The organism is Nonomuraea antimicrobica (assembly GCF_039536965.1).
Classification (GTDB): Bacteria; Actinomycetota; Actinomycetes; order Streptosporangiales; family Streptosporangiaceae; genus Nonomuraea; species Nonomuraea antimicrobica.
Genome location: NZ_BAAAZP010000017.1, coordinates 37,786 through 94,260, shown reverse-complemented (window position 1 = coordinate 94,260; position 56,475 = coordinate 37,786). Strand labels below are relative to the sequence as shown.

The 56,475-nt window shown below is 72.2% G+C and carries 52 protein-coding genes (1 of these 52 only partly in view); 14 read left to right on the top strand and 38 right to left on the bottom strand.

What is annotated here, in order from left to right:
* A protein-coding gene (locus ABD844_RS06275) for an aldehyde ferredoxin oxidoreductase C-terminal domain-containing protein (protein WP_344873874.1) crosses the window boundary here: on the top strand, positions 1–1,329 show its 3' portion. Its footprint begins 564 nt before the window's first position; the window shows 1,329 of its 1,893 coding nt (coding positions 565–1,893); its start codon lies beyond the left edge, outside the window; it ends in the stop codon at positions 1,327–1,329.
* 53 nt (positions 1,330–1,382) lie between these two features.
* Positions 1,383–1,925, top strand: a complete 543-nt coding sequence (locus ABD844_RS06270) for a dihydrofolate reductase family protein (protein ID WP_344873872.1) — start codon at positions 1,383–1,385, stop codon at positions 1,923–1,925.
* Between the two features lie 20 nt (positions 1,926–1,945).
* Here the strand turns inward: ABD844_RS06270 and ABD844_RS06265 are convergent, their stop codons facing one another.
* The 4 genes from ABD844_RS06265 to ABD844_RS06250 form a co-directional block, all read right to left on the bottom strand.
* Positions 1,946–2,584, bottom strand: coding sequence for a nitroreductase family protein (locus tag ABD844_RS06265; RefSeq protein WP_344873870.1), 639 nt, complete (start codon positions 2,582–2,584; stop codon positions 1,946–1,948).
* Positions 2,585–2,728: 144 nt separating this feature from the next.
* On the bottom strand, positions 2,729–3,106 hold the full coding sequence (locus ABD844_RS06260; protein WP_344873868.1) for a YchJ family protein: 378 nt from the start codon (positions 3,104–3,106) through the stop codon (positions 2,729–2,731).
* A gap of 5 nt (positions 3,107–3,111) precedes the next feature.
* Positions 3,112–3,945 carry an NAD-dependent protein deacetylase gene (locus tag ABD844_RS06255; protein WP_344873866.1) on the bottom strand — a complete coding sequence of 278 codons (834 nt, stop codon included), beginning with the start codon at positions 3,943–3,945 and terminating at the stop codon, positions 3,112–3,114.
* Between the two features lie 78 nt (positions 3,946–4,023).
* Complete coding sequence (locus ABD844_RS06250; protein ID WP_344873864.1) at positions 4,024–5,082, bottom strand: hypothetical protein; 1,059 nt, start codon at positions 5,080–5,082, stop codon at positions 4,024–4,026.
* Between the two features lie 2,468 nt (positions 5,083–7,550).
* On the opposite strand from ABD844_RS06250, the gene ABD844_RS06245 reads away from it, so the two are divergent.
* Entirely contained in the window at positions 7,551–8,675 is a 1,125-nt protein-coding gene (locus ABD844_RS06245; protein WP_344873862.1) for a PP2C family protein-serine/threonine phosphatase, read from the top strand.
* A 12-nt stretch (positions 8,676–8,687) separates the two neighbouring features.
* On the opposite strand, the gene ABD844_RS06240 is transcribed toward ABD844_RS06245, so the two are convergent.
* From ABD844_RS06240 to ABD844_RS06230, 3 genes are read right to left on the bottom strand one after another with little or no spacing between them, the layout of a single operon-like run.
* Positions 8,688–9,128, bottom strand: a complete 441-nt coding sequence (locus tag ABD844_RS06240; RefSeq protein ID WP_344873860.1) for a hypothetical protein — start codon at positions 9,126–9,128, stop codon at positions 8,688–8,690.
* Entirely contained in the window at positions 9,125–9,457 is a 333-nt protein-coding gene (locus tag ABD844_RS06235; protein ID WP_344873858.1) for a hypothetical protein, read from the bottom strand. Before ABD844_RS06235 ends, ABD844_RS06240 begins: the two co-directional genes overlap by 4 nt.
* Positions 9,458–9,489: 32 nt before the next feature.
* Entirely contained in the window at positions 9,490–10,164 is a 675-nt protein-coding gene (locus ABD844_RS06230) for a hypothetical protein (RefSeq protein WP_344873856.1), read from the bottom strand.
* A gap of 225 nt (positions 10,165–10,389) precedes the next feature.
* On the opposite strand from ABD844_RS06230, the gene ABD844_RS06225 reads away from it, so the two are divergent.
* Complete coding sequence (locus ABD844_RS06225; RefSeq protein WP_344873854.1) at positions 10,390–12,693, top strand: ATP-binding cassette domain-containing protein; 2,304 nt, start codon at positions 10,390–10,392, stop codon at positions 12,691–12,693.
* Between the two features lie 57 nt (positions 12,694–12,750).
* Here the strand turns inward: ABD844_RS06225 and ABD844_RS06220 are convergent, their stop codons facing one another.
* From ABD844_RS06220 to ABD844_RS06210, 3 genes are read right to left on the bottom strand one after another with little or no spacing between them, the layout of a single operon-like run.
* Positions 12,751–13,668, bottom strand: coding sequence for a hypothetical protein (locus ABD844_RS06220; RefSeq protein ID WP_344873852.1), 918 nt, complete (start codon positions 13,666–13,668; stop codon positions 12,751–12,753).
* 33 nt (positions 13,669–13,701) lie between these two features.
* A complete protein-coding gene (locus tag ABD844_RS06215) occupies positions 13,702–14,598 on the bottom strand; it encodes a S66 peptidase family protein (RefSeq protein WP_344873850.1) in 897 nt (298 codons plus the stop codon).
* Positions 14,585–15,322: an SIR2 family NAD-dependent protein deacylase gene (locus ABD844_RS06210; RefSeq protein WP_344873848.1), complete on the bottom strand. Its 738-nt coding sequence runs from the start codon at positions 15,320–15,322 to the stop codon at positions 14,585–14,587. Before ABD844_RS06210 ends, ABD844_RS06215 begins: the two co-directional genes overlap by 14 nt.
* A gap of 30 nt (positions 15,323–15,352) precedes the next feature.
* Between ABD844_RS06210 and ABD844_RS06205 the strand changes: the two genes are divergently transcribed.
* A complete protein-coding gene (locus ABD844_RS06205; RefSeq protein WP_344873846.1) occupies positions 15,353–16,237 on the top strand; it encodes a sulfotransferase in 885 nt (294 codons plus the stop codon).
* Here the strand turns inward: ABD844_RS06205 and ABD844_RS06200 are convergent.
* The 5 genes from ABD844_RS06200 to ABD844_RS06180 form a co-directional block, all read right to left on the bottom strand.
* Positions 16,209–18,095 carry an ABC transporter ATP-binding protein gene (locus ABD844_RS06200; RefSeq protein ID WP_344873844.1) on the bottom strand — a complete coding sequence of 629 codons (1,887 nt, stop codon included), beginning with the start codon at positions 18,093–18,095 and terminating at the stop codon, positions 16,209–16,211. The two genes, ABD844_RS06205 and ABD844_RS06200, sit on opposite strands and share 29 nt — an antisense overlap.
* 383 nt (positions 18,096–18,478) lie before the next feature.
* Entirely contained in the window at positions 18,479–19,294 is an 816-nt protein-coding gene (locus ABD844_RS06195) for an enoyl-CoA hydratase/isomerase family protein (protein WP_344873842.1), read from the bottom strand.
* A 125-nt stretch (positions 19,295–19,419) separates the two neighbouring features.
* Positions 19,420–19,635, bottom strand: coding sequence for a helix-turn-helix domain-containing protein (locus ABD844_RS06190; protein ID WP_020547488.1), 216 nt, complete (start codon positions 19,633–19,635; stop codon positions 19,420–19,422).
* A gap of 113 nt (positions 19,636–19,748) precedes the next feature.
* Entirely contained in the window at positions 19,749–21,347 is a 1,599-nt protein-coding gene (locus ABD844_RS06185) for an ABC-F family ATP-binding cassette domain-containing protein (RefSeq protein ID WP_344873840.1), read from the bottom strand.
* Positions 21,348–21,585: 238 nt separating this feature from the next.
* A complete protein-coding gene (locus ABD844_RS06180) occupies positions 21,586–22,242 on the bottom strand; it encodes an acVLRF1 family peptidyl-tRNA hydrolase (RefSeq protein ID WP_344873838.1) in 657 nt (218 codons plus the stop codon).
* A gap of 158 nt (positions 22,243–22,400) precedes the next feature.
* Here ABD844_RS06180 and ABD844_RS06175 point away from each other — a divergent pair, with 158 nt between their 5' ends.
* Together ABD844_RS06175 and ABD844_RS06170 are read left to right on the top strand one after the other, a co-directional pair.
* Positions 22,401–23,456: an EAL domain-containing protein gene (locus ABD844_RS06175; RefSeq protein WP_344873835.1), complete on the top strand. Its 1,056-nt coding sequence runs from the start codon at positions 22,401–22,403 to the stop codon at positions 23,454–23,456.
* A gap of 27 nt (positions 23,457–23,483) precedes the next feature.
* A complete protein-coding gene (locus ABD844_RS06170) occupies positions 23,484–24,809 on the top strand; it encodes an aminotransferase class V-fold PLP-dependent enzyme (RefSeq protein WP_344873833.1) in 1,326 nt (441 codons plus the stop codon).
* A 79-nt stretch (positions 24,810–24,888) separates the two neighbouring features.
* On the opposite strand, the gene hisG is transcribed toward ABD844_RS06170, so the two are convergent.
* From hisG to ABD844_RS06110, 12 genes are all read right to left on the bottom strand, one after another.
* The gene (gene hisG / locus ABD844_RS06165; RefSeq protein WP_344873831.1) at positions 24,889–25,734 is read right to left on the bottom strand and encodes an ATP phosphoribosyltransferase; all 846 of its coding nucleotides are present in this window, start codon (positions 25,732–25,734) and stop codon (positions 24,889–24,891) included.
* Positions 25,735–25,795: 61 nt separating this feature from the next.
* Positions 25,796–26,059 (bottom strand): phosphoribosyl-ATP diphosphatase, encoded by a 264-nt coding sequence (locus ABD844_RS06160; RefSeq protein WP_344873829.1) that lies wholly within the window; start codon positions 26,057–26,059, stop codon positions 25,796–25,798.
* 264 nt (positions 26,060–26,323) lie between these two features.
* Positions 26,324–28,321 carry a DEAD/DEAH box helicase gene (locus tag ABD844_RS06155; RefSeq protein WP_344873827.1) on the bottom strand — a complete coding sequence of 666 codons (1,998 nt, stop codon included), beginning with the start codon at positions 28,319–28,321 and terminating at the stop codon, positions 26,324–26,326.
* A gap of 311 nt (positions 28,322–28,632) precedes the next feature.
* Entirely contained in the window at positions 28,633–28,992 is a 360-nt protein-coding gene (locus tag ABD844_RS06150) for a metal-sulfur cluster assembly factor (RefSeq protein ID WP_344873825.1), read from the bottom strand.
* A complete protein-coding gene (gene sufU / locus ABD844_RS06145) occupies positions 28,989–29,426 on the bottom strand; it encodes a Fe-S cluster assembly sulfur transfer protein SufU (protein WP_344873823.1) in 438 nt (145 codons plus the stop codon). The genes ABD844_RS06150 and sufU overlap by 4 nt, the downstream gene beginning before the upstream one ends.
* Positions 29,427–29,428: 2 nt before the next feature.
* Positions 29,429–30,685 carry a cysteine desulfurase gene (locus ABD844_RS06140; RefSeq protein WP_344873821.1) on the bottom strand — a complete coding sequence of 419 codons (1,257 nt, stop codon included), beginning with the start codon at positions 30,683–30,685 and terminating at the stop codon, positions 29,429–29,431.
* The gene (gene sufC, locus ABD844_RS06135) at positions 30,682–31,428 is read right to left on the bottom strand and encodes a Fe-S cluster assembly ATPase SufC (RefSeq protein ID WP_344873819.1); all 747 of its coding nucleotides are present in this window, start codon (positions 31,426–31,428) and stop codon (positions 30,682–30,684) included. Before sufC ends, ABD844_RS06140 begins: the two co-directional genes overlap by 4 nt.
* Before the next feature lie 4 nt (positions 31,429–31,432).
* On the bottom strand, positions 31,433–31,759 hold the full coding sequence (locus tag ABD844_RS06130; RefSeq protein ID WP_344873817.1) for a non-heme iron oxygenase ferredoxin subunit: 327 nt from the start codon (positions 31,757–31,759) through the stop codon (positions 31,433–31,435).
* Positions 31,756–32,883, bottom strand: coding sequence for a Fe-S cluster assembly protein SufD (gene sufD, locus ABD844_RS06125; protein ID WP_344873815.1), 1,128 nt, complete (start codon positions 32,881–32,883; stop codon positions 31,756–31,758). Before sufD ends, ABD844_RS06130 begins: the two co-directional genes overlap by 4 nt.
* Complete coding sequence (gene sufB / locus ABD844_RS06120; protein ID WP_344873813.1) at positions 32,883–34,295, bottom strand: Fe-S cluster assembly protein SufB; 1,413 nt, start codon at positions 34,293–34,295, stop codon at positions 32,883–32,885. The genes sufD and sufB overlap by 1 nt, the downstream gene beginning before the upstream one ends.
* Positions 34,292–34,990 (bottom strand): helix-turn-helix transcriptional regulator, encoded by a 699-nt coding sequence (locus ABD844_RS06115; protein ID WP_344873811.1) that lies wholly within the window; start codon positions 34,988–34,990, stop codon positions 34,292–34,294. The genes sufB and ABD844_RS06115 overlap by 4 nt, the downstream gene beginning before the upstream one ends.
* 96 nt (positions 34,991–35,086) lie before the next feature.
* A complete protein-coding gene (locus tag ABD844_RS06110) occupies positions 35,087–36,322 on the bottom strand; it encodes a multidrug effflux MFS transporter (RefSeq protein ID WP_344873809.1) in 1,236 nt (411 codons plus the stop codon).
* Positions 36,323–36,528: 206 nt separating this feature from the next.
* Here ABD844_RS06110 and ABD844_RS06105 point away from each other — a divergent pair, with 206 nt between their 5' ends.
* Together ABD844_RS06105 and ABD844_RS06100 are read left to right on the top strand one after the other, a co-directional pair.
* Positions 36,529–37,437 carry an ABC transporter ATP-binding protein gene (locus ABD844_RS06105; RefSeq protein WP_344873807.1) on the top strand — a complete coding sequence of 303 codons (909 nt, stop codon included), beginning with the start codon at positions 36,529–36,531 and terminating at the stop codon, positions 37,435–37,437.
* A gap of 43 nt (positions 37,438–37,480) precedes the next feature.
* The gene (locus tag ABD844_RS06100; RefSeq protein WP_344873805.1) at positions 37,481–38,248 is read left to right on the top strand and encodes an ABC transporter permease; all 768 of its coding nucleotides are present in this window, start codon (positions 37,481–37,483) and stop codon (positions 38,246–38,248) included.
* Here ABD844_RS06100 and ABD844_RS06095 read toward each other — a convergent pair.
* Positions 38,210–39,436: an MFS transporter gene (locus tag ABD844_RS06095; RefSeq protein ID WP_344873803.1), complete on the bottom strand. Its 1,227-nt coding sequence runs from the start codon at positions 39,434–39,436 to the stop codon at positions 38,210–38,212. The genes ABD844_RS06100 and ABD844_RS06095 overlap by 39 nt on opposite strands.
* A 123-nt stretch (positions 39,437–39,559) precedes the next feature.
* Between ABD844_RS06095 and ABD844_RS06090 the strand changes: the two genes are divergently transcribed.
* Positions 39,560–40,480 carry an EamA family transporter gene (locus tag ABD844_RS06090; RefSeq protein WP_344873801.1) on the top strand — a complete coding sequence of 307 codons (921 nt, stop codon included), beginning with the start codon at positions 39,560–39,562 and terminating at the stop codon, positions 40,478–40,480.
* A gap of 436 nt (positions 40,481–40,916) precedes the next feature.
* Here ABD844_RS06090 and ABD844_RS06085 read toward each other — a convergent pair whose 3' ends face one another.
* From ABD844_RS06085 to ABD844_RS06050, 8 genes are read right to left on the bottom strand one after another with little or no spacing between them, the layout of a single operon-like run.
* Entirely contained in the window at positions 40,917–41,591 is a 675-nt protein-coding gene (locus ABD844_RS06085; RefSeq protein ID WP_344873799.1) for a GntR family transcriptional regulator, read from the bottom strand.
* A gap of 31 nt (positions 41,592–41,622) precedes the next feature.
* Positions 41,623–42,633: an ornithine cyclodeaminase family protein gene (locus tag ABD844_RS06080; RefSeq protein ID WP_344873797.1), complete on the bottom strand. Its 1,011-nt coding sequence runs from the start codon at positions 42,631–42,633 to the stop codon at positions 41,623–41,625.
* Complete coding sequence (locus ABD844_RS06075) at positions 42,630–43,601, bottom strand: proline racemase family protein (protein WP_344873795.1); 972 nt, start codon at positions 43,599–43,601, stop codon at positions 42,630–42,632. The genes ABD844_RS06080 and ABD844_RS06075 overlap by 4 nt, the downstream gene beginning before the upstream one ends.
* A gap of 10 nt (positions 43,602–43,611) precedes the next feature.
* Entirely contained in the window at positions 43,612–44,613 is a 1,002-nt protein-coding gene (locus ABD844_RS06070) for a proline racemase family protein (RefSeq protein WP_344873793.1), read from the bottom strand.
* A complete protein-coding gene (locus tag ABD844_RS06065; RefSeq protein ID WP_344873791.1) occupies positions 44,610–45,503 on the bottom strand; it encodes a dihydrodipicolinate synthase family protein in 894 nt (297 codons plus the stop codon). Before ABD844_RS06065 ends, ABD844_RS06070 begins: the two co-directional genes overlap by 4 nt.
* A gap of 22 nt (positions 45,504–45,525) precedes the next feature.
* Positions 45,526–47,025: an FAD/NAD(P)-dependent oxidoreductase gene (locus ABD844_RS06060; protein ID WP_344873789.1), complete on the bottom strand. Its 1,500-nt coding sequence runs from the start codon at positions 47,023–47,025 to the stop codon at positions 45,526–45,528.
* A complete protein-coding gene (locus ABD844_RS06055) occupies positions 47,022–47,264 on the bottom strand; it encodes a (2Fe-2S)-binding protein (protein ID WP_344475636.1) in 243 nt (80 codons plus the stop codon). Before ABD844_RS06055 ends, ABD844_RS06060 begins: the two co-directional genes overlap by 4 nt.
* Positions 47,261–48,496, bottom strand: a complete 1,236-nt coding sequence (locus ABD844_RS06050; protein ID WP_344873787.1) for an NAD(P)/FAD-dependent oxidoreductase — start codon at positions 48,494–48,496, stop codon at positions 47,261–47,263. The genes ABD844_RS06055 and ABD844_RS06050 overlap by 4 nt, the downstream gene beginning before the upstream one ends.
* Before the next feature lie 344 nt (positions 48,497–48,840).
* On the opposite strand from ABD844_RS06050, the gene ABD844_RS06045 reads away from it, so the two are divergent.
* Together ABD844_RS06045 and ABD844_RS06040 are read left to right on the top strand one after the other, a co-directional pair.
* Entirely contained in the window at positions 48,841–49,827 is a 987-nt protein-coding gene (locus ABD844_RS06045; protein ID WP_344873785.1) for a COX15/CtaA family protein, read from the top strand.
* A 62-nt stretch (positions 49,828–49,889) separates the two neighbouring features.
* A complete protein-coding gene (locus tag ABD844_RS06040) occupies positions 49,890–50,588 on the top strand; it encodes a SanA/YdcF family protein (protein ID WP_344873783.1) in 699 nt (232 codons plus the stop codon).
* Between the two features lie 11 nt (positions 50,589–50,599).
* On the opposite strand, the gene ABD844_RS06035 is transcribed toward ABD844_RS06040, so the two are convergent.
* The gene (locus ABD844_RS06035; protein WP_344873781.1) at positions 50,600–51,790 is read right to left on the bottom strand and encodes a PrsW family intramembrane metalloprotease; all 1,191 of its coding nucleotides are present in this window, start codon (positions 51,788–51,790) and stop codon (positions 50,600–50,602) included.
* Between the two features lie 101 nt (positions 51,791–51,891).
* Positions 51,892–52,836: a heme o synthase gene (locus tag ABD844_RS06030; protein WP_344873779.1), complete on the bottom strand. Its 945-nt coding sequence runs from the start codon at positions 52,834–52,836 to the stop codon at positions 51,892–51,894.
* Positions 52,837–53,254: 418 nt separating this feature from the next.
* Here ABD844_RS06030 and tkt point away from each other — a divergent pair, with 418 nt between their 5' ends.
* Both tkt and tal read left to right on the top strand, forming a co-directional pair.
* Positions 53,255–55,285, top strand: a complete 2,031-nt coding sequence (tkt, locus tag ABD844_RS06025; protein WP_425568513.1) for a transketolase — start codon at positions 53,255–53,257, stop codon at positions 55,283–55,285.
* A 7-nt stretch (positions 55,286–55,292) separates the two neighbouring features.
* Positions 55,293–56,384 carry a transaldolase gene (gene tal / locus ABD844_RS06020; protein ID WP_344873775.1) on the top strand — a complete coding sequence of 364 codons (1,092 nt, stop codon included), beginning with the start codon at positions 55,293–55,295 and terminating at the stop codon, positions 56,382–56,384.
* Positions 56,385–56,475: the final 91 nt, after the last annotated feature.

Below are 56,475 nucleotides of genomic sequence, written 5' to 3'. Positions count from 1 at the left end.
CTCAAGGCGGTCGTGTGCGTGGGCGACGCGCCGGTCGAGGTCGCCGACCCGGCGGCGGTCGCGGAGCTGGCCGCGTACTATCGGGCGGCGCTGGCCACGAACCCGCTCGCCGCTCTCCAGGCCGGGGAGCCGGGGTTCGCGGGGTGGGCAGGTGACCCGCTCGACCCGGGGTACGCCGCGGTGCGCAACTTCTCGGTGCCCGGCCCGCCCGGCCTGCGCGTCCCGGCCGCCGCTGACTACGCCGGCCGCGCCGTCTCCACCACCGGCTCCTGCCCCGGTTGCCCGAACGACTGCCTCAAGGTCTACGCCCCGCCGTCCCGCCCCACGCCCACGCCGGAGCCCGGTGCGCGCGCTTCCGGGCAGGAGGCCGCAGCGGACGCGACGGCCATGCGTGGCCTCGGTGAGCGGCGGACGGGTGGGCTGGGGCAGGAGGCGTTCCTGTCGCTCGGGTGGAACCTGGGCATCGACGACCTCGACACCGTCCTGGCCGCCAACGCCCGCTGCAACGACCTCGGCCTCGACCCCGTCTCGCTGGGCGGAACGCTCGCGTTCGCCATGGAGTGCGCCGAGCGCGGCCTGCTGCCCGGCGGCCCCGCCTTCGGGGACGCGGCGGCGCTGCCGGGGCTGATCGCGGACGTGGCCGCCAGGTCCGGCCCGCTGGGCGACCTGCTCGCGGAGGGCTCGGCGCGGGCGGCGCGGCGCATCGGGCCGGGCGCGGAGGCGTACGCGATGACGGTCAAGGGCGCCGAGCTGCCGTGCTTCGACCCGCGCCCGCAGCCGGGCATCGGCCTCGGCTACGCGGTCGCGCCCGGCGGCCCGCGCTACGACGCCCTGGAGCACGACCTCGACTTCGACCCCGTCGCCGGGCTCGCGTACAGCTTCCCCGAGGCGGCCCGCGTCGGCGCCGCCCCGGCCCCGGCGGGCGACCTGGACGAGGAGCGCGGCCGTCGCAGCGCCCGGCTGCTTCGGCTGTGGAGCGGGCTCGACGCGCTCAACGTGTGCGTCTTCGCCTCCTCCCCGACCCGGCCGCTCACCGTCGACCGTCTGGCCGTCCTGGTCACGGCGGTGCTGGGGACGGAGTTCACACCGGCGGACCTGCTGGCGGCGGGCCAGGCCCGGCTGGACGAGATGCGCGCGTACGCCCTGCGGGAGGCCGCCGCGCGACCGGAGGGCGACGGGTTCCCCGCGCGGCTGGAGGAGGAGCTTCCCGCGCGGTTCCACGAGGAGCCGATCACCGCAGGTCCGCACCGGGGGGCGGTGCTCGACCTGGAGGCGTTCGCGCGGGCCCGCGCCGCCTTCCGCGAGGAGCTGGGCCGACCGCTGCGATGAGTCCCGCCGAGATCCGCCGTCTGAATCTCGGCGACCCTTTCGAGAGGTGGAACATGAGCAAGCTGCTGTACTCGGTGAGCGTGTCGGCGGACGGCTTCATCGCGGGGCCGGGGGGCGACATGTCCTGGCTGGCCCCGTTCACGGGGCCGAACCCGCTCGTCGACGACCTCATCGGCCAGGTGGGCGCGATCCTGGCGGGCAACCGCACCTTCCGTGGCGACGACCCGTACCGGGACACGGACAACGAGGGCGAGGCGTTCGGCGGTGGCTGGGAGGGGCCCCAGTTCGTGCTGACGCACCACATCCCCGAGACGCCGGTGCCGGGCGTGGAGTTCGCCGGTGACCTGGCGAGTGCCGTCGCCGCGGCGAAGGCCGCCGCCGGCGGCAAGTACGTCAACGTGCTCGGCGCCGACGTCGCCCGGCAGTGCCTGGAGGCGGGCGAACTGGACGAGGTGCTCACGATCGTGACGCCGGTGCTGCTCGGCGACGGCGTACGCCTGTTCGCGCACCCTGGCGGCACGAACATCAGGCTCGAACAGCTCGGCGTCAGCCACGTGCCGCACGCCACCAACATCTGGTACCGCGTCGCCCGCTGACGACCCGGCCACGTGCCCTCTCACCAGTGGTCGAGGTGGAGCACCTCGTCGAGCGGCTGGCGGGAGGCGGGCCGGAACGTCTCCCCCGTGTAGTACGCCGTGGGCACCAGCACGCCCTGCCGCACGTCACCGGGGATGCCCAGCAGCTCGGCGATCTCGCCCTCGTACGCCAGGTGCAGCGTGGTCCAGGCCGTGCCCAGACCGCGGGCGCGGGCGGCGAGCATGTAGCTCCACGCGGCCGGCAGCAACGACCCCCAGAGCCCGGCCTGGTTGCCCTCGGGCAGGCCGCCGGGCACCGTGATGCAGGCCATCACCAGCACCGGCACCTCGCCCATCCGGTCGGCCAGGTAGGCGGCGCTGTCGGACACCCGCCGCTGCGCCACCGACCGGGCCGGGTCGTCCTGGAACAGGTTCCCGGCCGAGGATTCCGAGTCGTAGTATCTGCGCCACGAGCGCCCGTAGTAGTCGCCGATCGCCTTGCGCCTGGCGGCGTCGGTCACCACGATCCAGTGCCAGCCCTGGGCGTTGCCCCCGGTGGGCGCCTGAAGGGCGATCTCCAGGCACTCGCGGACCAGACCCATCGGGACGGGACGGGTGAGGTCGAGGCGTTTGCGCACGCTGCGCGTGGTGGTGAGCAACTCGTCTGCTGAGATCGTCATGCGGTCATCATGCCCATTTCCGGACGCCCGTTTCCGCACCCGGCCGCAGGTCCTCGACCCGGCTCTCCCACTGCTCCCCGCCGCGCCCTCCCGCGCGTTCTACGGTGCGCCCAACTACAGCGCGCCCAGCTACAGTGCGCCCAGCTACAGTGCGCCCAGGTAGACCCAGCGGCCCTCGTGGCGGACGAACCGGCTGTGCTCCTCCATCTCCCCCGGCCGGCCACGGTCGAGGTAGTGGGCGCGGAAGCGTACGGTGCCCTCGGTGTGCACGACGCTGCCCCCGGTGCTCTCCAGCACCTCCAGCCGCACCCACGTCACCCGCTTGTCCAGCCCGGCGCGGGCCGGGCGGGTGGTGGGGTGCCAGGTGCGCAGCAGGTAACCCTCGTCGCGCACGCCGAACGCGGCGAAGCGGGAGCGCATGAGCTGCTCGGCGGTGGCGGCCGCCGCCTCGCCCCGGTGGAACCTGCCGCAGCAGTCGGGGTAGTCGGCGGGCAGACCGCAGGGGCATGTGCGGGCGGGCATGGGCACTATTCTGCCCCGAGAAGAGCGGTGAGATCGGTCAGGGTCGAGCCGAGCGGGGCGTCGAGGGTGAGTGACGCGTCGGCGTCCGCGCCCGTCGGCCCCTGGTTGACGATCGCGATGGGCAGGCCGAGCGCGGCGGCCTTGGTGACGAACCTCAGCCCCGACCTGATCGCCAGGGACGACCCGAGCACGAGCAGCGCCTGCGCCCCGCCCACCACGGCGAAGCACTCGTCCACGCGCGGCCGGGGCACGTTCTCGCCGAAGAACACCACGTCCGGCTTGAGCAGCCCGCCGCAGCCCGTGCAGTCGACCATCCGGAACCCCGCCACCTGCTCGTCGGTGAGCACGGCGTCGCCGTCGGGGTTGATCACGCCGTCGGCCTCCCATCCGGGGTTCGCCTCGCTCAGCCGGTGCTCCAGCTCGGCGCGCGGGGTGCGTTCGCGGCACGACAGGCAGACCACGCGGTCGAGCCCGCCGTGCAGCTCGATCACCCGCCGCGCCCCGGCGGCCTGGTGCAGGCCGTCGACGTTCTGCGTGACGATGCCGGTCAGCAGGCCGTGCCGCTCCAGCGCGGCCACCGCCCGGTGCCCGGCGTTGGGCCGGGCATGGCCGATCTCCCGCCAGCCGACGTGACTGCGCGCCCAGTATCGCTGCCGGGCCTGCGCGCTGCCGACGAACCGCTGGTACGTCATCGGCTCCGCGCGCCGCGCCCGGCCGGTCGGGCCCCGGTAGTCGGGGATGCCCGACTCGGTCGACAGCCCCGCCCCGCTGAGCACGGCCACCCCGCCCCGGGCGACGAGCCCGGCCAGCTCATCCACCTTCGTGGTGCTCGGTGTCACGTCTCTATGGTGCCCCAGCTCCCAGGTGACTCGGCCGCCGGTCCGTCCGGGCCGCGGAAGACCCCGCGCACCGGCGGATCAACCACCTCCTGGCCACGGGTACGGGTGCACCAGAGGCCGCCGCGGCGGGCTCGCCCGGGGCGCCCACCCGGAGCGGCCGTCGCGATCCGCCCCGCCGCCTCTCTCTGTGCGAAGGGTGCCGGCGGTGTCCCATTTTTCCCCGGCTGCCCGCAGGTAGACGCAGCGCAGTTCGGCGGCGAACCGCTGTGCGCCCTCCCGCAGCCAGCACTCGTCCGGCCCCGGCAGCACCTCGGTCAGCGTGACCCGGTCCGTCCCCGCCGCCAGGTGGGCCAGCCCTTCCAGGAGCGCGGGCGAGCGCGTGTCGACGTAGGCGGGCTCCCGTTCACGTCCCGTCGAGGCGAAGAACGCGACCGGCAGGTCGTGCGTCTCCCTCAGGCGGGCCATCGCCACCAGGAGGTCGCGATCGCCGCCCGCCTGCCCGAGCTCCTCGAACGAGGCCCGCCCCACCTGCCAGCGCCGCTTCGACATGACGACGTTGTCCCAGGTCAGCCGGGGTGTCTGCGGCCCGTCGAGCAGTCGGGGCAACCGGACCCTGGGCAGCGCCAGCGCGGTGTGCAGGGCGGTGTCGTGCTCACCGTTGTGGAACAGCAGCGGCTCCTCCATCCCCTTGGCGTGCAGGACGGCGCGCTGCCCGTCGCTGTGCACGTACAGCTCGTCGAGCCCGATGCGGCGGCGGTCCTGGTCGGCCGCCACGCCGCCCAGCTCCAGCACGGGCCCCGGCAGCTCCAGCGGCGGCACCCCGCCGGTGCGGCGCGAGATGACGTTCAGCACGCGGAACCCGGACAGGGCCCGCCCGACCGCCGCGTCCCGCTCCGCGAGGCACGCGGCGGCCTCGTCGTGGAACTGCAGGGCCCAGGGGGTGAGCAGCACCGCGTCGTGGAGACGGCCGAGGACGAGCGGCGTCGTCCCCGACTCGTACGCCTCCAGCGCGGACACCGCCACCATGACGTCGGCCGAGCACAGCACGGGCGCGGCCGGTGGGGCGGGCTCGTCGAGCAGCCCGGCGAGGTCCAGCTCGGACGTGCCCGCCGGGGCCTCGCGTACGAGGGCCGCCACGCGCTCGGCGAGCCTGCCGCCGTGCTCGATCTCGAGGTCGCCGGTCGCCCGCAGGGCCTCGGACAGTTCGTACGTGCCCGGGCCGAGCCGCCCGGCCAGCAGCCGGTTGGTCCGCAGCCTGGTCAGCTCGGCCTCCTCGGCGAGCAGGCCGAGNNGCCGAGCACCCGGGGCACCCGCTCGCGCAGGTCGGCCGCGAGCGCGCCGCCCACCGCGACCCGCAGCGTCCCGGCGGCGGCCTCATGCACGGTCGCCCGGTCGTCGCACCGCCCGCCCCCGGCGAGCGACTGGACGCGGCGCTGCACGGCCAGCTTCACATCGGGGGACGCGGTGGGGTAATGGGCGAGCAGTTCGCCGATCTCGTCGACGCGCCGGGCCGTCGGCAGCTCCGCGTCCTGGACCGGCTTCGTCCCGGCCCGCCCGCGCTGCGCCGGTACGTCCGCGGAGGCCACGAACCTCCGCCTGGTCGCCCCGGACGCCTCCACGAGCCCCCGCCCGCGCACCCCCCGCGCCTCGGACGGCTCAGGCCGGTCGGCGCGCTCGCACCCCTCGGGGGTCTCGCGCACGTCGGCGGGCCGCCGCGCCTCCGAGGGCCCCCATACCCGGGAGGACTCGCCGCCGTCCGTGAAGCCCAGCGCCTCCGAGGACTCCCGTACCCCGGAGGACTCGCCGCCATCCGTGAAGCCCAGCGCCTCCGAGGGGTCCCGTACCCCGGAGCGCTCGCCGCCATCCGTGAAGCCCAGCGCCCCCGAGGGCTCCCGTACCCCGGAGCGCTCGCCGGCCTCCGCGAGACCCGGCACCCCCGGCGGCTCGCCGACCTCGGCTCTGGTGAGGCCGCACTCGCAGGCGTCCGCTCCCCTGACGCGCCCGCGCCCGGGCAGGCCCGGTGCCCCGGAGGGCGGAGGGGAGACCGGGGTCCTGGTGGACAGGCGCTCGCGCAGCCAGCCAAGCGGGTCGCAGACGGTGGCGGGCGGGCAGAGGTCGTGGGTGAGAAGGCCACGCCGCACCGCGACGGCCAGCGCCGCCGAGGCGCGTTCCATGCCCGTCCCCGTCTCGGCCGCGATCTCGGCCAGCATACGGCCGCCGTCGCAGTGCCCCACGAACGCCGCCCCGTCGGCGACCGCCCCCGTCCACGTCTTGCGCCGCGGCACCAGCCCCGCCGCGAGCGCGGGGTCGGCGAGGATGCGCTGCTGGAGCGCCTCGCTCACCTGCGCGGCCGGGTGCGCCACCCGCCGCGCCCACACCCGATGCCCCGCCCAGACGTAGCCAGACGGGCCGGGCCCCACGCTCCCGTAGTTGACGGGCCCGTAGCACCCCTCCGTCTCGCAGGCGGCCGACAGCCGCTGCACCTGGAAGGCGAGCCTCCTGCGCAGCGCGCCACCACCAGCACCACCAGCACCACCAGCACCGTCGGCGCCTCCCCCGGCGCCGCCCCGCTCAGAGCGCCCGGCGGTGTTTCTGTGCGTGCTCCCCACGACACCCCGGTGCGGGCCTCCCCTGGCCGCGTCGCTCCGCAGCTCCCGGTAGAGGCCGGGCTCGGCGCACACGAGCGCGTCGAGGAAGCGCTCGTCGGCCAGGAGGCCGTTCACGGCCGTCCGCGAGAAGGCCGCGTCGCCCGGGACCAGCCGGGCCAGCGTGAGACGCGCCTCCTCCAGCCGCCCCGTCACCTCGTTCCACGCCGCCGGCCAGTGGCCGGGAAGCGGCGTGCCGGGCGGCAGCGGGCGCAGGTCACGCAGGCGCCCCCGCAGCCCGCGCGGCAACCGCCCGCCCTCCGCCGCCCCTTCCCGAGGGGGGCCCGCGCCGCACGCGGGTGCGTCGGCGAGCAGGTCGAGTGCCCGTCTCTCCAGCCGTACGACCGCCACGGCCGCCTCCGCCGCCCTGGGATAGACCAGGGACAGGACGAGCTCCCACGCGAACCCGGCGCCGCGGACGACCACGGCCGGCAACAGGGTCCAGTCGTGCTCGATGTCCATGAGGACCGCTCCCTTTCCTGACATGAATTCGCCGCCGCACCCGCTTCTCAACTCAGATGCTTACAAGATCAATTTCCTATGTCAACGCGTTTGGCGATTAAAAGAAAGTGAGAACCCACAATCGCCCTCCACACCCCACGAAGATTTACCGTCGTACGCCAGCAAATACCGCCATAAGGGACAGCGCTGTTTACTTTGCGTAGCAGCACTACCTATCCTTCCAGTACACAGCGTCATCGATCACCCCCTCACCCCACCCAGGAAAGAGCACCGACACGAATTAGCACCTCCACAGAACGCCTCCAGAATTTCCTAGCTGGAAAACCAGAAAGAACGACAGGGAACAACCGAACAACGGCCGCCCCGAATATTCGCGCGAATGCGCCCCCTGCCGTTCTCTTTCGGCTGCCGGGGCAAGCTGGGGTCAAGGGTGCGCGCCAACGCGTCGGAGAGGGGAAACAGACTGATAGAAGATGACATGGGGGTGAAGGGGGAACAGTGACGGACAACCCTCGGCGGCGACCGCGGCGCAGGACCGGGCCATACCTGTGGACGCCGGTGTTCGTGGTGGGCCTCGTCGTGGTCACCTTCGTGATCGTCGCCCTCGACGTGATCACGGGCACGGCGCTGCGCCTCTTCCCGCTGCTGATCTTCCTACCGGCCATCGTGTCCGCCCTCGGCGCGGTCTGGCAGACGGTCGTCGCGTCCGCGTGGGTGCTGGTGGTGGAGGTGTGCACCGCCTTCTACCTGCGCGCGGCGCCCGCCGAGATCCTGCTGGCGGTCGGGTTCACCGGCGTGTTCGGGGTGTTGAGCGTGATCGGCTGCCGCTACCGGGTGAGCCGCGAGGACGAGGTCTACCGGCTGCGCTCGGCGGCCACCGCCCTCCAGGAACTCATCGTGCGCCCCCTGCCCCTCCGTACGGCGCAGGTGACCATGGACGGCCTCTACCACCCTGTGGAGGAGGAGGCCGCCGTCGGCGGCGACATCTACGACGTGGCCGTCTCCCGGCGCGGCACGAGGGTGATCATCGCGGACGTCCAGGGCAAGGGCCTGTCGGCGATCGGCACGGCGCTGGCGCTGCTGGGGTCGTTCAGGGAGGCGGCCTACCGGGAGGAGACGCTCACGGGCGTCGTGGCCGCCCTGGAGAACTCCGTGGTCAGGCACAACTTCTTCGCCACCAGGAGGGGCGAGGTGGAGCGGCTGGTGACCGCCCTCGTGCTCGACTTCGGCCCGGAGACGAACGAGTCGGTCGAGGTGGTCAACTGCGGCCACATCCCCCCGTACATCCTGCACGACGGCGACGCCTATCAGGTGAACCTGGGTGAGCCCGCCGTGCCGCTCGGCCTGGCGGCGCTGGCGAAGTCGCCGCGCAGGCGCGTGCGCTTCACGTTCCCGTACGGCGCGACGCTGCTGCTGTGCACCGACGGGGTGACCGAGGCCCGCGACCCGGGCGGCCACTTCTACCCGCTGGAGGAGCGGCTGCACGCCTGGGCCGAGGCCCCGCCCGGCAACCTCGCCAGCACGCTGGGCGAGGACCTGCGGGTCTTCACCCGGTCGATGCCGCGCGACGACATCGCGATCCTCAGCGTCCGCAGGACAGGGCCGCCTCCCAGCCGGCCATGAACCCCTGTGGTCTCAGGTGAGCAGCTCGTTCACCGTGACGGTCGCCACGGCGTCGAGCGCCTGCTGCCCGGCCTGCCGGACGAACGGCGCCAGCGTCGCGCCCGTCGCCCCGCCCGTCGCCCCGCCCGTCGCCCCGCCCGTCGCCCCGCCCGTCGCCACGGTCTCGGCCAGCGCGGCGGCGGTGAGCGCGTACTGGAGCAGGGTGACGCCCTTGTGGGCGAGCACGATCGAGGCCGACACCTTCAGCCCGAGCCCCAGGACCCGGGTCTCGCTGCCGGCCGCGTCGTGGTGCGGCTCCCCCGCGGCGCCCGCGGCCTGGTGCTCCCGCATGGCGGCGGCGTGCTCGTCGTGCTCGTCGCCCATCCGGACCAGCGCCTCCTCGTCACCGTCGGAGTACACCCGCCCGAGGAACACCTCGATCGGCGCCAGCGCGGCCGGCAGTTCGAGGCTCACCGGACGCCACCGGCGACGGCCGCCCCGCCACCCGCCGTGCCGCGTGCCCCGCCACCCGCCCCGTCGCCCGCCCGGCCCACAGTCTCCCGCCCGGCGAGACAGGCGGCGGGGTGGCCCGGGTGGCGGGCCGCGTGCTCGTCCCGAGCCGTGCGGTAGCACAGGCCGAGGGCCCGGCTGACGGGATTGTTGACGCCCCAGGGGGTGCCGTAGGCCGCCATGCGTTCGTGGAAGGCGCTGGCTCGCGCCGCCGCCTCCGCGCACGTGGTGGCGACGCCCCTCGCCACGCGGCGCGGCCGGACCCGGTCGTCGGCTCTCAGCCCGTCACCCACACGTTCCCCCTCGGGTCACCCACACTCTCCCCTTACGAACGCGGCCGGATTCCGGCCATCATCGCGGACATGCCCTGCGCGTACGTCCGCATCCGCTGCACGCTCAGCTCCCTCAGCTCCGCCACCGTGGCCATGATCTGCTCGGTGCCGGCACCGGCCTCGGCCCGCCGCCGCAGCACCGCCGCGTCCAGGTCGTCCAGGGCGGCGTTGACCGCGGCGGTCACGCGCTCCCCCAGCGCCCGCGTCCCGCCGTACAGAGCGCGCGGCGCCACACTCAGCGACACCAGCCGCGGCCCAGGCGCGCACACGGCGCTCACCAGCCCCTCGGACCTGCCGCGCACGTCGTCATCGCGCACACCGCCGATCGTCTCCAGCATCTCCACGAGCCGGTCGAACAACTCGCCCAGCTCGATCCCCGGCACCCCTGACGGCACCTCGGCCTCCGCGCGCAGCGCGGCGGCGCTCACCTCGATCGAGGCCGTCACGCGCGCCATCCGCACGTCCAGATCGGCCCGCACGGCGCGCAGCTCCCTGGCCAGCGCCAGCGGTTCGACGAACGGCACGGCCTCCTCGCCGGGGACCTCCCGGCCGAAGGCCCCGTCCACCGCCTCGGCCACGCGCCCGGCCACGATCTCGGGCCGCTCGCGCAGCAGGCGGGGGTCGATCACGAGCGAGACGAGCCTCCCGTGCGCGAGCATCGCGCGCACGCCGGACTCACGATGATTCCCCAGCAACTCGACGAACTCCGGCCGACGTTCTCCACCACCGCTGTCACGGTACCCAGAGGGGCGGTGACCTGCGACGGCGATCGCCGGTCGTTCCCCACGAGTTCACGACCTGTTGTCGCGCCGCCCGATCATCCCCGCGTCGATGTAAGCTGTCCCGGCCAATCCCCTTACAGCATAAATAGTCGGCCGAGATGGAAGGGTTCCGTGCTCTCCAGCCACCAGGCAAGCACCGTACAGTCGCGCGATCACAGCGCCGCGGACAGCCACGACCACATCCAGGTCCGTGGCGCGAGGGAGAACAACCTCAGGGGCGTCTCCCTTGAGATCCCCAAGCGGCGTCTCACCGTCTTCACCGGAGTGTCCGGCTCCGGCAAGTCCTCGCTCGTCTTCGACACCATCGCGGCGGAGTCGCGGCGGTTGATCGACGAGACGTACACCGCGTTCGTCCAGGCGTTCATGCCGAGCCTGGCCCGTCCCGACGTCGACGCGCTGCACAACCTGAGCGCGGCGATCATCGTGGACCAGGAGCGGATGGGCGCCAACGCCCGTTCCACCGTGGGCACCGCCACCGACGCGCACACCATGCTGCGGATCATCTTCAGCCGGATCGCCGAGCCCCACGTAGGTTCGGCGGGCGCCTTCAGCTTCAACCTCGCCGAGGGCATGTGCCCCCGGTGCGAGGGGCTGGGCAAGGCGACGGAGATCGACGTGGACGAGCTGGTCGACCGGGAGCTGTCGCTGAACGAGGGCGCGATCAAGGCCCCTGGTTACCCCGTCGACAGTTGGTCCTGGCAGGTCGTGGCCGGCTCCGGGCTGTTCGACCCCGCCGTCAAGCTGAAGGACTTCACCCCCGAGCAGTGGGACGACCTGCTGCACAAGCCCGCCACGAAGCTCAAGTACGGCACCAGCAACTTCACCTACGAGGGCCTGGCCGTCCGCGTCCGGCGCAGCTACCTGGGCAAGGACCGCGACTCGCTGCAGCCCGCGGCGCGCGCCTTCGCCGACCGCGCGCTCAGGCCGGCCTCCTGCCCGTCCTGCGGCGGCACCCGGCTGAACGAGGCCGCGCTCTCGGCCCGCATCCGCGGCAGGAACATCGCCGACTGCTCGGCCATGCAGATCAACGAGCTGGCCGGCTTCGTGCGCGGCATCGGCAACCCGGCGATCGGGCCGGTGCTGGAGGGGCTGCGCTCGACCCTCGACTCGCTGGTCGAGATCGGGCTGGGCTACCTCAGCCTCGACCGCGAGTCGGGCACGCTGTCGGGCGGCGAGGCGCAGCGGGTCAAGATGGTGCGCCATCTCAACTCCAGCCTGACCGACGTCACGTACGTCTTCGACGAGCCCACGGCCGGGCTGCACCCGCACGACATCCAGCGGATGAACAACCTGCTGCTGCAGCTCCGCGACAAGGGCAACACGGTGCTCGTGGTCGAGCACAAGCCGGAGACGATCGCGATCGCCGACCACGTGGTGGACCTCGGGCCGGGCGCGGGCACCAGCGGCGGCCGGATCTGCTACGCCGGCGACCTCGACGGGCTGCCCGCCTCCGGCACGCTGACCGGCCGCTACCTCGACCACCGCGTCCGGCTGCGTGACGACGTCCGCAAGCCGACCGGCCACCTGCCGATCAGGAACGCCACCCTGCACAACCTGCGCGACGTGAGCGTGGACCTCCCGCTCGGCGTGCTGACCGTGGTGACGGGCGTGGCGGGGTCGGGCAAGAGCTCCCTGATCCACGGGCACGTGGCCGGGCTGGACGGCGTGGTGGTGGCCGACCAGTCGCCGATCCGCGGCTCGCGGCGGAGCAACCCGGCCACCTACACCGGCGTGCTCGACCCGATCCGCACCGCCTTCGCCAAGGCCAACGGGGTCAAGGCGGGCCTGTTCAGCGCCAACTCCGAGGGCGCCTGCCCCTCCTGCAAGGGCATCGGGCTCATCTACACCGACCTGGCCATGATGGCCACGGTGGCCTCGGTGTGCGAGCAGTGCGAGGGCCGCCGGTTCACGCCGGAGGTGCTGACGTACCGGCTGCGCGGCAAGAACATCAGCGAGGTGCTGGAGATGCCCGTGGCCGAGGCCCGCGAGTTCTTCCCCAGCGGCCAGGCCGGCACGATCCTCGACCGCCTGGTGTCCGTCGGCCTCGGCTACCTGGGCCTGGGCCAGCCGCTCACCACGCTGTCGGGCGGCGAGCGGCAGCGGCTCAAGCTGGCCATCCACATGGCCAGGAACGGCAGCACGTACGTGCTGGACGAGCCCACCACCGGGCTGCACCTGGCCGACGTGGACCAGCTCCTGTCGCTGCTCGACCGCCTGGTCGACGACGGCAACACGGTCATCGTCATCGAGCACCACCAGGCCGTCATGGCCCACGCCGACTGGATCGTGGACCTCGGCCCCGGGGCCGGTCACGACGGCGGCCAGGTGGTCTTCTCCGGCACCCCTGGTGAGCTGGTGGCCAACGGCGACTCGCTCACGGCCATCCACCTGCGCGACTACGTCAACCGCTCCTGACACCCGGCCCTGACACCCGGCCCGCCCTTCCCGCCGGGGAGGGCGGGCGCCGGAACGTCAGACGGCCAGGCGGGCGAGGACGCGGGCGAACTCCGGCGGCGGCGCCACCACGAGCCTGGTCTGCCCGCTCTGGGCGACGATGTCGGCCTTGATGTGCGTCAGCCGCTCCCGGTGCCACCAGTACACCTGGGAGCTGAGCCCGTCGGTGCGGGCGGCGTGCACCCGCAACCGCTCGATGGCCCGGACGACGCCGATCCCGTCGACGGGGTGCACGAGCAGCGTGTACGGGTCCGGCAGCACGACGAGCACCCCGTCGGCGGGCACCGGCAGGTACTCCCCCAGCCAGCGCAGATGCGTGGCGGCCGACGGGCTCGCCGCGGTCAGCCTGGTCACCGGCGTGCCCGACAGCCCGATGCTCTCCAGCCACAGCCGGTCCTGCCCGCGTACGTTGGCCACGGCCAGGTCGAGGGCCTGCCCGGTGGGCAGCGGCCAGCACCCCGACTCCTCGGGCCGTACGGGCCGCGCGCCCACGGTGAGCAGTTCGACCAGGTCGGCGTTGAGGTGGCGGCCGACCACGCGGGTCAGGTCGGGCACCTCGTCCACGGCCTCCACGCGGGTCCCCAGCAGGGGTCTGGCCTGGTCCAGGTCGCACACGTCGAACCGCTCGCCGGACGTGGCCACGGCGTGCGCGAGGTGCTCGGAGACCAGCATCGGCCAGTCCTCCCTGGCCCTGCGCCCGGCCTCGCGGCGCAGCCCGGTCAGCTTGACCAGCAGCTCGGCGCCGTCACCGGGGGCCCTGACCGTCCCGTCGCCAACGGGCCCGTCGCCGGTGGGGCTGAGCGTCACGGAGCGGCCGTCGTGGGCGAACTCGAAGGAGTATCCGAGGGACTCCGCGACGAGGGCCACCAGCGAGTCGAGGTCGACGTCCTCCACCGGGCGGCGCGGGGGCTCGCGGTCACGACTGAACAAGCTCACGCGCCGTGTCCCTTTCTGTCGGATTCGTCCCTCCTACCTTGCCTGTTCCTGATTGCGGGTCACGCCGGTCAGCGAGCACGATTCGGTATCGATAACACCAAGTGCCCCAAGCCACACACTCATCTGCGGCGTCCCATGTCCCACCGGCAACCCCGCCAGAATCGGCACTCCGAGCGGCTTCAGCCGGTCCTCGAGCACCAGGTACGGGTCGCCGCAGTCGACCCACGACCCGAGCGCGATCCCCCGCACCCCGTCGAACGCGCCCGCCTGAAGGAGCTGGGTGAGCATGCGGTCGACCCGGTACGGCTCCTCGCCGATGTCCTCCAGGAACGCGATCCGCCCGGCGAACGACGGCTGCCACCTGGTGCCGCACATCGACGCGAGCAGCGACAGGTTACCGCCGCTCAGCACCCCCTCGGCCCGCCCCGGCGCGAGCACCCGGTCACCCCTGGCCAGGGTACGCGTGCCGAACAGCGCCTCGCGCAGGCTCTCCCACGTACGCGGCTCCGGCCCCTCGTCGTCACCGGCGATGGGGTCGCAGGCGGCCATCGGCCCGTGCAGCGTGGACACGCCCAGCTCGATGGCGAACGCGTTGTGCAGCGCCGTGATGTCGCTCGACCCGAGCAGCACCTTGGGTCCGGCCGCCCGCATGGCGTCCCAGTCGAGCAGGCCGAGCAGGCGGCCCGCGCCGTACCCGCCGCGGCAGCAGAACACCCCGGAGACGGCCGGGTCGCACCAGGCCGCCTGCAGGTCGGCGGCCCTGGCGGTGTCGTCGCCCGCCAGGTAGTCGAGGTGCTGGCGGTCGAGCGCGTGCGCGCCGACCACCACCTTCAGCCCGAGGCTGGTCAGGCGCTCGACGCCGCGGCGCAGCAGATCGGCACTGGGCGGCCCGGACGGCGAGACGACGGCGACGGTGTCACCTGGCCGCATCGATCAACTCCTTGACGAGTGCCGGCAGCGCTTCCCCGATCGGCTCGTGGATCACCTGGTCGGCGTAGGGGTCGTAGGGCGTGGGCGCGGCGTTCACGATCACCAGGCGGGCGCCGGCGTCGAGCGCCTCGCCGCAGAGCCCGGCGGCCGGGTGCACGGTCAGCGACGTGCCCACCGCCACGAACAGGTCGCACGAGCGGGCCGCGTCCAGCGCCGCGCCCAGCACCTCGGGCTTGAGCGACTGGCCGAAGGAGATCGTGTTCGACTTCTGGAGGCCGCCGCAGCGGGGGCACGGCGGGTCGGCCTCGCCCGCGGCCACCCTGGCCAGCACCTCGCTCATAGGCGTGATCAGGTCGCAGGACAGGCACTCCGCGCGGTGGAGGGTGCCGTGCAGCTCGATGACCTTCTCCGGGGCCGAGCCGGCCCGCTGGTGCAGCTCGTCGATGTTCTGGGTGATCAGGGCGCGCAGCAGCCCCGCGCGCTCCAGGTCGACGAGGGCTCCGTGGGCGGCGTTCGGCCGCGCGTCCCAGGCCGGGTGAACGAGCCTGGCCTGCCACGAGGCGCGCCTGACCTCGGGGTCGGCCAGGTAGCGGTCGATGGTCGCGTTGGCCTCGGCCGCCGGGTTCCTGGTCCACACCCCCTGCGGGCCCCGGTAGTCGGGGATGCCGGAATCGGTGGAGATGCCCGCTCCGGTGAGCACCGACACTGACGTTGGCTCGTACACGTGGCAAACGGTGTCACACTTACCTCTCGTATGCGACTTCCGCCCCACATCCTCGTGGTCAACGGCATCAAGGTCCGCCGGCCGGTCTTCCTGCTCGGAGCGCCGCATTCCGGCGTGGACCTCCTGGCCCGCGCCCTGAAACGTTCCCCCGGCTTCCACGTGACGATGGGCCGCGCGAGCGTGGCGCACGTGGTGTACGCCTTCGCCCGCAAGCCGTCCATCGCCCGCACGTCGGGGGCCGTACGCGTGATGCGCGACGCCCTCGCCGAGTCGTGGCAGGTGCTGCCCCGCTCGTGCGGCGAATGCGCCGAGCCGTGCCGGGACGCGGGCGGCGTGACGGGCACCGGTCCCTGCGTCTCGGCCACCGACGTCACCCGGTTCGGCGACGGCAGCCCCGACCTGCTCTACAGCGTGCCCACGCTGCTCCAGGCGTTCCCCGACGCCCGGTTCGTACAGCTCATCCGCGACGGCAGGGACGTCGTGGCCGACATGCTGGCCGATCCGGCGTGCCTGGCCTGGTTCAAGCCCGCCATGGTGGCGGAGCAGACCGAGTTCCCCAACGCGTTCCTGGGCGTCAACAAGGACGAGCACCTGCCACGGTGGAAGACCATGCCGACGGCGGGCAAGAGCGCGCTGCGCTGGCGCAGCGCGGTGCGGCTCAGCGCCGAGCTGCGCCGTACGCTGCCCGAGCCGCAGCTCCTGACGATGCGCTACGAGGAGCTGGTGAACCGGCCGCCGCAGTCGGTGGCCACACTGGCGGAGTTTCTGGGGACGCGGGTGTCGAAGGTCGTCCTGTACGACACCCGCGTGCCCAAGGTCGGCGCCTGGCGGACCCGGCTGCGCCCCGACGATCTGGAGCTGGTGGAGAAGGTGGCCAGGGAGGAGCTCACGCGGCTGGGCTACCTGAAGAGCTGAACTGGGTGCGGTAGAGCTCGGCGTAGAGCCCGCCGCGCGCCAGCAGCTCATCGTGCCCGCCGCGCTCGGCGATGCGGCCGTCGTGGACCACGAGGATCTCGTCGGCCTCCCTGATCGTCGACAGCCGGTGCGCGATGACCAGCGACGTGCGCCCCTCCAGCGCCGTCTTCAGCGCCACCTGCACGGCCGCCTCCGACTCGGAGTCGAGGTGGGCGGTGGCCTCGTCGAGCACGACCACGCGCGGTGCCTTCAGCAGCAGCCGGGCCAGCGCCAGCCGCTGCTTCTCGCCGCCCGACAGGCGGTAGCCGCGCTCGCCCACCACGGTCTCCAGCCCTTCGGGCAGGGCCTCGACCAGCTCGCCGATCTGCGCGGCGCGCAGCGCCTCCCAGATCTCCTCGTCGCTCGCCTCTGGACGGGCGTAGCGGAGGTTGGCCCCGATCGTGTCGTGGAAGAGGTGGGCGTCCTGCATGACCACGCCCACGGTGTCGCGCAGCGAGTCGAGCGTGGCCTCGCGCACGTCGAGCCCGTTGATCCGCACCGCGCCCTCGTTGACGTCGTAGAGCCGCGACACCAGCGAGGTCATCGTGGTCTTGCCCGCGCCGCTGTGGCCGACGAGCGCGATGAGCTGCCCGGGGGCGGCCGTGAACGACACGCCCTTGAGCACCGGCTGGGACGGGCCGGTGTCCTGCCTGGCCACCGACTCCAGCGAGGCCAGCGAGACCTCGGCGGCGGCCGGGTAGCGGAAGTGCACGTCGTCGAACTCGATCGTCACCGGGCCGCCGGGCACCGGCACCGCGCCTGGCCGCTGCGCCACCATGGGCTCGAGGTCGAGGATCTCGAAGACGCGGTCGAAGCTCACGAGCGCGGTCATCACGTCGACGTGCACGTTGGACAGGGACGTGAGCGGGCCGTACAGGCGCATCAGCAGGGCGGCCAGGGCCACCAGGGTGCCGAGCTCGAAGGCGCCGGAGATCGACAGGACGCCGCCGATGCCGTAGACGAGGGCCGTGGCCAGCGCCGCGATCAGGCCGAGGGCGGCCCGGAACACGGTGCCGTACATGGCGACGGTCACGCCGACGTCGCGCACCCTGGCCGCCCGGCGGCCGAACACCTCGGCGTCGTCCGCCGGCCGGCCGTAGAGCTTGGCGACCGTCGCCCCCGCCACGTTGAAGCGCTCGGTGGTGACCGAGCTCATCTCGGCGTCGAGCTGCATCTGCTCGCGGGTCAGCACCGACATGCGGCGGCCGACGTATTTCGCGGGCACGACGAAGATCGGCAGCAGCACCAGGGCGACCAGCGTGACCTGCCACGACAGCACCAGCATCGCGCCCAGCACCAGCACGAGGCTCACGACGTTGGCGACGACCGAGGACAGGGTGCTCGTCAGCGCGCGCTGGGCGCCGATCACGTCGGTGTTGAGCCGGCTGACCAGCGCGCCGGTCTGGGCGCGCATGAAGAACGCGACCGGCATGCGCTGCACGTGGTCGAACACCTCGGTGCGCAGGTCGTAGATCAGGCCCTCGCCGATGCGGGCCGAGAACCAGCGCTGCACCAGGGTCAGCCCGGCGTCCACGACCGCGAGCGCGGCGATCGCCACGGCCAGACCGACGACCACGCCGGGCCGCCGGGGCAGGATGCCGTCGTCGATGATCGCCTTCATCAGCAGCGGGTTGGCGATCACGATCACCGCGCCGGCCACGACGAGCACCAGGAACGCCGTGATGTGCCTGAGGTGCGGGCGGGCGTAGCGGGCGATGCGCCGCACGGTGCCCGGCCGCAGCCGCTGCTTGGTGACCGAGCCGTCGCGCCGCAGGGACGCCATCACCTGGGGCCCGAAGCCACCGCCCATCATCGCCATCCGGCAGATCCCTCCTCTGTCGAGGACGACAGCGTTGCCGGGGCGGGTGCGGATTCCCGGCTCAGCTCACCGCGAAACTCGCCCGGTCATCGACCCTGTCACTCACTCCGTCACTCGCCCTGTCATCCGCGCTGTCACTCGCCCCGTGATCCGCCCTGTAATCCGCCCCGTGATCCGCCCCGTCACTTGCCCGCCGCCGCCCGGGGCACGATGCCCGGCCGCCTGCCGCTCTGCGTCCGGAATGCGGGGGACCGTCCGGACGTGTACCGCCTTCTGCGCCCCGCTGAGGCCCCTTGGCGTCCCGCTCACCGGGATCTGCTGGTCAAGGGCCGGGAAGGGCCTGACACCGCTCCACGGGCGGCACAGAGGCGCGCTCCGGACCGTCAGCCGAAGAGGGTCCTGATCCGTGCGGCCTGCTCGACCGCCTCGGCCGCACTCTGCTCCTCCAGGGTGCGTCCCAGCGCCCCCTGGAGGAGCCGCTTGGTCGCGACAGCGGCGTCCCTGTTGGTGGACAGCAACTGCGCGGCCTTGTCCTGTATCGCTTGTTCCAGGTCGCCCCCGGCGACCACTCTCTCCGCGAGGCCGATGCGCACGGCTTCCTCGGCGTGCACGGTCCTGGCGGTCAGGCAGATGTCGATCGCCTTGGCCAGGCCGACCAGATCGACGAGGGGCTTGGTCCCCGTAAGATCGGGCACCAGACCCAGGGCGGGCTCTTTCATGCAGAACGAGACATCCTCGGCCACGATCCGCAGATCACAGGCGAGCGCGAGTTGGAATCCCGCACCGATCGCGTGCCCCTGCACTGCGGCGATGGAAACGATCTCCGGGCGGCGCAGCCACAGGAACCCCGCTTGGGCCTGACTGACGCGCTGCTCGAAGCCGGCGCCCTCGCTCTTGGCCGCCGAACTGAACGAGCCCTGTCCGGGCACCCCCTCAGGTGTGAACATTCGCAGGTCTATCCCTGCCGAGAAGGACGGTCCCTCACCTTTCACGACGACGACGCGCACCTGCTCGGGCAGGCTCTCGCCGATGCGAGCCAGCTCCGACCATGTCGCGAACGTCTGAGCGTTGCGCTTTTCCGGCCGGTCCAGCGTGATCGTCGCTATCTCACCGTCCACCTCGAAGCGAACTCCGCTCCGTGCCGAGCCGGAGTCGTCGTCCGCGTTCCCCCCGCGCTGTCGCGCCTGCGCTTCCGCCATCGCCCGCTCCCTCGCGTCCGGACTGCTGACCGTCGCGCCCGAGCCTATAGAACATGGTTCTGGCTCGGGCGCGACGTCGGCCGACTAAGGACGGGCGGCTGCGGTCGCACGTTCCGAGGCGGTCGTCAGCGCTTGGACTTGCCCCGGGTCGCCCCGCCGCGCCCACGCAGAGTCACACCGGACTCGCTCAGGATGCGGTGGATGAACCCGTAGGACCGACCGGTCGAAGCTGCCAGGGCGCGGATGCTTTCGCCCGCGGCGTAGCGCTTCTTGAGATCGCCGGCCAGTTTTTCCCGGTCGGCCCCGGTGACCCGGGTGCCCTTCTTCAGTGTCTCGGCCACGAGTACCTCCTGTAGTGCCGGACTTCCGCAGCGTTACTCCGCCATGATCAGTCATTTCAGCGGGATCGGCTACCTACTCCACGGGAAAAGATCCGTACCCACTCAAATTAAGATCAGGCAAGTGCCACAAGATCGGAAAATTCGTCGCTCCATGCGTCTTCAGTTCCGTCAGGTAGCAAGATCACCCTATCCGGTGACAGGGCGTCAACGGCACCCTCGTCATGTGTGACTAGGACGATTGCTCCTGAATACGACCTCAGAGCATTGAGAACCTGCTCGCGACTGACCGGATCGAGGTTGTTCGTGGGCTCGTCGAGAAGGAGGACATTGGCGCTCGAGAGCACCAGGATCGCGAGAGCGAGACGGGTCTTCTCGCCGCCGGACAGCACGCCCGCGGGCTTGTCGACGTCGTCGCCGGTGAACAGGAATGAGCCCAGCACCTTGCGCAACTCGGTGTCGGTGAACTCGCCACCGGCCGAACGCATGTTCTCCAGCAGGGTGCGGCCGGGGTCGAGGGTCTCGTGCTCCTGCGCGTAGTAGCCGACTTTCAGGCCGTGCCCCGGCTTGAGCGCGCCGGTGTCGGGGCGCTCGATGCCGCCCAGCAGGCGCAGCAGCGTGGTCTTCCCCGCACCGTTCAGGCCCAGGATGACCACCCGGTGACCTCGGTCGATGGCCACGTCGACGTCGGTGAAGACCTCCAGCGACCCGTACGACTTGGACAGGCCCTCGGCCATGAGCGGGGTGCGCCCGCACGGCTGCGGCTCGGGGAAGCGCAGCCGCGCCACCTTGTCGCTCTGACGCTCCTCCTCGGTGCCCGAAAGCAGCCGGTGCGCCCGGCGCATCATGTCCTGGGCCGCCTTCGCCTTGGTGGCCTTGGCCCGCATCTTGTCGGCCTGCGCCAGCAGCGCACCGGCCTGTTTCTCGGCGTTGGCGCGCTCGCGCTTCCTGCGCTTCTCGTCGGTCTCCCGCTGGGCGAGGTACGCCTTCCAGCCGACGTTGTAGTGATCGATCACCGACCGGTTGGCGTCCAGGTGCAGGACCTTGTTGACCGTGGCTTCAAGAAGACCGACATCGTGGCTGATGATCACCAAGCCACCTTGATGACTGCGCAAAAAATCGCGAAGCCACCCGATTGAGTCCGCATCTAGGTGGTTTGTCGGCTCGTCTAGAAGGAGAGTTTCCGCCCCGCTGAAAAGAATTCGGGCCAATTCCACGCGTCTGCGCTGACCGCCGGAAAGCGTTTGCAACGGCTGTCCGAGCACGCGATCGGGCAGCCCGAGACTGGAGGCGATGGAGGCCGCCTCGGACTCCGCCGCGTAACCTCCGAGCACGTGCATTTGATCTTCGAGCCGCCCGTACCGCTTGACGGCCTTCTCCCGGGTGCGCTCGTCGGCGGAGGACATGCCCAGCTCCGCCTCGCGCAGCTTGCGGATGACCTCGTCGAGGCCGCGCGCCGACAGGATGCGGTCGCGGGCCAGCACCTGCAGATCGCCCGTACGCGGGTCCTGGGGGAGGTAGCCGACGTTGCCGGTGGTGGTGACGCTGCCGGTCGCGGGCAGGCCCTCGCCCGCCAGGACCTTGGTCAGCGTCGTCTTGCCCGCGCCGTTGCGGCCGACGAGCCCGATCTTGTCGCCGGGATTGACCCGGAAGGAGGCTTTCTCGATGAGCAGGCGCGCGCCCGCGCGCAGCTCGATATCATTAGCGATGATCATGGTGACCGGACACTCCCGAGCTAGGAAACGAGGATTGGGCGTGCGACGCCGGTCAATCGGGAGTATGCATACCGATCAGTGTACGGCCACGGGCTCGGACGGCACCGCCTCCTTCGTCTTCCCCCCAGGCGCCTGATCGCCTGCCGTTTCGGCCTCTCCCCGGCCCGGCCGCGCCGCCCCGACCGAAAAGGCCACGCGCCCGGCGGCGTCCCTCAGGCCGGGCGCCCACCCGGTGTCCTCAGGCCGGATCGACCACGCGCACGCGTACCGACCGGAACTGGGCCGGTGTGTCACGCAGCACCGCGAGCCGCGGATCCGGCACCACCAGGAACGGCTCCCGCTCCAGCGCCAGCAGCGGCGCCAGCCGGCGATCGGGCCGCAGCGCGTCCACCGCCCTGCGGTCGCCGCCCAGCACCACCCCGTCCAGCTCCCCCAGGTACGGCGTCAGCACCCGCACCGCCGTCTCCACCGCGTCGTCGAACACCTGGGCGGCCTGGTTGCGCCGCCGCCTGGCGAAGCGCTGCTGCGACCACCCGCCGGCCGCCGTACGCCCCTGCACCAGCCGCGACCCCACCTTCGAGGCCACCAGCACGCCCCCGTGGAAGACCCCCGCCGCGTAGCCGCCGAGCCGCACCAGGAACACCCCCACCCGCCGCTCGGCCCCGGCGTGCGCGACGAACCGGGTCACGTGCGGCGGCCCTGGCGGCGTCATGGGCGGGAACGGCACGTGCAGCTCGGCCAGCGCACCGTCCGCGGCCACCAGCCGGACGACCTGCGCGTCACCGCTCGCGGAGAAGGGCCCGTGACGGTCGGCGAACCCGTCGATCCACGGGTGCAGCCGCTCCTGCGGCACCGCGACCCACCGGCCGCCCCCTTTCGCCGGACGCGCGCTCATGCCGCGAAGACTACGCGAAGCCGGCGTCTCCCCGGCCGCCCGCCGCTCCCGGCCTCCCGTCCGCCGTCTGACAGGGCTTTTCCGAAACGTCCATTCCCCCATGTCAGGTGGGGAACCTAAACAGAAATGTCGGTAAATTTTGTTTCGCGGGGCTTCTGATGCCGCTGTGGCGGGAGCACGATCTGTACGTGTCCTCCCTGCTCACCAGTCCAATGGTGGATCTTGACACCGGGGCCGTCATCGCGCATCCGGCCATCGTGGACTCCTCCGGCTCCCTTCGGGCAGCCCCGCTGCCCATGGTGCTGGAGCTGCCGGTCCGGGTGGTGCTGTCGGGCGCGGGCGCGCTGGCCCCCCTGCACGAGGCGCTGCGACGGGCCGGCCGCCATCCCCGCGAGGCGATCCTGCTGCTCTCTGGACCGTGCCAGGAGCAGGACCGTCCGCTGCTCAAGGTCGGGCTCGACAGCCTGCGCACGATCGGTTACCTGCTCGGCTTCGCGGACGTCGGCATCTCCGGCGCCGCACTCGACCTGGTGGCGGAGGCGTCCCCGTACCTGCTGGGCCTCGACCCCGAAGTGGTGGCGCGCATCCCCGCCGACCACCGTGCGACGGCGGTCGCGCGCGCGGTGGTGACGCTGGCGCGCGGCATCGGCGCGCACGTCATGGCGCCGGGCGTCGAACGCGAGGCCCAGGTGTCGGTGGTACGCGGCCTCGGCGTACGGCTGGCCCACGGGCCGCTGCTGGCACCGGGCCCCGACGGCAAGGTACGCGTGCCGCTGCCGGTCGGCGACGACTCCGCCGACACGGGCCTGCTCGGCCCCCGCGTACAGGAACTGCTGCTGCCGGCCGTGACGCTGCCCGTGGAGGCGAAGGCCGAGGAGGCGGTGGCGGCGTTCGGGCACGAGCCGACGATCACCAGCGTGATCCTGGTGGACGAGTTCCAGCGGCCCAAGGGCAGCCTGGACCGCAGCCGGTTCCTGCTGTCGTTCGCCGCCCGCTACGGCCACGCGCTGCACGGCTCGAAACCGGCGCAGCGCCTGGCCGACCCGCCGCGTACGGTGCCGCGCACGACCCCGGCGATCGCCGCCATGCAGGCGGCGGGACGGGACGCGACCCGCGTCTACGACGACCTGGTGGTCACCGACGAGCTGAACCGCTGCCTGGGCATCGTCCGCGTCTCCGACCTGATCAGGCAGGTGGCCGCCATCAGGTCGTGACCGACCGCCGCGGGGTAGGACACGGGCATGCTCACCAGACGGTCCCTGCTCGGCGCGGGGCTGCTGACCGGGGCGGCGGCGTGCACGGCCGACGCCCCTGCCACGCCGCCCGGGAACGCCGCCTTCGACCCCGCCGACTGGGCCTCGGTCCGGTCGCAGTTCGCGCTCGACCCCGCCTACGGCCAGTTCGCCGCGTTCGTGCTGGCCCCCGCGCCCGCGCCGGTGCGCGAGGCGATCAGGACGCACCGCGACGCCCTCGACGCCGACCCCCACTACACGCCGCCGGGCGGCGCCCCCGACCAGACGGTACGCCGGGCCGCCGCCCGCTACCTGGCCGCGGAGCCGGGCGCGATCGCCCTGACCGACAGCACCACGATGGGCCTGGCCCTGCTCTACTCCGGCCTGATCCTGCGCCCCGGCCAGGACGTGCTCACCACCGAGCACGACTTCCTGGCCACCCACGAGGGCCTGCGCCTGTTGTCGGCCCGCACGGGAGCGAAGGTCCGCAAGGTCAGGCTGTACGACGATCCGGCCCGCGCCTCGGCCGACCGCATGGTGTCGGCGATCAAGGAGGGCCTCGGCCCTCGCACCAGGGTGGTCGCCCTCACCTGGGTCCATTCGAGCACCGGCGTACGCGTCCCGGTGCGCGCCGTCGCCGACCTGCTGGCCGAGGCGAACCGGCACCGCGACGAGCACGACAGGGCGCTGCTGTGCGTGGACGGGGTGCACGGCTTCGGCGCGCTGTCCGACGGGGTGACCGACTTGGGCTGCGACTTCCTGGCCAGCGGCACGCACAAATGGCTGTTCGGCCCGCGCGGCACCGGCCTCGTGTGGGGCCGCGCCTGGGACGCGATCGCCCCGATCGTGCCCAGTTTCAGCGGGCCCGCGTTCGCCGCCTGGCACAACGACGCCGCGGCGGGTCCAGGGACGAGCCCGGGAACGAGCGCAGGGACGAGCCCGGGGACGACTACGGCGGAGCTGGTCACGCCGGGCGGCTACAAGGCGTTCGAGCACCGGTGGGCGATGCCCGAGGCGTTCGCGTTCATGACGGCCATCGGCAAGGAGCGGGTGCGGCGGCGTACGCAGGAGCTGGCCGCCCGGCTCAAGGCGGGCCTGGCCGGGCTGCCCCACGTCACCCTGGCCACCCCGGCCGCGCCGGAGCTGTCGGCGGGGCTGGTGTGCTGCTCGGTGGCGGGCCTGCCGCCGCAGGAGGCGGTCGAGCGGCTGCGCGGGCGGAAGGTGATCGCGAGCACCACGCCGTACAACCCGCCGCTGCTGCGCTTCGGCACCAGCATCGTGACCACCCCCGAGCAGGTGGACCACGCGATCCAGGCGGTGGCGGCGCTACGGTGACCGGCCTCCGGGCGCCGGGACGCCGGGGCGGGTCGGACGGCGAGAGGCCCGCCGGGCCCGGTGGCCCGGCGGGCAGAGGTCACAGGCGGCAGGCGTAGATGTCGGTGACCAGAATGGCCCTCGCGCCGATGTCCCAGAGCTGGTCCATCACGTGCTGGTGGCCCTTGCGCCGGACCATGGCGCGCACGGCCACCCAGCCCTCGCGGTGCAGCGGCGAGACCGTGGGGCCCTCCATGCCGGGCGTGAGCTCGATGGCCTCCTCGATGCGCTCGGCGCGGATGTCGTAGTCCATCATGACGAAGTCGCGGGCGTGCACGACGCCCTGGAACCGGCGTACGAGCTGGTCGACGCTCGACGTGTCGGGCGCGCTCTGCTGTTTGATCAGCACGGCCTCCGAGCGCATGATCGGCTCGCCGAACACCTCCAGCCCGACGTTGCGCAGCGTGGTGCCGGTCTCGACGACGTCGGCCACGGCGTCGGCCACGCCGAGCCGGATGGCGGTCTCGACGGCGCCGTCCAGCTTGATCACCCGGGCGTCGACGCCCTGGTCGGACAGGTACTTGTCGAGCAGCCCCGCGTAGGAGGTGGCGATGCGGCGGCCGTTGAGGTCGCCGGCGGACGTCATCGTGCCGGCCGGGGCGGCCAGGCGGAAGGTGGAGCCGCCGAAGCCGAGCGACATGATCTCCTCGACCGGGGCGCCGGAGTCGACCAGCATGTCTCTGCCGGTGATGCCGACGTCGAGGGTGCCCTCGCCGACGTAGACGGCGATGTCGCGGGGGCGCAGGAAGAACAGCTCGCAGCCACTGGCCTCGTCGACGACGACGAGCTCCTTGCTGTCTCTGCGCGGCCGGTAGCCGGCCTCTTTCAGCATGCTCTGGGCGGCCTCGCTGAGCGCGCCCTTGTTGGGTACTGCCAGACGCAGCATGTCACAGGTCCTTACGTGTCTCGCTCTCGCTATCTCTTCGGTGGCCGGGCGCCTGGGCGCCCTAGAGATGCTTGTAGACCTGGTCGAGGCCGATGCCTTTGGCGATCATGAGCACCTGCACGTGGTAGAGGAGCTGCGAGATCTCCTCGGCGGCCCTGTCGTCCGACTCGTGCTCGGCCGCCATCCAGCTCTCGGCGGCCTCCTCGACGACCTTCTTGCCGATGGCATGGACGCCGGCGTCGAGCGCGGCCACGGTGCCCGAGCCCGCGGGCCGGGTGCGTGCCTTGTCTGACAACTCGGCGAACAGCTCTTCGAAGGTCTTCATGGTCTCTCTCGTCGTTCGTCTGACGTGCCTGACAAGCCTAGTCTGCGCCATCGGGTGGCGGGGTCCCGCGTCCGCCACGCGAGACGGTGCCATCAGGCGTTCATCCCGGAGCCATCTTTGCTCCAGCCGCCCGTCCGGCCGCCGCCACGGCCACCACAGAGCCCCGTACACGGCCCCGCGAAACGACGCCGCCCGCCGCGCCCTCCCCCGTACAAGCGGAAGGAGGGCCCGGCGGGCGGTCAGACGTGACGCGGTGACACGCGCTCAGCGCTCGTAGCGGCGGCCCGAGTTCCGGCGGTGGCCTCCGCCGTTGCCGCGCTCGTCCCCGCGACCGCCGCCGGAGCGGTAGCCGTCGCGCGGCGCGGGGCCGTCGGCGCGGACCCCGCGGTCACGGTCGGCCGAGAACGGGCGCCCCCGGTCGGAACCGCCACGGGGACCCCTGTCGTCCTGCCGGAACCCGCCGCCAGCCTGGCCGCGGTCGTCCTGCCGGAGCGGGCGCTCGTCGGAGCGGTAGCCGCCCCGGGCCCGGCCGCCGTCTCTGCGCCGGTCGTCGCCGAGCGGGCGCGGGGCCCGGTCGTCGCCATAGGACCGCGACCGGTCGTCACCGAACGCGCGCGGACGATCGTCGCCGAACGGACGCGATCGGTCGTCACCGAACGTGCGGGGGCGGTCCTCGCCGAACGTGCGGGGCTCCTGCGAACGCCCGTAGGGCCGCTCGCCCTGGCCGTGCCGGCGCGGACGCCGGTCCTCGCCGCCCGAAGCGAAGGGCCGCTCGCCCTCCTCGTGGCGGCGCGGACGGCGCTCGGGGCCGAAGTCGTCCTGGTGCCGCCTCGGACGGCGCTCACCGTCGAAGTCACGGCGGCCACGACGCCCCCTGCGCTCGGACACGCCACCGCCACCGCCGCCCTCGCGGCGCGGGCGCAGCGGCTTGCGGACGTCGGGCTCCCACACGGGGATGGCCTCGCCGCTCGGCGTGCGCGCGCCGGTCACCTCCGCCACCCTCGGGTGGCCGGGCGTGGCCTTGAGCCGGTAGGGGTGGATCCCTGCGCGGCGCGTCAGGGAGTCGGTCGAGCGGCGCTCGTTGGGCAGCACCAGCGTGACGACCGTGCCCCTCTCGCCGGCGCGCGCCGTGCGGCCGCCCCTGTGCAGGTAACTCTTGTGGTCCTGCGGCGGGTCGACGTGCAGCACCAGGCTGATGTTGTCGACGTGGATGCCGCGCGCCGCGACGTCGGTGCAGACGAGCACGTTGATGGAGCCCTCGCGGAACTCCGACAGGATGCGCGTGCGCTGGTTCTGGCGCTTGCCGCCGTGCAGGCCGCCCGACTTGACGCCGACCCTGGCCAGTTGCTTGCAGAGCCGGTCGACGCCGTGCTGAGTGCGGACGAAGATGATGGTACGGCCCTCGCGGTTGGCGATCTCGGCCGTGACGTCGAACTTGTCGTCGCGCGTGACCTGCATCACGTGGTGCTCCATGGTGTCGACCGGGGAGGTCGCGGGGGCCACGGAGTGGGTGATGGGGTCCTTGAGGAAGCGCTGCACCAGCTTGTCGACGTCGCCGTCGAGCGTGGCAGAGAACAGCAGGCGCTGCCCGTCAACGGCCGTCTGGGCCAGCAGGTCGGTGACGACCGGGAAGAAGCCGAGGTCGCACATGTGGTCGGCCTCGTCGAGGACGCTGACCTCGACGTCGCCCAGCGAGCACTCGCCCTGCCGGATCAGGTCGCCCAGGCGGCCGGGGGTGGCGATGACGATGTCGATCCCGCGCCGCAGGGCCTCGATCTGCTTGCCCATGGACATGCCGCCCACGACCACCTTCATGCGCAGCCCGAGGCCGCGGCCGAGAGGTTCGAGGGCGTCGTGCACCTGGAGGGCCAGCTCACGGGTGGGGACGAGGATCATGGCGCGGGGGCGGCCGGGGGCGGGCTTCACGCCGGCGATGCGGGCCATGGTGGGCAGGCCGAAGGCGAGCGTCTTGCCGGAGCCGGTCTGGCCGCGGCCGAGGACGTCGTTGCCGGCCAGCACGTCGGGGATGGTCGCGCTCTGAATGGGGAACGGGCTGTCGAAGCCCAGCCGGGCCAGTCCGTTCACCAGCGGCTTGGGCAGGCCGAGCAGCTCGAACTCGGACGGGCCGCCCTGCTCGGCCGAGGCCGCGGCGGGGGAGCCGGTGGAGGTGTCCGCGGACGTCTCGGCGGGGGTCTCTGCCGAGACCTGCGCCGGGTCTTCGGTCGAGGGTTCGCCGAGCGCGGGCATGGCAGTGTCAAGCATGGTCACGAAAGTCGTGCCTTTCCATCGAAGTGGCACGTCACTTCTGCGAAAGGACGAGCCGGGGCAGGCGGCGCGACGGCCGCACAGGTTCGGGACACCCGCCGTCATGGGGGCGGGGTGAAGATGAGGGGGATACACCGGGCACCGGCGCAGGCGATGCATGACATGCGATGAGACGTCAGGTGTACCTGTTTGCCAACGCCGGGGATGTTATCGGATATTCCCCCGTGATGGGTCGGGAGTTTCCCAAACCCGCGGTCGGCACACTGAAACGGCTGACCATTTTCCGCCAGCCGTAACAGCAGAAAAGATCAGACGTTGAAGCCTAGCATACGGAGCTGTTCGCGCCCCTCGTCGGTGATCTTGTCGGGGCCCCACGGCGGCAGCCACACCCAGTTGATCTTCACATCGGAGACCATGCCCTCGAGCGCCGAGTGCGCCTGGTCCTCGATGACGTCGGTCAGCGGGCAGGCCGCGCTGGTCAGCGTCATGTCGATGGTGGCCACCGGCTGCCCGCCGTCGGAGGGGTCGAGGTTGAGCCCGTAGATCAGGCCCAGGTCGACGACGTTGATGCCGAGCTCGGGGTCGACGACGTCCTTGAGCGCCTCCATGATCTCGTCGGCGGTCGCGTCGCCGTCGAGCCCGGTCGGCGTCTCCACTGGCTTGCTCATTGGGCACTCCTCACAACAGCGTCCTTGTAGGCCATCCAGGAAAGCAGCGCGCACTTGACCCGGGCCGGGAACTTGGCCACGCCCGCGAACGCCACCGCGTCGCCGAGCACCTCCTCGTCGGCCTCCACCTGCCCCCGGCCCTGCATCAGCCTGGTGAACTCGTCCACCACGGAGAGCGTCTCCTCCACCGTGGAGCCCGTGGCCAGCTCGTGCAGCACGGAGGCGGCGGCCTGGCTGATCGAGCAGCCCTGCCCGTCGTAGGAGACGTCGACGATCTTGCCGGCGTCGCCCAGCTTGACCCTGAGCGTGATCTCGTCGCCGCACGTCGGGTTCACGTGGTGAACCTCGGCGTCGTACGGCTCACGCAGCCCCCGCCCCTGCGGGTGCTTGTAGTGCTCCAGGATCAGCTCCTGGTACATCGACTCGCCGATCATGGCTATGCGAACACCTTCTGAACGTGATGCAGACCGCGCACCAGGGCATCGATCTCGGCCGTGGTGTTGTACAGGTAGAACGACGCCCGCGTGGTCGCCGCTATTCCGAAGCGCAGGTGCAGGGGCCGGGCGCAGTGGTGCCCGACGCGTACGGCGACCCCGAACCTGTCGTCGAGGATCTGCCCCACGTCGTGCGGGTGGATGCCCTCCAGCGTGAACGACACCGTGCCCCCGCGCTCCTCCAGCGTCTCGGGGCCGATGACGCGCAGGCTGGGCACCTCGCGCAGCGCCTCCAGCGCGTACGCCGTCAGCTCCCGCTCGTGCGCCTCGACCGCCTCCATGCCGACCTCGGTGAGGTAGTCGACCGCCGCGCCGAGCCCGATGGCCTCGACGATCGGCGGCGTGCCCGCCTCGAACTTGTGCGGGATCGGCGCGTACGTCGAGTGGTCCATCCAGACCGCCTCGATCATCTCGCCGCCGCCCAGGAACGGGGGCATGGCCTCCAGCAGCTCGGCCCGCCCCCAGAGCACGCCGATGCCGGAGGGACCGAGCATCTTGTGACCGGTGAAGGCCACGAAGTCGGCGCCCAGCTCGGCCACGTTCACCGGGTGGTGCGGCACGGACTGGGAGGCGTCGAGCGCGATCAGCGCGCCGGCCTCGTGCGCCCGCCTGGCCACCTCGGCGACCGGGTTGACGGTGCCCAGGACGTTGGACTGGTGGGCGATCGAGACGATCTTCGTCCGCTCGGTGATGAGGTCGGGCGCGTAGTCGAGCCGCCCGTCGTCGGTGACCCCGAACCACTTCAGCGTCGCGCCGGTGCGCTGCGCGAGCAACTGCCACGGCACGATGTTGGAGTGGTGCTCCATCTCGGAGACGACGATCTCGTCACCGGGGCCGAGCGTGAAGCGCGGGTCGGTGTTGACCGGGTTGCCGAAGGAGTAGGCGATGAGGTTGAGCGCCTCGGAGGCGTTCTTGGTGAAGATCACCTCGTCGCGCGACGGCGCCCCCGCGAAGCCCGCGACCTTGTCGCGGGCGCTCTCGTAGGCGTCGGTCGACTCGGCGCCGAGCACGTGCATGGCGCGGCCGACGTTGCTGTAGTGCAGCGCCAGGTGCTCGCGCATGGTCTCGATGACCTGGTTGGGCTTCTGTGAGGAGTTGCCCGAGTCGAGGTAGACGAGCGGACGCCCGTCGGGCAGCTCGCGGGAGAAGATCGGGAAGTCTTTCCTGATCTTCTCCACATCGAGGCCGGAGGAAGTCATGCAGATGCCTTCGTGTACTGCTCGTAGCCCTCGGCCTCGAGCTTCTCGGCCAGTTCTGGCCCGCCCTCCTCGACGATCCGGCCGCCCGCGAAGACGTGCACGAAGTCGGGCTTCACGTAACGCAGGATGCGGGTGTAGTGGGTGATCAGCAGCACGCCGGTCTCGCCGGAGGCGCGGAAGCGGTTGATGCCCTCCGACACCACGCGCAGGGCGTCGACGTCGAGGCCGGAGTCGGTCTCGTCGAGCACCGCGATCTTCGGCTTGAGCAGTTCGAGCTGGAGGATCTCGTGGCGCTTCTTCTCGCCGCCGGAGAAGCCCTCGTTGAGGTTGCGCTGGGCGAAGGCGGAGTCGATGGACAGCGCGTCCATCCCGTTCTTGAGGTCTTTGGCGAACTCGCGCAGCTTGGGCGCCTCGCCGCGGATGGCGGTGACGGCCGAGCGCAGGAAGTTCGAGACGGACACGCCGGGGACCTCGACCGGGTACTGCATGGCCAGGAACAGGCCGGCGCGGGCCCGCTCGTCGACGGACAGCTCCAGCAGGTCCACGCCGTCGAGCAGCACCTGGCCGCCGGTGATCGTGTATTTGGGATGACCGGCGATCGCGTAGGCGAGCGTCGACTTGCCCGAGCCGTTGGGGCCCATGATGGCATGGGTCTGCCCGGAGTTCACGGTCAGGTTGACGCCGCGCAGGATTTCCTTGTCCTCGACGGCGACCTGGAGGTCACGGATCTCAAGGGTGGACATGTGCTTAGGACTCCTTCGAGAGCGAGACGAGGACGTCATCGCCGTCGATCTTCACTGTGTAGACGTTCACGGGCTTGGTGGCGGGCGGCCCGGTGGGCTTTCCGCTTCGGACGTCGAAGCACGAGCCGTGCAGCCAGCACTCCAGCGTGTCGTCGTAGACCTCTCCCTCGCTGAGCTTGACCTCGGCGTGGGAGCAGACGTCGTGCAGGGCGAAGACCTCCGTACCCCTGCGGACCAGGGCCACCGGGGTCTCCTCCGCCCCGACCTCGACGCCGAGCACGCCCCCGTCGGGGATGTCCTCGACCTTGCACACCTTGACGAAGGCGCTCATCGGGTGAGCTCCGCCTCGACCGCGCCGAGGACGCGCTCGCGGATCTCCTCGATCTGGATCTTCTCGATGAGCTGGCCGAGGAAGCCCCTGACGACCAGGCGGCGGGCCTCGTCGTAGGGGATGCCGCGGGCCTGGAGGTAGAAGAGGTGCTCGTCGTCGAGGCGGCCGGAGGTGGAGGCGTGCCCCGCTCCCGCGACCTCGCCGGTGAGGATCTCCAGGTTGGGCACCGAGTCGGCGCGGGCGCCGTCGGTGAGGATGAGGTTGCGGTTGAGCTCGTAGGTGTCGGTGCCCTCGGCCTCGACGCGGATGATCACGTCGCCGATCCAGACGGCGTGCGCCTCCTCGCCCTGCAGCGCGCCGCGGTAGTCGACGTTGCTCTTGCAGTTGGGCTGCGAGTGGTCGACCAGGAGGCGGTGCTCCAGGTGCTGGCCGGCGTCGACGAAGTAGACGCCCGACAGGTCGGCGTCGCCGCCGGGGGCGGTGTAGGTGACGGTGGGCGACAGGCGTACGAGGTCGCCGCCGAGCGTCACCACGAAGCTGCGGAACGTCGCGTCCTTGGCGAGCTGGGCGTGGTGGTGGGAGACGTGGACGGCGTCGTGCTCCCAGTCTTGCAGGCTGACGACCCTGAGGCTGGCGCCCTCGCCGACGACGAACTCGATGTTGTCGGCGTAGATCGCGCTGCCCTTGTGGTCGAGCACCACCACGGCCTCGGCCAGCGGCTCCACCTTGACCACGATGTGGCCGTAAGCGGCGCCGGCGCCGGCCGGCTCGCCGTGCAGCGTCAGGACGGTCGGCTTGGACGTGACGGCCTCGCGCGGCACCGTGATCACGGTGGCCTTCTCGAAGCCGTGCCACGCCTGGGCGCTGACCCGGTCGCTCGGCACGAACGACCGGCCCACGCGGGCGTCGTCGCGGCCGACCGTCTCGACGGTGACCTCGGGGGCGGCGTCCACGTCGACGCGTACGTGCCCCACGGCCTGGGCCTTGCCGCTGTGCAGGCCCTTCAGCCGCGACAGCGGCGTGAACCGCCACGACTCCTCGCGCCCGGTCGGCACCTCGAAGTCGGCCAGGTCGAACGACGCCTTCTCGTGCAGGGTCGACAGGGGCTTCTCGTTCAGGCCCATCAGCCGACGGCTCCTTCCATCTGCAGCTCGATCAGCCGGTTCAGCTCGAGCGCGTATTCCATGGGCAGCTCACGCGCGATCGGCTCCACGAAGCCGCGCACGATCATCGCCATCGCCTCGTCCTCGTCGAGCCCGCGGCTCATGAGGTAGAAGAGCTGGTCCTCGCTGACCTTGGAGACCGTGGCCTCGTGGCCCATCGAGACGTCGTCCTCGCGGACGTCGACGTAGGGGTAGGTGTCGGAGCGGCTGATCTGGTCGACCAGCAGGGCGTCGCACTTGACGGTGCTGGCGCTGCCGTGGGCGCCCTCCTCGATCTGCACCAGACCGCGGTAGGAGGTGCGCCCGCCGCCGCGCGCCACCGACTTGGAGATGACGCTGGAGCGGGTGTTGGGCGCCAGGTGCACCATCTTCGAGCCGGCGTCCTGGTGCTGGCCCTCGCCCGCGAACGCGACGCTCAGCGTCTCGCCCCTGGCGTGCTCGCCCATGAGGTAGACGGCCGGGTACTTCATCGTGACCTTGGAACCGATGTTGCCGTCGATCCACTCCATGGTGGCGCCCTCGTAGGCGACGGCGCGCTTGGTGACCAGGTTGTAGACGTTGTTGGACCAGTTCTGGATGGTCGTGTAGCGGCAGCGGGCGTTCTTCTTCACGATGATCTCGACGACCGCGCTGTGCAGCGAGTCGGAGGAGTAGATCGGGGCGGTGCAGCCCTCGACGTAGTGGACGTAGCTGTTCTCGTCCACGATGATCAGCGTGCGCTCGAACTGGCCCATGTTCTCGGTGTTGATCCGGAAGTAGGCCTGCAGCGGGATCTCGACCTCGACGTTCGGCGGCACGTAGATGAACGAGCCACCCGACCACACGGAGGTGTTGAGCGCGGCGAACTTGTTGTCGCCCACCGGGATCACCGAGCCGAAGTACTCCTTGAAGAGGTCTTCGTGCTCACGCAGCCCCGTGTCGGTGTCGACGAAGATGACACCCTTCTCCTCGAGGTCTTCCCGGATCTTGTGGTAGACGACCTCGGACTCGTACTGGGCCGCGACGCCGGCGATGAGGCGCTGCTTCTCCGCCTCGGGGATGCCGAGCTTGTCGTAGGTGTTCTTGATGTCGGCGGGCAGCTCGTCCCAGGAAGCGGCCTGCTTCTCGGTGGAGCGCACGAAGTACTTGATGTTGTCGAAGTCGATGGCGGTGAGGTCGGAGCCCCACGTCGGCAGCGGCTTCCTGTCGAACAGGCGGAGGCCCTTCAGGCGAAGGTCGAGCATCCACTCCGGCTCGTTCTTGAGTGCGGAGATGTCGCGGACGACCTCCTCGGACAGGCCGCGCTTGGCCGCCGCGCCCGCGGCATCCGGGTCGGCCCAGCCGAACTTGTAATTCCCGAGGCCTTCCAGCTCCGGGCGGTCGGTGACAGTCACCTTCCGGTCTCCTTGCTCTTGTCTCTATGTGCGGGATCGGCCAGCGACTGGGGGCTCACGTGCGTTGTGCACACCCCGTCGCCGTGGGCGATCGTGGCCAGGCGCTGCACCGGTGTGCCGAGCAGTTGCGCGAACGCCTCCGTCTCGGCCTCGCACAGCTGCGGGAACTCCGCGGCCGCGTGCGCCACCGGGCAGTGATGCTGGCAGAGCTGGTCTCCGCCGGACTTGGCCTTGCTGGCCGAGGCGGCGTACCCCTCTGCCGACAGCGCCTGCGCCAGCACCTGGACGCGCTGGTCCGCGGGCACCGTCCGCATGGCCGGCTCCAGCCGCCGCAGCAGGCTCGAGACCTGCTCGCGGGCGAAGTCGGCCACGGCTCGCTCGCCCATGCGCTCGGCCAGGAAGCGCAGCGCGCTGCCGGCCAGGTCGTCATAGGCGTGCTCGAAGGCACTGCGCCCCGCGTCGGTGATCGCGAACAGCTTGGCCGGCCGTCCGCGTCCGCGCTGCCCGCGCGGGCGCACCGTACGGGGCTCGATCATCCCGTCGGCCAGCAGCGCGTCGAGGTGACGGCGCACGGCGGCGGGCGTGAGCCCGAGCCGCTCGCCCAGGGACGCTGCCGCGACGGGACCATGCTCAAGAATCAGCCTGGCGACACGCGCGCGGGTGCCGCGCTCGCCACCTGGCTCCATCGTGGGCATGTTTTTCACAACATCAGTGTGCCGTAATTCCTTCCCGGTTCACAAACGGATCCGAGCAGGCCGGGGAATGGAATTTGTCACGCAGGGTAGCCTTACCTAACCTTTGCTCGCCCCAGAACCGCGCCCCAGAACCATGAAGGCCAGGCACGAGCAGAGGATGAGCCCGAGCATGACACACGCCATGGGCAGCGCGGTGCCGGATCCGGCGAGCCCGACCAGCGGGGCCGCGGCGGCGCCCAGCGCGAACTGCAGCACGCCCGTCAGCGCGGAGGCGCTCCCCGCCACCTGCGCGGGCTGGGAGCCGAGCGCCAGCGCGCTGGTGCCGGGCAGCGTCAGGCCCTGGCCCAGCATGATGACGAACAGCCCGCCCACGATGGCCCACAGGCCGAGCCCGGCGAGCACGGCGGTCAGCAGCAGGATCGCGCCCGCCAGGGCGGCGGCCAGGCCGGCGCGCACCAGCAGCACGGGCGAAACCCGGCCGGAGAGCCGGCCGCCGAGCTGGGCGGTGCCGGTCAGGGCCAGGGCGTTGAGCGCGAAGACGAGCGAGTACTGCTGGGGCGTGGCCCCGTACACGTCCTGGAGCACGAACGGCGAGCCGGAGATGTAGCCGAACATGGCCCCGAAGGACAACCCGCCGGTCAGCGCGAAGCCCATGAAGGAGCGGTCGCGCAGGAGCTGCCAGAACGTGCGCACGGTGTGCCCGAGCCCGCCGCTCTCGCGCTCGGACGCGGGCAGCGTCTCGCGCACGCCCCCCAGGACCGCCAGCAGCAGCACCAGCCCCGCGATGCTGAGCACCACGAAAACGCCCCGCCACGAGGTGAACGTCAGCAGTTGCGCCCCCGCGATCGGGGCCAGGATCGGCGCCAGGCCGCTGACGAGCATCAGCGTGGCGAAGATCCGGGCGATGGCGGCCCCGTCGTACAGGTCGCGTACGACGGCCCGCACGATCACCAGCGCCGCCCCGCCCAGCACGCCCTGCAGCAGGCGGAAGGCGATCAGCGTCGGCACCGAGGGGGCGAAGGCGCACAGCAGCGAGGCGACCATGAACCCGGCCACGCCCACCATCAGCGGCACCCGCCGCCCGCGCACGTCGCTCACCGGCCCGGCGATCACCTGCCCGACGGAGACGCCGATGAGGCAGGCGGTGAGGGTGAGCTGGACCTGGGCCGGGGCGCTGAGCATCTCGGAGGTGATGGCGGGCAGCGCGGGGAGGTACATGTCGATGGAGAGCGGCCCGATCGCCGACAGCGCGCCGAGGATCAGCAGCAGTAACCCGCGGCGGCTCTTCTGCTCCGGTCGGACGGCGGCGGACGTGGCTTCAGCCACGGACATGCGTGCTCCCCTTTCCCTCGTGGGCCTGTGACCCACGTGGGCCGAGTGCTCCAACCCCGATCCGATCCTCCTAATTCCCGATTATCTGATATTTCGCTAGATATTCCATGAGGTTTCGTGGGGTCGGGTGACAGCCGAAGGGCACGCCTCGCGGGATGGTTCACCTGCGGGCCGGACCGTCGGGCGGAGTCCCTAGACTCGTGGCCATGGATTCCCCAGCCGTCGAGATCGTCGACCTGGTCAAACGCTACGGCGGCCGCACCGCCGTCGACGGCCTGACGTTCCGCGCCGAGCGCCGCGCCGTCACCGCGGTCCTCGGTCCCAACGGCGCGGGCAAGACGTCCACCGTGGAGATCTGCGAGGGGTTCCGCAAGGCCGACGCGGGCGCCGTCAGGGTGCTGGGGTTGGCGCCGTGGCGGCCGGAGCTGCGGGCGCGGGTGGGTGCCATGCCGCAGGCCGGGGGCGTGCCTCCGGCGATGCGCTGCGCGGAGTGGCTGCGGCTGATGGCGCGCTTCTACGCCCGCCCGCTCGATCCCGGGGCACTGCTGGAGCGGCTGGGGCTCACCGATCACGCGCGCACCCCCTACCGGCGGATGTCGGGCGGGCAGCAGCAGCGGCTGTCGCTGGCCGCGGCCGTCATCGGCCGGCCCGAGCTGGTCTTCCTCGACGAGCCGACGGCCGGGCTCGACCCGCAGGCCAGGCACGCGTGCTGGGAGCTGGTGGGCGAGCTGCGCGGGGCGGGCGTGTCGGTGGTGCTGACCACTCACCACATGGACGAGGCCGAGCGGCTGGCCGACCACGTGGTCATCATCGACCGCGGGCGCGTGGTGGCCGAGGGCACCCCCGCCTCGCTGACCGGCGCCGAACGTCAGCTCAGGTTCAGGGCCCGGCCGGGGCTGGCGCTGGAAGAGCTGCTCAACGCGCTCCCGGCGGGCAGCGCGGCCAAGGAGTCGCCCGCCGGCCACTACATCATCGAGGGCCAGGTGGGCCCCGAGCTGCTGGCCACGGTGACGGCCTGGTGCGCGGCCGAGGGCGTCACGGCCGACGACCTGCGCATCGAACGCCGCACCCTCGAAGACGTCTTCCTCGAACTGACCGGCAGGGAGCTGCGATGACCACGCCCGGCCCGTTCCGCGCGCCGACCAGGAGGGCGCCTCGATGACCGCGCTCGACCTCACCCCCGCGCCCGGCGCGGCGCCGTTCCCGCGCATGGTGCTAGCGCAGGCGGGCGCGGAGCTGCGGGCGATGCTGCGCAACGGCGAGCAGCTCCTGCTGACGCTGATCATCCCGGTGCTGCTGCTGGCCGGGTTCTCGCTGGCGCCGCTGATCGACGTCGGCGGCGGGCGGCGGGTCGACTTCCTGGCCCCGGGCGTGCTGGCGCTGGCGGTCATGTCCACGGCGTTCACCGGGCAGGCCATCGCGACCGGCTTCGAGCGCCGCTACGGCGTGCTCAAGCGGCTGGGCGCGACCCCGCTGTCCAGGAGCGGGCTCATGCTCGCCAAGACGGCGGCGGTCGTGGGCGTGGAGCTCATCCAGGCCGTGGTGATCGTGGCCGTCGGGCTGGCGCTGGGGTGGCGGCCGCAGGGGTCGTTCCTGAGCGCGGCGCTGCTGGTCGTGGTGGGCACGGCGGCCTTCAGCGGTCTGGGGCTGCTGATGGCCGGCACGCTGCGCGCGGAGGCCACGCTGGCGGCGGCGAACCTGGTCTACCTGGTGCTGCTGGGGGCGGGCGGGGTGGTCTTCCCGCTGACGAAGTTCCCCGAGGGGGCCCGCCCGGTCCTGGAGGCACTGCCCATCTCGGCCCTGACGACCGGCCTGCGCGCGGTCCTCTCCCAGGGGGCGGCGCTCCCCCTGGTCCCGCTGGCGGTGCTGGCCGCGTGGGCGGTGCTGTCACTGGGCCTGGTGTCGCGTACGTTCCGCTGGGAGTGACGGTCCCGCGGGGTGCCGGGCGCCGTAGCGGCGGCGGCTGAGCGCGGCCACCGCCGTCAGGGGGATCGCGGCGGCCGCCGCGAGGCCGAAGAGCAGACCATACCGTCCGTCCTCGGCCAGCGGTCCCGCCGCCCACGACGAGACCGCGCTGCCCACGAACAGCGCGCAGGCGAAGAACGCGATCGTCGTCCCCCTGGCCTCGGGCACCACGGAGGTCGCCCAGGTCTGCAACGAGGAGTGCAGGAACGACCATCCGCCGCCCAGCAGCAGCGCCGTGACGGCCACGGCGGGCACGCTCACGTGCACGGTCACGATGGCGAAGCCCAGGCAGAGCTGCGTCCCGCCGACGACCATGAGCACGGGTGCGGGCCACCTGCCCGACAGGCGCTTGACGAGCCGGGAGAACGCCCACAGCCCCAGCCCGTACGCGGTGATGGCCAGGCCCGCCACGGCGGCGGCCAGCCCGGCGTACTGGAGGGCGGTGGCCAGGAACGGCATGGTCCCGAGCATGATCGCCCCCTCGGTGAAGGACAGCCCGAACACCAACAGCGCCCACCGGTGCCCGAGCACCACGCGCAGGTACCGGCCCACGCCCTGCCCGGCCCGCTCCTCCTGCCGGGGCGGCTCGGGCAGCGAGCGCAGCGCCAGCGCGCAGGCCAGGGCGCAGGCGGCGGGCACGGTGAAGGCCACCCGCCAGTCCACCAGGCCCGCGACGACCCCGCCCAGCCCCGTGGCCAGGGCCGTGCCGAGCGCGGCGGCGGCCATGAGGTCGGTGAGGGCGCGCTGGCGTACGGACTGGTGGACGGTGTCGCCCACGTACGTCAGCCCCGTGGGGATCACCGCGCCGAAGCACGCGCCCGTGACGACCCTGGCCACCACCAGCGCCCCCAGCACGGGCATGAGCGCCGAGGCCGCGCCCGCCACCGCCGCGCCGAACAGCGCCCACCGCATCACCCGCACCCGCCCGAACCGGTCGGACAGCAGGCCCCACAGCGGCTGGGTGAGCCCGTACGCCAGGTAGTAGCCGCTGGCGGCGGCGACCGCGGCCGACAGCGAGACGCCCAGGTCGGCGGCGATGAGCACGAGCATGGGGCTCACCGCGAAACGGTCGAAGCTGCTGACGAACGAGGACACGGACAGTGCCTGCGGGGGCCGGACGGGGCTCACGGGGAGCGCGCTGGCTTTCATGCTTCCATGGTGGGTTTGTCCGAATAATTGAGCCAGTCGGCAGTAGTACCACCCTGAGGGGGAAATGTCGCCCCGCCTGAGTACGCTCGGACGGTTGCCTGTTTGCCCTGATGAGGAGTCCTGTTGACCGCCTTCGCCCTCGACGATCCGCTCGACCGCGGACCGGGCCTGCCCAAGCCGGGAAACCTGCTGCGTACGGCGGCCGACTCGATGCCGCCTCCGGGGCTCGTGCTGCTGGCCATCTTCTCGGTGCAGCTCGGCGCCGGGTTCGCGAAGGAGTTGTTCACGGCGCTGCCGCCGAGCGCGGTGGTGTTCCTGCGCATCGCGGCCGGGGCGCTGATCATGGGGGCGTTCGTCCGGCCGAGGCTGAGAGGGCTGTCCTGGCGCGACTGGGCGGTGGGCGTCGGCTTCGGCCTGACGCTGGCCCTGATGAACCTGTCGTTCTACGAGGCCCTGGCACGCCTGCCGATGGGCATCGCGGTGGCGATCGAGTTCCTGGGGCCGCTGGGCGTGGCGGTGGCGGCCTCGCGGCGCCGGATCGACCTGCTGTGGGTCTGCCTGGCGGCGGCGGGCGTGGCGCTGCTGGCGCCCTGGGGCGAGTCGGCCGCGGCGAGCTGGGTGGGCATCGGGTTCGCGGTCGTGGCCGGGGCCTGCTGGGCCGGCTACATCCTGCTGTCGGCGGCGGCCGGGCGGCGCTTTCCCGGCACGACCGGGCTGTCGTTCGCGATGATCGTCTCGGGCGTGGTGATCGCCCCGATCGGGGTCACCACCGGCGGGGCCGACCTGCTGCAGCCGGAGCTGCTGCTGATCGGGCTGGGCGTGGGGCTGTTGTCGTCGGTGATCCCGTACTCGCTGGAGCTGCAGGCGCTGCGGCGGATGCCCAAGCACGTGTTCGGGATCCTGATGAGCATGGAGCCGGCCGTGGCGGCGCTGGTCGGGGTGCTGCTGCTGAGCGAGTTCCTGCACGTGCAGCAGTGGGCGGCGATCGTGTGCATCGTGGCCGCCAGCCTGGGCTCGACGCGTACCGGCAGGGCCCTGACCTGAGTGGCCCGTGCGGCGGGTGAGATCAGGGAGGCCCGCCGCGCGCCCGCGGGATGGGATCTCGGGCGCGCGGCGGAGGGCTCGGCTGTTGGGCGGGGTGTGCCGAGCCCGGGGAGGTCAGCGGAGTGCGGGTGTCCGCTTGACCAGGCATGTGCCACCACCGGCACGCGGGGGTGGCCGGTCCGTCGTGGACCGGGGTGTGGATCAGATGTGGATCGGGAGGGCGGCACCACCGGCGCTCGCCACTCGACCGGCCCACATTGAGATTACCGCCAACGGCGGGTCTCTGATCCCCGAATGTCAGAACTTAGTGCCCGGTGTTCGGACGTCCGCGACTCGGCCCAGGTGTCCGGGCCGAAGGGCGGCTCAGCGTCCGGCCCGGGGCCGGGTCCGGGGTCTGGGGCCGAGGTCTGAGGCCCCGGTCGAGTCCGGGGCCGGGTCAGGGTCGGTGTTCGGCCCAGATGCCGCGGACGTGGCCGATGTGGTCGGACATGAGGCGGGCGACGGCCTCGCCGTCGCCGGTCTTGAGCGCGTCGAGCAGGTGGAGGTGCTCCCTGGCCGACTCGCCCAGCCCGCCGCGGGCGGAGAGCTGGGACAGGCCGTAGAGCCTGGCCCTGTTGCGCAGGTCGCGCACCACCGAGACGAGATGGGCGTTGCCGCCCAGGGTCAGCAGCTCGACGTGGAAACGCAGATCGGCGTCCACGTACGCGAGCAGGTCGCCGCGCTCACCGGCCGAGACGATCTCCTCGGCGAGTGGCCTGAGGCGTTCGAACTCCTCCGCCCGCGAGCTGTCGGCCAGCCTGGCCACCGTGGGCACCTCGATGAGCGCGCGGATCTCGGTCAGCTCGTCGAGGTCGCGGTCGGACAGCTCGGTGACCCGGAAGCCCTTGTTGCGCACCGCCTCGACCAGGCCCTCCTTGGCCAGGTCGAGCATGGCCTCGCGGACGGGCGTGGCCGAGACGCCGAACTGGGCGGCCAGCACCGGGGCCGAGTAGACCACCCCCGGCCGCATCTCACCGGTGATCAGCGCGGCCCGCAACGCGTGCGCGACCTGCTCGCGCAGGCTCCGGCGCTCCCCCACCATCGGCAGGTCGAGCCGGTCCTCGGCAGCCATCCCGCCCATCCCTTCCCCATCCCCTTCGCTGTCAGCGCCCGACGTCGCGCGCCCTCTGGCGAGCCCAGCCCTCATAGGCGGCGGACGCGACCACGAGGTCCTCCCATGCCATACCCGTGCTCTTGAACACACGCGGCCCCGGGCCCACGACCACCCTTCCGGCGATCAGGTCGGCGAGGTTACCGGCGAGATGGCGGGAAGTGATCGTACCCCGGCGGATCGGCACGACGAGATCACCGGCCTCCGCCAGGGCGGCGGCGCGGGCCTCGACGACCACGGTGGCGCGTGCGACGAGGTCGCCGTCGAGCTCGCGGGCTTCGGGCTCGTGGGAGCCGACCGCGACGACGGTGGCGCCGTCGCGGGCGAGCTTACCGGGGAACAGCGGCTCTCTGGCCGTGGTACAGCACACGACGAGATCGGCCCCCGCCACCGCCTGCGCCACCGCCTGCGCCACCGTGGCCGGGGGCGTCGTGGCCGGGGGCGTCCTGGCTGGGGGCGTCGTCAGGGCTCGGGCGGTCAGGCCGAGGGCGCGGCAGCGGGTGGCGAGCGCCTCGGCCCGGCCCGCGTCGCGCCCGACCACGGTGACCTCCTCGACCGGCCGCACCTCCCGCAGCGCCAGCACGTGCCCGTACGCCTGCGGCCCGCTCCCGAACACCACCAGCCGCCGCGCCCCCGCCTCGGCCAGGTGCCGGACGGCGAGCGCGGAGACGGCGGGCGTGCGCAGCGAGGTGAGCGCGGTCCCGTCCACGGCGGCCAGCGGGGCCAGGGTGTCGCCGTCGAACAGCAGGTACGTCCCCTGGATGCGAGCCAGCCCCCGCCCGGGGTTGGCGGGCGCGACACTGACCGCCTTGACCCCCACGTAGCTCCTCCCCACGGCGGGCATGAGCAGGAGCTGCCCGGCCGGGACGTCGATCGCCGACCGCCGCGGCGTGGCCTCGGGGTCGAGCCCGGCCCGCAGCGCGTCCTCCAGGACGGCCACGGCCCGGCCCATCGGTACCAGCCGCTCCACGGTGGCGGCGTCGAGGTACGGCAGCCCGCTCATCGCAGCGTGAACCCGGTCGGGAAGGGATCGGCCGGGTCGAGCTCGAAGGCGTGCCGCCCGGTCCGGTACGCCGTGCCGTCGACCTCCACGACCACGCCCCGCGGCCCCGCCTCGCGCACGCGGGCGGTGAAGACGCTGCCGACGACGCTCTCGTGGACGAGTTCGGCGGTCTTGTCCTCGTCGTGCAGCAGGGCCATCCTGGCGGCCGTCCCCGAGCCGCAGGGCGAGCGGTCCACCTCTCCGTCGGCGAAGACGGTGACGTTGCGCTGCCGCCTGACGCCGCCGTCGCCGTCCCCGGGCAGGTCCTCGTGGAAGATCACGCCGTACACGCCGGACAGCCGTTCGTCCGCCGGGTGCCGGGCGGCGGGGTGGCCGACCAGCCCGGCCTTGATCCGGCGGGCGTGCTCGATGAGGGCGCCCAGGTGCCGGGGCTCGACCGACAGGCCGACGGCGGAGGCGGGCAGGCAGGCGTAGACGGCGCCGCCGTAGGCGACGTCCACCTCGACGCCGGCGACCGGCACGGCGCGGGCGGTGACGTACGAGGGGACGTTGACGAAGGTGACCGACTCGACCCGGCCAGCGCGGGTGCGTACCCGGGCCGTGACGCGCCCGGAGGGCACGTCGACCACCACGTCGGTGACGCCGTCGGGGGCGGCCTCGACCAGGCCCTCGTGGACGGCGTACGCGCCCAGCGCGATCGTGCCGTGCCCGCAGGCGGTCGAGAAGCCGTCCTTGTGCCAGAACAGCGCGCCCAGATGGGCGCCGGGGTCGTCCGGCGGCACCAGGAAGCAGCCGTACATGTCGGCGTGCCCGCGCGGCTCGTGGCACAGCAGCCGCCGCACGTCGTCGAACTCGGCCATCGCGGTGGCGCGGCGGGCGAGCACGTCGGAGCCGCCGATCTCGGGCACCCCGCCGGTCACGATGCGGAACGGCTCGCCGCCCGTGTGGTAGTCGACGGTCGTGATCATCCGGTCCTCCTCACAACTCGAACCCGGCGGGGAACGGGTCGCGCGGGTCGAGGAAGTACTGGGCCGTGCCGGTGATCCAGGCCCGGCCGGTGATCGACGGCAGCACCGCGGGACGCCCGCCCACGGTGGTCTCCTCCAGCAGCCGTCCGACGAACCGGGTGCCGATGAACGACTCGTTGACGAACTCCGCCCCGATCGCCAGCTCGCCCCGCGCGTGGAGCTGGGCCATGCGGGCGCTGGTGCCGGTGCCGCAGGGCGAGCGGTCGAACCAGCCCGGGTGGATGGCCATGGCGTGCCGCGAGTGACGGGCGTCGGAGCCGGGGGCGGCGAAGTAGACGTGGTGGCAGCCGCGGATGCGCTCGTCCTCGCGGTGCGCGGGCTCGTCGGCGGCGTTGATCGCCTCCATGGTGGCCAGACCGGCCGCGATGATCTCGTTCTTGGCCGCCCGGTCGAACGGCAGCCCGTAGTGGGCGAGGTTGACGATGGCGTAGAAGTTGCCGCCGTACGCCAGGTCGTACGCGATCTCCCCGAACCCGGGCACGCTCACCTTGGCGTCCAGCCGGTCGCAGTAGGAGGGCACGTTGCGCAGGGTCACCGACGTGGCCGCGCCGTCCTCGACGGCCACGTCCACCTCGACGAGCCCGGCCGGGACCTCCAGGCGTACGGTCGTGACCGGCTCGCTCACCTCCACCATGCCGGTCTCCACCAGCACGGTGGCCACGCCGATGGTGCCGTGCCCGCACATCGGCAACAGCCCGGACACCTCGATGAACAGCACGCCGAAGTCCGCGTCCGGCCTGGTGGGCGGCTGCAGGATGGCGCCGCTCATGGCGGAGTGGCCGCGCGGCTCGGTCATCAGCAGCGTACGGATGTGGTCGAGGTGGTCGCGGAAGTAGACGCGCCGCTCGGCCATGCTGTCTCCGGGGATCACGCCGATGCCGCCGGTGACGACCCGGGTGGGCATGCCCTCGGTGTGCGAGTCGACGGCGTGGAAGACGCGTTTCGTCCTCATCGCAGCCCTTCCGCCAGTGCCTTCTCGGTCGCCGCCCGGACGATCGCAGCCTGCTCGTCCGTCAGCGGCTGCCTGGGCTGCCTGCAGGGGCCGCCGTGGCGGCCGACGATGTCCATGGACAGCTTGATGGCCTGCACGAACTCGACCTTGGAGTCCCAGCGCAGCAGCGGGTGCAGGGTGCGGTAGAGGGGCAGCGCGGTCTCCAGGTCACCGGCGACGGCGGCCCGGTAGAGCGCCGAGCAGGACTCCGGCAGCGCGTTGGGGTATCCGGCGATCCACCCGGCCGCCCCGGCGACGGCCAGCTCCAGCAGCACGTCGTCGGAGCCGATCAGCAGGTCGAGCCCGGGGGCCAGCTCGGCCAGCTCGTACGCCCGCCGCACGTCGCCGGTGAACTCCTTGACCGCCACGATCAGCCCGTCCTCGTACAGCCTGGCCAGCAGCGCGGGGGTCAGGTCGACCTTGGTGTCGTACGGGTTGTTGTAGGCCACGATCGGCAGGCCGGCCTTGGCGACCTCGCGGTAGTGCGCGACGACGGCCCGCTCGTCGGCCCGGTAGGCGTTGGGCGGCAGCAGCAGCACCGAGCCGCAGCCCGCCTCGGCCGCCTGCTCGGCCCAGCGGCGCGACTCGGCCGCGCCGTACGCGCCCGCCCCGGCCATCACGCGGTCGCCGCCGACGGCCTCGACCGCGGTCTCGATCACCTTCGCCCGCTCCTGCGGGGTGAGCGTCTGGTACTCGCCGAGCGACCCGTTCGGTACGACGCCGTCGCAGCCGTGGTCCACCAGCCACCGGCAGTGCCTCGCGTAGCCGTCGTGGTCGACCGACAGGTCCTCGCGCAGGGGCAGGGCCGTGGCCACCATGACGCCGTGCCAGGGCTTGCTGCGGTTGTCCATCGGGAAGTCCTCCAAGCGGGGGTCATTGAGCGGGATGGTCGTCGGGACTGTCGGGGCCGCCGGGACTGTCGCGGCTGTCGGATCCGGACGGGACGTCGAGCGAGGCGAGGGCGCCCAGCGTGACGGGCTGGGCGATGGGGCGGCGGGGCGGCTGCGGCGGCTCGCCCGCCAGGCAGGCGACGGCGTAGCCACAGACCCGGCCCTGGCACCAGCCCATGCCGGGCCTGGCCAGGAGCTTGACGGAGCGCGCGTCGGTCGCGCCGAGCTCCTGCGCCCGGCGTACGCGCTCCAGCGGCACCTCCTCGCAGCGGCACACGAGCGTGTCGTCGCGCAGCCAGCCCTGCCAGCCATCCTTGACGGGGTACGCGTGGTGCAACGCCTCGCCGAACGCCCGCCACCGCTGCCGCCGCCGCACGAACACCCTCGGCACCACGCCCGCACCCGTGACTGCGCCCGTGACTGCGCCCGTAACCGCGCCCGTAACCGCGCCCGTGACTGCGCTGGTAGCCGCGCCGGTGACCGTCCGGGTGTCGGCCACGACGGCCCGGCCCGCGATGCGGCCCTCCAGCTCGGCCAGCAGCCTGCCGCCCACGCCGACCGGCTCTCCGGCGGCCCACACCCCTGGCACGCTCGTACGCTGGGCGGCGTCCACGGCCAGCACCGGGCTGCCGTCCGCGTCGTGCCGGGTCGCGCAGCCGAGCTGCGTGCCCAGCTCGATCTGCGGCACGAACCCGTAGCCCACGGCCACGGTGTCGCACTCGACGATCCGGGTGGTCAGAACGTTCCAGTCCGCGTCGAGGCGGGCCACCGTGACGGCCGCCACCTCACGCTCCCCGTGGGCGGCCACCACCGCCTGACGCGTCCGGTACGGCACCCGCTGCCGGGCCAGGGCCGCCGCGTACCCCGCCGCCTCCCCCGCCTTGCCCAGGGCCATCAGCGGATGCCGGGCCAGGCCGAGGCCGCCGTTGGCCTCGTACACGCCGAGCACCCGCGCCCCGGCCCCGGCCAGCCCCGCGGCGACGGGCAGCAGGAACGGCCCGGTGCCGGAGACGACGATCCGCCTGCCCGCCACCACGCCACCGCCCTTGAGCAGCGCCTGCGCACCCCCGGCGGTGAGCACGCCCGGCAGGTCCCAGCCGGGGAACGGCAGCGACCGGTCGTACGCGCCGGTGGCGATCAGCAGCCGCCGGGCCCGCAGCGGCTGCGCCCGTTCCCCCTCCTCTCCCCGGGTCGAGCAGTGCACGAGGAGGTCGCCGTCCGGCTCGCGGGACACGTGCCACACCTGGTGCCGGAGCAGCACGTCGGCGCGCTCGGCGAGGGCGCGGGCCTGCCGCAGGAACCGGTCCAACCCCGGGGCCGCCTCCGGCTCGGCGGTGTGCCGGAAGTACTGACCGCCCGGCCGTGTCCCGGAGTCCACCAGCGCCACGCGCAACCCGGCCAGCGCCGCCGTCAGAGCGCCCGCGACCCCGGCGGGCCCGCCGCCCACCACCACGAGGTCGTACGTCTGTCCCTCGGACGTCACGCCGTCGTCACCTCGTCCCCCGGCTCGGCCTCCAGCAGGCAGGCGCGCTCGGGCGGGCGCCCGTTCACCGAGATCAGGCAGTCGAAGCAGACCCCGATGCCGCAGAACAGCCCGCGCGGCCGTCCGCCGAAGCGGGTGGTGCGCCACGAGCGCACCCCGGCCGCGTGCAGCGCCGCGCCGATCGTCTGCCCGGGTACGACCGGCACCGGCCGGCCGTCCACGGTGATGTGGAACGTCACAGGTCCTCCTTCACCGGATCTGCCGGAGACACCGGGCCTGTGAGCCGCCCGGGTCGTCCCGTCCCGATAGCGGCCTCCTCGGGGAAGCGGTCGGGGCGGAAAGGACGCAGGTCCATGTCGGGGCGTTCGCCGGTGAGGAGCTGGGCGAGCAGGTGCCCGGTCGCCGGGGCGAGCCCGATGCCGGCCCCCTCGTGCCCGCACGCGTGATACAGCCCGTCCACGCGCGGGTCGGCGCCGATGACGGGCAGGTGGTCGGGACAGTACGGCCGGAAGCCGCAGTACGACCTGATCGCCCGCACCTCGCGCAACGCGGGGAAGAGCGCGACCGCCTGCCCGGCCAGCCTCGCCAGTACCGGCACGGACGTCGTCCGGTCGAACCCGACCCGTTCCCTGCTCGCCCCGATGAGCACGGTCCCCGAGGGCGTGCTCTCCACCACGGCCGAGGTCTCCAGCGCGGCGGAGTCGCTGGCCACGTTCGTCACGTAGGCGGCGGTGTAGACCTTGTGCCGGATCAGCGGCTCACGCGGCGATCCGTTCGAGGGCCCGTTCAGCGGCTCGGTGACGAGGATGAACCCGCGCCTGGGCAGGACCGGGAGCCCGACGCCCGCCAGCGCGGCCACCTCGCCGCCCCAGGTGCCCGCCGCGTTGACGACCGCGTCGCCGAGCACGTCGCCGTGCGAGGTGCGGACGCCGGTCACCCGCCCGCCTGAGCGGATGAACCCGGTCACCGTGACCCCGAGGCGCAGCCGCAGTGTGCCGTGGCCGAAGCTCTCGGCGCCGTGCCTGAGCAGGGTGGCGGCGGCCAGCATGGGCTGGACCTGGGCGTCCTGCGGGTAGTACACGCCACCCGCGAGTCCCTCGGCCAGGTGCGGCTCGTAGTCGCGCAGCCTCTCGCCGGATACGGGCGTGTGCTCCACGCCCTGCGCGGCGGCCAGGCCGGTGAGCTTGCGCCGGACCTCCTCGGTCTCGGCGACGACGAGCCCGCCCTTGGGCTCGTACTCGAAACCGCCGATCGCGGCCAGCTCACGCCACAGCCGGTTGGACAGCAGGGCCAGCTCCAGCTCGGGCCCCGGCTCCTTGTCGGACACCAGCACGTTGCCCTCACCCGATCCCGTCGTGCCCCCGGCCACGGGTCCCCGGTCGACCACGGTCACGTCGAGACCGGCGCGCGCGGCGTAGTACGCGCAGGCCGCACCCACCACTCCGGCGCCGACGACGATCACGTCGGACATCCCCACCTCCCGCCAGTAACATGTCACATACTTCTTCGCTTGAGAAGCCCGATTTCCCCCCTTCTGCCCGGCATACGCACCCACCGCACTTCGGCGAGGTCCCTTGAGGGGGAAGGACGAGCCGGGCGGAAGGCCCGGCGTGAGGGGCGGCCGACAGGTTCGGCGTTCCCACCGGCGGGACCGAGTGCCGGGCGGGGTGTTCCCCGGTGGCGGACCAACCGACGGGCGGGGTGTTCCCGATGGCCGACCAACTGGTGGGTGGGGTGTTCCCGATGGCCGACCAACTGGTGAATGGAGTGTTCCCGATGGCGGGACCGAGTGGTCGGGCCCCTACCATCGATGACGTGAAGCCATCCACGGACGCTCCCAAGCTCCTCGCGCGTTTCCTGGCGTCCTTCTGGACGCCCACGACCCGGTCGATGCGCGGCTGGGCGATGGCGTCCGTGGTGGTCAACGCGGGCATCACGGTGACCGGGGCGGGCGTGCGCGTCACCGCCTCGGGCCTGGGCTGCCCGACCTGGCCCCGGTGCACGCCCGACAGCTTCATCCCGGTCGCCCACCCCGAGGTCTCGCCGCTGAACATGGCCGTCGAGTTCGGCAACCGGCTGCTGACGTTCCTGGTGCTGGCCGTCGGGGTCGCGTGCGTGCTGGCCGCGCTGCGCCTGGCCCCGCGCCGCACCTCGCTGGTGCGCCTGGCCTGGCTGCAGCCGGTGGGGATCGTCGCCCAGGCCCTGTGGGGCGGGCTGGTGGTCAACACGATGCTCAACCCGTTCACGGTGGGCACGCACTATCTGATCTCCAGCGGCCTGATCGCGGCCTGCTGGCTGCTCTACGCGCGCGCGGGCGAGGGCGACGGGCCCGTGCTGCGGGTGGCCCACGGCGACATCCGCAGGCTCGGGCACGGGCTGCTGGCGGCGGTGTTCGCGCTGCTGGTGATCGGGGTCGTGGTGAGCGGCACGGGTCCGCACTCGGGCGACGCGATGGCCTCCCGCTTCGACCTCGACATCGAGGCCGTGGCGCGGCTGCACGCCGACATGGCGTACGTGGTGGTGGGGCTGACGTTCGCGCTGCTGTTCGCCCTGCACGTGACCAACGCGCCCCGGCCCGCCAGGCGGGCGGCGATGGGGCTGTTCGGGGTGGAGCTGCTGCAGGGCGTGATCGGCTACACGCAGTACTTCCTGGCCGTGCCGGCCGCGCTGGTCCTGCTGCACGTGCTGGGCTCCACCGTGGTCTGGATCGCCGCGCTCAGGGTCGTCACCTCGCTGCGCACCAGGGACAGGACGGACTCCCCCGTGAGCCACTCCCCCACCGAAGCAGCCGCCGCCGTCTGACGGGATATGCCAGGGTATGTGGTGTTGGGTCCGCCACTCCCCCGGCCCCGAAGGGGTGCGATTTGCTGGGAAAAGTCCGCCCCGATCGGAAGGGGCTGCGCCGGGCGTACCAAGGGCTGGTGCTGGTCAGCGTGCTGGCCCTGGCACCGATGACGTGGGCCTGGCTGAGCAGTACGGGCCACCGGGCGATGGCCGAGGGCGCGGGCTGGCTGGGCCGGGTGCCCGAGACGCAGGCCGCGCTGGTGCTCGGCGCGGGCGTGTACGGCACGCGGCCCACCCCCATGCTGGCCCGCAGGCTCGACATCGCCACCGACCTCTACCGGGCTGGCAAGGTGCGGGCGCTGCTGCTGTCGGGCGACAACAGCCGCGAGGAGTACGACGAGCCCACCACCATGCGCGACTACCTGCGTGCCAAGGGTGTGCCGGACGCCGCGATGGTGCTCGACTACGCCGGTTTCGACACGTGGGACTCGTGCGTGCGGGCGCGTACGGTGTTCGGGGCCGAGCGGGTGACGGTGGTGACCCAGGAGTTCCACATCCCCAGGGCGGTCACGCTCTGCAGGACGGCCGGGCTGGAGACGTTCGGGGTGGGTGACGACTCCTCCAGGCGATGGGCCTCGACCACGTACGCCTACGCCGCCCGCGAGCTGCTGGCCACCGCCAAGGCGTTCGCCGACGCCAAGCTCCTGCACTCCGAGCCCGTCTACCCCGGCCCGCGCGAGGTCTCGCTCACCCGCGTACTCGAACAACCCCCTGCGTGACCGCCCGCCGGTCAGCTCGGCGCGCCGGGCGCGTAGCCGGGCGGCGGCGAGCCCCTGGCCACCGACCTGGCGTGCGTCAACGCCACCGGAAGGTCCGCGCGGGCGGTGCTCATGCACTCCAGCAGCGCCCGCTGCTCCTCGTGGAAGGTGTGCTCGTCGACCATGTGGCGGGCCGCCCGCTCGTGCAGCAGCCCCAGCTCGGTCGCGGCGAGCTGGTAGTCGCGCATCGCGCGCCGCCCGCGCCTGCCGCCGTGGGCGCGGGCCCACTGCCGGGCCTGGCGGCGCCGGGAGAACGTCGAGAGCATGTAGATGTCGGCCTCGTTGACCAGCTTGGTCGGCTCGTACGGCGGCAGGTAGCGCTGGATGAGCGCCACGATGCGCCGCCGGTCGCGGAACACCACGCCGATGAGCACCACCAGCACGACCAGCAGCGCCAGATAGGCCACCACCAGCCCGGGGAACCCGCCGTAGGAGGCAAGACCGTTCCACAGCCCGTGCAGGATCATCGCCGCCGACCAGCCCACCAGCACGTACGTCACCCGCTCGGGCCCGCGCCGCTGGGCGGCGTAGGCCACGGCGACCCCGATCATGGAGCTGAACAGCGGATGCGCCAGCGGCGACAGCACCCCGCGCAGCACCACGGTGACCGCCAGGCCCTTGACGCCCGAGGTGGACAGCGCGCCGAGGTAGTAGCTGACGTTCTCGCTCATGGCGAAGCCGAGGCCGACCATGCTCGCGTAGATGACGCCGTCGGTCGGCCCGTCCAGCTCGGCCCGGCGGAACTTCAGCAGGCCAAGCAGCACCAGGCCCTTCATCGTCTCCTCGACGACCGGCGCGCCGAAGGTGGCCGCGATGTTGCGCGCGCTGGCCTCCGACAGCTTGGCGGTGTCGATGATGTAGTGCAGGTTGAGCGAGTTGATCACGCCGGCGACCAGCACGGCGATGCCCGCGCCCCAGGCGAAGGCGAAGATCAGGTTGCTGCGCGGCTCCGGCTCCATGCGGTCGAGCGCGAGCACCGCTGCCAGCAGCAGCGGCACCGGGGCCAGGGCGAGGGCCAGGGCGATGAAGAACTGCACCGGCGCGCCGTTGATCACGTCGAAGGAGAACGAGACCAGAGCGCACAGGCCGGTGAGGACCAGCCCGATGATCAACGCGAACGACGGGCGGTCCTTCAACACCCAGCGTGGATCACGGGTCGCCATAGGGTGACTTTAACGGATCAGGGTGCCGGGGTCGGCGCTGGCCGTCGCGGATAGCCACTCGTCACCGTCTCGACACGGCGTTCGCGGGCAGGGCGGGGCGCTCAGGACAGCAGCGGGTCGATCGCCACCGCGAGGAAGAGCAGCGCGAGGTAGGCGTTGGACCAGTGGAAGAACCGCATGGGCCGCAGGTCGACGCCGCTCTTGCCGGCGTTGAGCCGGGCCAGCAGGCGGTGCACCTCCCACAGGCACATGGCGCCCAGCACGGCGGCCACGATCGGGTAGAACAGCGTGGTGCCGGCCACCGGCCACAGCGCCAGCGAGCACAGCACGGTGGCCCAGGTGTAGGCGATCGACTCCAGGACCACCCGGCGCTCGGTGGCCACCACCGGCAGCATCGGCACCTTGGCCGCCGCGTAGTCCTCCTTGTAGCGCATGGCCAGCGTCCAGGTGTGCGGCGGGGTCCAGAAGAACACCACCCCGAACAGCACCAGCGGCGCCCAGTCGAGACGCTCGGTGATGCCGGCCCAGCCGATCATCACCGGCATGCAGCCCGCGATGCCGCCCCAGACGATGTTCTGGGCCGTGCGCCGCTTGAGGAGCATCGAGTAGACCAGCACGTAGAACAGGATCGCGCCGAGCGACAGCAGCGCCGCCAGCCAGTTGGTGGTCAGCCACAGGCCCGCCGTGGACAGCGCGCCCAGCACGACGCCGAAGACCAGCGCGCCCCGCGGCGAGACCTGGTGCCTGGCCAGCGGCCGGCGGCGGGTGCGGCGCATCTTCTGGTCGATGTCGCGATCCACGTAGCAGTTGAGCGCGTTGGCGCTGCCCGCCGACAGGGTGCCGAACACCATGACCGAGATCGAGGTCCACAGCGGCGGCAGGCCGCCCGCGGCGAGGAACATCACCGGCAACGTCGTGATCAGCAGCAGCTCGATGATCCGCGGCTTGGTGAGCGCGATGTAGGCCCTGATGGTCATGCCGATCGAGCGCGGCGCCTTCACCTGGGGTGACGAGGCCGTCGGCTGCCTGTTGGCCAGCACCGTCAAGGCGCTTCCAGCCTGTGCTGAGTCAACGCGTAACCTCTGATAAGAGCGGATCCATGAGCGGGCGCCGTGACGCCCCTGCGAACAAACAAACTGTAGTCGCAGGGTCGGCCGGTCCGGCCAATGGGGGGCTTGCGCCGTACATGGACACGCGCGGGTGGAATGGGAATCGATCGCCGGTCCCACTCGGTTAGGGTCCCGTGTAGGTGCGGGCCATCACGCGACCGGCGGCCGGCGGCCGGCCGACGCAGGTGGCCCACCGCAGGCGGGACCAGCCAATCGGGCGACCAACCGGCGACCCACCGGCACTGCCAATGACAACTAGATTCCGGAGATCGAGCACTTGAGCACCGAACTCGTGCCAGCCCTTGAATGGACCGACCTGGACAGCAAGGCGGTCGACGTCGTTCGAGCCCTGGCGATGGACGCAGTGGAGAAGGCGGGCTCGGGTCACCCCGGCACCGCCATGAGCCTGGCCCCCGCCGCATACCTGCTTTTCCAGCGCGTGCTGCGCCATGACCCGACCGACCCGGGCTGGCTCGGGCGCGACCGGTTCGTGCTGTCGTGCGGCCACAGCAGCCTGACGCTCTACATCCAGCTCTATCTGTCCGGCTACGCGCTGACCCTGGACGACCTGCGCCGGCTGCGCCAGTGGGACAGCCTCACGCCGGGTCACCCCGAGCACGGTCACACGGCGGGTGTCGAGACCACGACGGGCCCGCTGGGCCAGGGGCTGGGCAACGCGGTCGGCATGGCGATGGCGGCCCGCCGCGAGCGCGGCCTGTTCGACCCCGACGCCGAGCCGGGCTCCTCGCCGTTCGACCACCACATCTGGTGCGTCGTCAGCGACGGCGACATCGAGGAGGGCATCAGCCACGAGGCCAGTGCGCTCGCCGGCCACCAGAAGCTGGGCAACCTCGTCGTCATCTACGACGACAACCACATCTCCATCGAGGACGACACGCTGATCGCCAAGTCGGAGGACGTGGTCGCCCGCTACGAGGCGTACGGCTGGCACACGCAGAGCGTCGACTGGACGGCCACCGGCGAATACGTCGAGGACGTCCAGGCCCTCTACGACGCGTTGCAGGAGGCCAAGGCCGAGACCGGCCGCCCGTCGTTCATCCGGCTGCGCACGATCATCGGCTGGCCCGCCCCCAACAAGCAGAACACCGGCAAGATCCACGGCAGCGCGCTGGGCGATGCCGAGGTCGCCGCCACCAAGGAAGTGCTGGGGATGGACCCGGCCAAGACGTTCGACGTGCCGGCCGCGGTGCTGGAGCACGCCCGCGGCATCGCCCAGCGCGGCCGTGCCGACCACGCCGAGTGGGAGAAGACCTACGCCGAGTGGCGGCAGGCCAGCCCCGAGCGGGCCGCCGAGCTCGACCGCATCTCCCGGCGCGAGCTGCCGGCGGGCTGGGCCACCGCGCTGCCGTTGTTCGAGACGGGCGCGTCGATCGCCACCCGCAAGGCGTCCGGCGAGGTGCTCAGCGCGCTGGCGCCGGTGCTGCCCGAGCTGTGGGGCGGCTCGGCCGACCTGGCAGAGTCGAACAACACCACGATGAAGGGCGAGCCGTCCTTCATCCCGGAGGAATACCAGACCAAGGAGTTCCCCGGTAACCGCTACGGCCGCACGCTGCACTTCGGCATCCGCGAGCACGCCATGGGCGCGATACTCAACGGCATCGCCCTGCACGGCGGCACCCGCCCGTACGGCGGCACGTTCCTGGTCTTCTCCGACTACATGCGGCCCTCGGTGCGCCTGGCGGCGCTGATGAAGCTGCCCGTCACGTACGTGTGGACGCACGACTCCATCGGCCTGGGCGAGGACGGCCCCACCCACCAGCCGATCGAGCACCTGTGGGCGCTGCGCGCGATCCCCGGCCTCGACGTGGTGCGCCCGGCCGACGCGAACGAGACCGCCCACGCCTGGAAGGCCGTGCTGGAGCACACCGACCGTCCCGCCGCACTGGCCCTGACGCGGCAGAACCTGCCGGTCTACGAGGGCACCAGCGCCGACGGCGTGGCCCGCGGCGGCTACGTGCTGCGCGAGGCGTCCGACGGCCAGCCGCGGGTGATCATCATCGCCACGGGCAGCGAGGTGGAGATCGCGGTGGGCGGCCGGGAGCTGCTGGAGGCGCGGGGCATCCCGACGCGAGTGGTCTCGATGCCGTGTGTCGAGTGGTTCAAGGGGCAGGACACCGCATACAGGCAGACGGTTCTGCCTTCGTCGATCCGGGCCCGGGTCGCCGTCGAGGCGGGCGTCGCGCTCGGCTGGCACGAATTCGTCGGCGAGTGCGGCGAAGTGGTCAGCCTCGAGCACTTCGGCGCCTCGGCGCCGTACAGGACGTTGTTCGAGCAGTTCGGGCTGACGGCTGAGCGGGTGGCGGCGGCGGCGAAGGCGAGCCTGGCCAAACTGGGTCAGGACAAGGGCGAGACGACGGGAAACTGAAGAAGAGATGAGCGAGATCCTCAACAAGCTGTCCGGCCAGGGCGTTGCCATCTGGCTCGACGACATCAGCCGTGAGCGCCTGCGCAGCGGCAACCTGGAGCGGCTGATCAGCGAGAAGAACGTCGTCGGGGTGACCTCCAACCCGACCATCTTCGCCAACGCGCTCGGCAAGGGCGACGCCTACGACAGCCAGCTCCACGACCTGGCCGTGCGGGGCGTCGAGGTGGGCGAGGCCGTGCGCGCCATCACCACCTACGACATCCGCTGGGCCGCCGACGTGCTGCGCCCGGTCTACGACGCCACGGGCGGCGTCGACGGCCGCGTGTCGCTGGAGGTCGACCCCCGCCTGGCCCGCGAGAGCGAGAAGACCGTGGCCGAGGCCAGGGCGCTGTGGTGGCTGGTCGACCGGCCCAACCTGTTCATCAAGATCCCGGCCACGCTGGAGGGCCTGCCCGCGATCACGCAGGCGCTGTCGGAGGGCATCAGCGTCAACGTCACGCTGATCTTCTCACTCGAGCGTTACCGCGCGGTCATGGACGCCTGGCTCGCCGGTCTGGAGGCCGCGCAGGCCAAGGGCCTCAACCTGGCCACGATCGAGTCGGTGGCCTCGTTCTTCGTCAGCCGGGTCGACACCGAGATCGACAAGCGGCTCGACAGCCTGGGCAAGCCGGAGCTGAAGGGCAAGGCGGGCGTGGCCAACGCGCGCCTGGCGTACGCGGCCTTCGAGGACGTGATGAACTCCGAGCGCTGGCAGCGCCTGCGCGAGGCGGGCGCCCGCCCGCAGCGGCCGCTGTGGGCCTCGACCGGCGTGAAGAACCCCGAATACTCCGACACCCTCTACGTCGACCAGCTCGTCGCGCCCGGCACCGTCAACACGATGCCGGAGAAGACGCTCGACGCCACGGCCGACCACGCCAACGTCTCGGGCGACACCGTACGCCCCTTCTACGAGCAGGCGTGGAACACCATGGCCGCGCTCAAGGACGCCGGCGTCGACTACGACGACGTGGTGAAGGTGCTGGAGGAGGAGGGCGTGGAGAAGTTCGAGGCGTCCTGGAACGAGCTGCTCGAGAGCGTCACCAAGAACCTGGTTCCGTGATGGAGGTGTCCTACCGCGAGGAGGGGGTGGCCTCGGCCGCCTCCTCCGCCGCGGGGCGTCTCGTCGCCGACGGCGTGCCCGCGCGGCTCGC

Coding starts and splice junctions, on each gene's coding strand:
- ABD844_RS06075 (WP_344873795.1), bottom strand. CDS start 43,601: ATGATCACGACCGTCGACTACCACACGGGCGGCGAGCCGTTCCGCATC.
- ABD844_RS06270 (WP_344873872.1), top strand. CDS start 1,383: ATGAGCAAGCTGCTGTACTCGGTGAGCGTGTCGGCGGACGGCTTCATC.
- ABD844_RS06085 (WP_344873799.1), bottom strand. CDS start 41,591: ATGGCTGCCGAGGACCGGCTCGACCTGCCGATGGTGGGGGAGCGCCGG.
- ABD844_RS06150 (WP_344873825.1), bottom strand. CDS start 28,992: ATGAGCAAGCCAGTGGAGACGCCGACCGGGCTCGACGGCGACGCGACC.
- ABD844_RS06175 (WP_344873835.1), top strand. CDS start 22,401: ATGCCGCTGTGGCGGGAGCACGATCTGTACGTGTCCTCCCTGCTCACC.
- ABD844_RS06130 (WP_344873817.1), bottom strand. CDS start 31,759: ATGAGCGCCTTCGTCAAGGTGTGCAAGGTCGAGGACATCCCCGACGGG.
- ABD844_RS06115 (WP_344873811.1), bottom strand. CDS start 34,990: ATGCCCACGATGGAGCCAGGTGGCGAGCGCGGCACCCGCGCGCGTGTC.
- ABD844_RS06105 (WP_344873807.1), top strand. CDS start 36,529: ATGGATTCCCCAGCCGTCGAGATCGTCGACCTGGTCAAACGCTACGGC.
- ABD844_RS06200 (WP_344873844.1), bottom strand. CDS start 18,095: ATGGCGATGATGGGCGGTGGCTTCGGGCCCCAGGTGATGGCGTCCCTG.
- ABD844_RS06155 (WP_344873827.1), bottom strand. CDS start 28,321: ATGCTTGACACTGCCATGCCCGCGCTCGGCGAACCCTCGACCGAAGAC.
- ABD844_RS06080 (WP_344873797.1), bottom strand. CDS start 42,633: ATGAGCGGGCTGCCGTACCTCGACGCCGCCACCGTGGAGCGGCTGGTA.
- hisG (WP_344873831.1), bottom strand. CDS start 25,734: ATGCTGCGTCTGGCAGTACCCAACAAGGGCGCGCTCAGCGAGGCCGCC.
- sufD (WP_344873815.1), bottom strand. CDS start 32,883: ATGGGCCTGAACGAGAAGCCCCTGTCGACCCTGCACGAGAAGGCGTCG.
- ABD844_RS06205 (WP_344873846.1), top strand. CDS start 15,353: ATGCGACTTCCGCCCCACATCCTCGTGGTCAACGGCATCAAGGTCCGC.
- ABD844_RS06095 (WP_344873803.1), bottom strand. CDS start 39,436: ATGAAAGCCAGCGCGCTCCCCGTGAGCCCCGTCCGGCCCCCGCAGGCA.
- tkt (WP_425568513.1), top strand. CDS start 53,255: ATGGACGCAGTGGAGAAGGCGGGCTCGGGTCACCCCGGCACCGCCATG.
- ABD844_RS06160 (WP_344873829.1), bottom strand. CDS start 26,059: ATGAAGACCTTCGAAGAGCTGTTCGCCGAGTTGTCAGACAAGGCACGC.
- ABD844_RS06110 (WP_344873809.1), bottom strand. CDS start 36,322: ATGTCCGTGGCTGAAGCCACGTCCGCCGCCGTCCGACCGGAGCAGAAG.
- ABD844_RS06140 (WP_344873821.1), bottom strand. CDS start 30,685: ATGACTTCCTCCGGCCTCGATGTGGAGAAGATCAGGAAAGACTTCCCG.
- ABD844_RS06215 (WP_344873850.1), bottom strand. CDS start 14,598: ATGCGGCCAGGTGACACCGTCGCCGTCGTCTCGCCGTCCGGGCCGCCC.
- sufU (WP_344873823.1), bottom strand. CDS start 29,426: ATGATCGGCGAGTCGATGTACCAGGAGCTGATCCTGGAGCACTACAAG.
- ABD844_RS06260 (WP_344873868.1), bottom strand. CDS start 3,106: ATGCCCGCCCGCACATGCCCCTGCGGTCTGCCCGCCGACTACCCCGAC.
- ABD844_RS06070 (WP_344873793.1), bottom strand. CDS start 44,613: ATGAGGACGAAACGCGTCTTCCACGCCGTCGACTCGCACACCGAGGGC.
- ABD844_RS06065 (WP_344873791.1), bottom strand. CDS start 45,503: ATGGACAACCGCAGCAAGCCCTGGCACGGCGTCATGGTGGCCACGGCC.
- sufC (WP_344873819.1), bottom strand. CDS start 31,428: ATGTCCACCCTTGAGATCCGTGACCTCCAGGTCGCCGTCGAGGACAAG.
- tal (WP_344873775.1), top strand. CDS start 55,293: ATGAGCGAGATCCTCAACAAGCTGTCCGGCCAGGGCGTTGCCATCTGG.
- ABD844_RS06185 (WP_344873840.1), bottom strand. CDS start 21,347: ATGATCATCGCTAATGATATCGAGCTGCGCGCGGGCGCGCGCCTGCTC.
- ABD844_RS06180 (WP_344873838.1), bottom strand. CDS start 22,242: ATGAGCGCGCGTCCGGCGAAAGGGGGCGGCCGGTGGGTCGCGGTGCCG.
- ABD844_RS06100 (WP_344873805.1), top strand. CDS start 37,481: ATGACCGCGCTCGACCTCACCCCCGCGCCCGGCGCGGCGCCGTTCCCG.
- ABD844_RS06195 (WP_344873842.1), bottom strand. CDS start 19,294: ATGGCGGAAGCGCAGGCGCGACAGCGCGGGGGGAACGCGGACGACGAC.
- ABD844_RS06050 (WP_344873787.1), bottom strand. CDS start 48,496: ATGTCCGACGTGATCGTCGTCGGCGCCGGAGTGGTGGGTGCGGCCTGC.
- ABD844_RS06265 (WP_344873870.1), bottom strand. CDS start 2,584: ATGACGATCTCAGCAGACGAGTTGCTCACCACCACGCGCAGCGTGCGC.
- ABD844_RS06170 (WP_344873833.1), top strand. CDS start 23,484: ATGCTCACCAGACGGTCCCTGCTCGGCGCGGGGCTGCTGACCGGGGCG.
- ABD844_RS06035 (WP_344873781.1), bottom strand. CDS start 51,790: ATGGCGACCCGTGATCCACGCTGGGTGTTGAAGGACCGCCCGTCGTTC.